At 53.4% G+C, this 54,197-nt stretch carries 56 protein-coding genes and 1 pseudogene; 27 read left to right on the forward strand and 30 right to left on the reverse strand.

Translation table 11 applies throughout. The annotated features are described in order from the left end of the window. Positions 1–723 (reverse strand): leucine-rich repeat domain-containing protein (locus tag EI42_RS32800; protein WP_170142880.1); only part of this gene is annotated, 723 nt, incomplete at its 3' end. 515 nt (positions 724–1,238) lie between these two features. Between EI42_RS32800 and EI42_RS24245 the strand changes: the two genes are divergently transcribed. Continuing rightward, positions 1,239–1,829, forward strand: coding sequence for a PadR family transcriptional regulator (locus EI42_RS24245; RefSeq protein WP_111325230.1), 591 nt, complete (start codon positions 1,239–1,241; stop codon positions 1,827–1,829). A 102-nt stretch (positions 1,830–1,931) separates the two neighbouring features. Here EI42_RS24245 and EI42_RS24250 read toward each other — a convergent pair whose 3' ends face one another. The 3 genes from EI42_RS24250 to EI42_RS24260 all read right to left on the reverse strand — a co-directional run bounded on the left by EI42_RS24250 (position 1,932) and on the right by EI42_RS24260 (position 4,239). Further along, entirely contained in the window at positions 1,932–2,147 is a 216-nt protein-coding gene (locus EI42_RS24250; protein ID WP_111325231.1) for a hypothetical protein, read from the reverse strand. A 165-nt stretch (positions 2,148–2,312) separates the two neighbouring features. Next, positions 2,313–3,446 (reverse strand): AAA family ATPase, encoded by a 1,134-nt coding sequence (locus tag EI42_RS24255; RefSeq protein WP_111325232.1) that lies wholly within the window; start codon positions 3,444–3,446, stop codon positions 2,313–2,315. Next, entirely contained in the window at positions 3,439–4,239 is an 801-nt protein-coding gene (locus EI42_RS24260) for an RNA ligase family protein (RefSeq protein WP_111325233.1), read from the reverse strand. The genes EI42_RS24255 and EI42_RS24260 overlap by 8 nt, the downstream gene beginning before the upstream one ends. A 483-nt stretch (positions 4,240–4,722) precedes the next feature. Between EI42_RS24260 and EI42_RS24265 the strand changes: the two genes are divergently transcribed. The 6 genes from EI42_RS24265 to EI42_RS24295 all read left to right on the forward strand — a co-directional run bounded on the left by EI42_RS24265 (position 4,723) and on the right by EI42_RS24295 (position 10,654). After that, entirely contained in the window at positions 4,723–6,681 is a 1,959-nt protein-coding gene (locus EI42_RS24265) for a phage major capsid protein (protein ID WP_111325234.1), read from the forward strand. A 61-nt stretch (positions 6,682–6,742) separates the two neighbouring features. Beyond that, positions 6,743–7,036 carry a hypothetical protein gene (locus EI42_RS24270; protein WP_111325235.1) on the forward strand — a complete coding sequence of 98 codons (294 nt, stop codon included), beginning with the start codon at positions 6,743–6,745 and terminating at the stop codon, positions 7,034–7,036. A 4-nt stretch (positions 7,037–7,040) separates the two neighbouring features. After that, a complete protein-coding gene (locus tag EI42_RS24275) occupies positions 7,041–7,640 on the forward strand; it encodes a hypothetical protein (RefSeq protein WP_111325236.1) in 600 nt (199 codons plus the stop codon). A gap of 12 nt (positions 7,641–7,652) precedes the next feature. After that, positions 7,653–7,916 carry a hypothetical protein gene (locus tag EI42_RS24280; protein WP_111325237.1) on the forward strand — a complete coding sequence of 88 codons (264 nt, stop codon included), beginning with the start codon at positions 7,653–7,655 and terminating at the stop codon, positions 7,914–7,916. 307 nt (positions 7,917–8,223) lie between these two features. Further along, positions 8,224–8,628 (forward strand): hypothetical protein, encoded by a 405-nt coding sequence (locus EI42_RS24290; RefSeq protein WP_111325239.1) that lies wholly within the window; start codon positions 8,224–8,226, stop codon positions 8,626–8,628. Further along, on the forward strand, positions 8,612–10,654 hold the full coding sequence (locus tag EI42_RS24295) for a hypothetical protein (protein WP_111325240.1): 2,043 nt from the start codon (positions 8,612–8,614) through the stop codon (positions 10,652–10,654). The genes EI42_RS24290 and EI42_RS24295 overlap by 17 nt, the downstream gene beginning before the upstream one ends. Positions 10,655–10,752: 98 nt before the next feature. Here EI42_RS24295 and EI42_RS24300 read toward each other — a convergent pair whose 3' ends face one another. The 3 genes from EI42_RS24300 to EI42_RS24305 all read right to left on the reverse strand — a co-directional run bounded on the left by EI42_RS24300 (position 10,753) and on the right by EI42_RS24305 (position 11,603). Then, complete coding sequence (locus EI42_RS24300; protein WP_111325241.1) at positions 10,753–11,133, reverse strand: hypothetical protein; 381 nt, start codon at positions 11,131–11,133, stop codon at positions 10,753–10,755. Further along, on the reverse strand, positions 11,114–11,251 hold the full coding sequence (locus EI42_RS33465; protein ID WP_211326331.1) for a hypothetical protein: 138 nt from the start codon (positions 11,249–11,251) through the stop codon (positions 11,114–11,116). The genes EI42_RS24300 and EI42_RS33465 overlap by 20 nt, the downstream gene beginning before the upstream one ends. A 133-nt stretch (positions 11,252–11,384) precedes the next feature. Further along, a complete protein-coding gene (locus EI42_RS24305; protein WP_111325242.1) occupies positions 11,385–11,603 on the reverse strand; it encodes a hypothetical protein in 219 nt (72 codons plus the stop codon). A gap of 376 nt (positions 11,604–11,979) precedes the next feature. Here EI42_RS24305 and EI42_RS24310 point away from each other — a divergent pair, with 376 nt between their 5' ends. The 5 genes from EI42_RS24310 to EI42_RS24330 all read left to right on the forward strand — a co-directional run bounded on the left by EI42_RS24310 (position 11,980) and on the right by EI42_RS24330 (position 16,037). Continuing rightward, a complete protein-coding gene (locus EI42_RS24310) occupies positions 11,980–12,489 on the forward strand; it encodes a PH domain-containing protein (protein WP_111325243.1) in 510 nt (169 codons plus the stop codon). A 184-nt stretch (positions 12,490–12,673) separates the two neighbouring features. Then, the gene (locus tag EI42_RS24315; protein ID WP_111325244.1) at positions 12,674–13,834 is read left to right on the forward strand and encodes a VanZ family protein; all 1,161 of its coding nucleotides are present in this window, start codon (positions 12,674–12,676) and stop codon (positions 13,832–13,834) included. Between the two features lie 209 nt (positions 13,835–14,043). Beyond that, positions 14,044–14,445, forward strand: coding sequence for a hypothetical protein (locus EI42_RS24320; protein ID WP_111325245.1), 402 nt, complete (start codon positions 14,044–14,046; stop codon positions 14,443–14,445). A gap of 215 nt (positions 14,446–14,660) precedes the next feature. Beyond that, positions 14,661–15,434 carry a class I SAM-dependent methyltransferase gene (locus EI42_RS24325; RefSeq protein ID WP_111325246.1) on the forward strand — a complete coding sequence of 258 codons (774 nt, stop codon included), beginning with the start codon at positions 14,661–14,663 and terminating at the stop codon, positions 15,432–15,434. Between the two features lie 135 nt (positions 15,435–15,569). Further along, positions 15,570–16,037 carry a hypothetical protein gene (locus EI42_RS24330; RefSeq protein ID WP_111325247.1) on the forward strand — a complete coding sequence of 156 codons (468 nt, stop codon included), beginning with the start codon at positions 15,570–15,572 and terminating at the stop codon, positions 16,035–16,037. A 79-nt stretch (positions 16,038–16,116) separates the two neighbouring features. Here EI42_RS24330 and EI42_RS34985 read toward each other — a convergent pair. The 3 genes and pseudogenes from EI42_RS34985 to EI42_RS32070 all read right to left on the reverse strand — a co-directional run bounded on the left by EI42_RS34985 (position 16,117) and on the right by EI42_RS32070 (position 19,959). Further along, positions 16,117–18,338: pseudogene (locus EI42_RS34985) on the reverse strand (glycoside hydrolase family 3 C-terminal domain-containing protein). Between the two features lie 23 nt (positions 18,339–18,361). Then, on the reverse strand, positions 18,362–19,000 hold the full coding sequence (locus tag EI42_RS24340) for a TetR/AcrR family transcriptional regulator (protein WP_211326332.1): 639 nt from the start codon (positions 18,998–19,000) through the stop codon (positions 18,362–18,364). A 698-nt stretch (positions 19,001–19,698) separates the two neighbouring features. Continuing rightward, the gene (locus tag EI42_RS32070) at positions 19,699–19,959 is read right to left on the reverse strand and encodes a hypothetical protein (protein WP_211326333.1); all 261 of its coding nucleotides are present in this window, start codon (positions 19,957–19,959) and stop codon (positions 19,699–19,701) included. A gap of 1,747 nt (positions 19,960–21,706) precedes the next feature. Between EI42_RS32070 and EI42_RS24345 the strand changes: the two genes are divergently transcribed. The 3 genes from EI42_RS24345 to EI42_RS24355 all read left to right on the forward strand — a co-directional run bounded on the left by EI42_RS24345 (position 21,707) and on the right by EI42_RS24355 (position 25,858). After that, the gene (locus EI42_RS24345) at positions 21,707–24,427 is read left to right on the forward strand and encodes a hypothetical protein (RefSeq protein WP_111325249.1); all 2,721 of its coding nucleotides are present in this window, start codon (positions 21,707–21,709) and stop codon (positions 24,425–24,427) included. A gap of 90 nt (positions 24,428–24,517) precedes the next feature. Continuing rightward, positions 24,518–25,132: a hypothetical protein gene (locus tag EI42_RS24350; protein WP_111325250.1), complete on the forward strand. Its 615-nt coding sequence runs from the start codon at positions 24,518–24,520 to the stop codon at positions 25,130–25,132. A 96-nt stretch (positions 25,133–25,228) separates the two neighbouring features. Then, entirely contained in the window at positions 25,229–25,858 is a 630-nt protein-coding gene (locus tag EI42_RS24355) for a P-loop nucleotide/nucleoside kinase family protein (protein ID WP_170142881.1), read from the forward strand. Positions 25,859–25,925: 67 nt separating this feature from the next. Here the strand turns inward: EI42_RS24355 and EI42_RS24360 are convergent, their stop codons facing one another. The 4 genes from EI42_RS24360 to EI42_RS24375 all read right to left on the reverse strand — a co-directional run bounded on the left by EI42_RS24360 (position 25,926) and on the right by EI42_RS24375 (position 28,799). Further along, positions 25,926–26,549 carry a superoxide dismutase gene (locus EI42_RS24360; protein WP_111325252.1) on the reverse strand — a complete coding sequence of 208 codons (624 nt, stop codon included), beginning with the start codon at positions 26,547–26,549 and terminating at the stop codon, positions 25,926–25,928. A gap of 141 nt (positions 26,550–26,690) precedes the next feature. Continuing rightward, the gene (locus tag EI42_RS24365) at positions 26,691–27,443 is read right to left on the reverse strand and encodes a siderophore-interacting protein (RefSeq protein WP_111325253.1); all 753 of its coding nucleotides are present in this window, start codon (positions 27,441–27,443) and stop codon (positions 26,691–26,693) included. 450 nt (positions 27,444–27,893) lie between these two features. Beyond that, on the reverse strand, positions 27,894–28,229 hold the full coding sequence (locus tag EI42_RS24370; RefSeq protein ID WP_137686405.1) for a DMT family transporter: 336 nt from the start codon (positions 28,227–28,229) through the stop codon (positions 27,894–27,896). An 18-nt stretch (positions 28,230–28,247) separates the two neighbouring features. Next, positions 28,248–28,799, reverse strand: coding sequence for a TetR/AcrR family transcriptional regulator (locus EI42_RS24375; RefSeq protein ID WP_111325254.1), 552 nt, complete (start codon positions 28,797–28,799; stop codon positions 28,248–28,250). A 557-nt stretch (positions 28,800–29,356) separates the two neighbouring features. On the opposite strand from EI42_RS24375, the gene EI42_RS24380 reads away from it, so the two are divergent. Beyond that, entirely contained in the window at positions 29,357–29,584 is a 228-nt protein-coding gene (locus EI42_RS24380; RefSeq protein WP_111325255.1) for a hypothetical protein, read from the forward strand. A 290-nt stretch (positions 29,585–29,874) separates the two neighbouring features. On the opposite strand, the gene EI42_RS24385 is transcribed toward EI42_RS24380, so the two are convergent. The 4 genes from EI42_RS24385 to EI42_RS24400 form a co-directional block, all read right to left on the reverse strand. Next, the gene (locus EI42_RS24385) at positions 29,875–30,669 is read right to left on the reverse strand and encodes an SDR family oxidoreductase (RefSeq protein ID WP_111325256.1); all 795 of its coding nucleotides are present in this window, start codon (positions 30,667–30,669) and stop codon (positions 29,875–29,877) included. 19 nt (positions 30,670–30,688) lie between these two features. Continuing rightward, positions 30,689–31,618, reverse strand: a complete 930-nt coding sequence (locus EI42_RS24390) for an LLM class F420-dependent oxidoreductase (protein WP_111325257.1) — start codon at positions 31,616–31,618, stop codon at positions 30,689–30,691. A 150-nt stretch (positions 31,619–31,768) separates the two neighbouring features. Then, positions 31,769–32,203: a hypothetical protein gene (locus EI42_RS24395; RefSeq protein WP_111325258.1), complete on the reverse strand. Its 435-nt coding sequence runs from the start codon at positions 32,201–32,203 to the stop codon at positions 31,769–31,771. A 106-nt stretch (positions 32,204–32,309) separates the two neighbouring features. Beyond that, positions 32,310–32,831, reverse strand: a complete 522-nt coding sequence (locus tag EI42_RS24400; RefSeq protein ID WP_170142882.1) for a ClbS/DfsB family four-helix bundle protein — start codon at positions 32,829–32,831, stop codon at positions 32,310–32,312. A gap of 419 nt (positions 32,832–33,250) precedes the next feature. Between EI42_RS24400 and EI42_RS24405 the strand changes: the two genes are divergently transcribed. Then, positions 33,251–34,087 carry a manganese catalase gene (locus EI42_RS24405; protein ID WP_111325260.1) on the forward strand — a complete coding sequence of 279 codons (837 nt, stop codon included), beginning with the start codon at positions 33,251–33,253 and terminating at the stop codon, positions 34,085–34,087. Between the two features lie 70 nt (positions 34,088–34,157). On the opposite strand, the gene EI42_RS24410 is transcribed toward EI42_RS24405, so the two are convergent. After that, entirely contained in the window at positions 34,158–35,849 is a 1,692-nt protein-coding gene (locus EI42_RS24410; RefSeq protein ID WP_211326334.1) for a phage antirepressor N-terminal domain-containing protein, read from the reverse strand. Positions 35,850–36,099: 250 nt separating this feature from the next. Here EI42_RS24410 and EI42_RS24415 point away from each other — a divergent pair, with 250 nt between their 5' ends. Both EI42_RS24415 and EI42_RS24420 read left to right on the forward strand, forming a co-directional pair. Beyond that, entirely contained in the window at positions 36,100–36,516 is a 417-nt protein-coding gene (locus EI42_RS24415; RefSeq protein WP_111325262.1) for a PPOX class F420-dependent oxidoreductase, read from the forward strand. 176 nt (positions 36,517–36,692) lie between these two features. Continuing rightward, a complete protein-coding gene (locus EI42_RS24420; RefSeq protein ID WP_111325263.1) occupies positions 36,693–37,802 on the forward strand; it encodes a cytochrome P450 in 1,110 nt (369 codons plus the stop codon). On the opposite strand, the gene EI42_RS24425 is transcribed toward EI42_RS24420, so the two are convergent. Together EI42_RS24425 and EI42_RS24430 are read right to left on the reverse strand one after the other, a co-directional pair. Further along, positions 37,765–37,953 carry a hypothetical protein gene (locus EI42_RS24425; protein ID WP_111325264.1) on the reverse strand — a complete coding sequence of 63 codons (189 nt, stop codon included), beginning with the start codon at positions 37,951–37,953 and terminating at the stop codon, positions 37,765–37,767. The genes EI42_RS24420 and EI42_RS24425 overlap by 38 nt on opposite strands. Before the next feature lie 107 nt (positions 37,954–38,060). Beyond that, entirely contained in the window at positions 38,061–39,032 is a 972-nt protein-coding gene (locus EI42_RS24430; protein WP_137686403.1) for a hypothetical protein, read from the reverse strand. A gap of 258 nt (positions 39,033–39,290) precedes the next feature. On the opposite strand from EI42_RS24430, the gene EI42_RS24435 reads away from it, so the two are divergent. Further along, a complete protein-coding gene (locus EI42_RS24435) occupies positions 39,291–39,806 on the forward strand; it encodes an AAA family ATPase (RefSeq protein WP_111325266.1) in 516 nt (171 codons plus the stop codon). Between the two features lie 68 nt (positions 39,807–39,874). Here EI42_RS24435 and EI42_RS24440 read toward each other — a convergent pair whose 3' ends face one another. Next, entirely contained in the window at positions 39,875–41,137 is a 1,263-nt protein-coding gene (locus EI42_RS24440; protein ID WP_246046539.1) for a C39 family peptidase, read from the reverse strand. A gap of 543 nt (positions 41,138–41,680) precedes the next feature. On the opposite strand from EI42_RS24440, the gene EI42_RS32805 reads away from it, so the two are divergent. The 4 genes from EI42_RS32805 (at position 41,681) to EI42_RS24455 (ending at position 44,154) form a co-directional block, all read left to right on the forward strand. Then, entirely contained in the window at positions 41,681–41,824 is a 144-nt protein-coding gene (locus tag EI42_RS32805) for a hypothetical protein (protein ID WP_170142884.1), read from the forward strand. Next, positions 41,803–42,528, forward strand: coding sequence for a hypothetical protein (locus tag EI42_RS33470; RefSeq protein WP_174843967.1), 726 nt, complete (start codon positions 41,803–41,805; stop codon positions 42,526–42,528). Before EI42_RS32805 ends, EI42_RS33470 begins: the two co-directional genes overlap by 22 nt. A 146-nt stretch (positions 42,529–42,674) precedes the next feature. Continuing rightward, a complete protein-coding gene (locus tag EI42_RS24450; RefSeq protein WP_137686402.1) occupies positions 42,675–43,361 on the forward strand; it encodes a hypothetical protein in 687 nt (228 codons plus the stop codon). A gap of 253 nt (positions 43,362–43,614) precedes the next feature. Then, a complete protein-coding gene (locus EI42_RS24455) occupies positions 43,615–44,154 on the forward strand; it encodes a hypothetical protein (protein WP_211326335.1) in 540 nt (179 codons plus the stop codon). Between the two features lie 89 nt (positions 44,155–44,243). Here EI42_RS24455 and EI42_RS24460 read toward each other — a convergent pair whose 3' ends face one another. Beyond that, positions 44,244–44,702, reverse strand: coding sequence for a DoxX family protein (locus EI42_RS24460; RefSeq protein ID WP_111325270.1), 459 nt, complete (start codon positions 44,700–44,702; stop codon positions 44,244–44,246). Between the two features lie 120 nt (positions 44,703–44,822). Between EI42_RS24460 and EI42_RS32075 the strand changes: the two genes are divergently transcribed. Further along, a complete protein-coding gene (locus EI42_RS32075; protein ID WP_137686401.1) occupies positions 44,823–45,053 on the forward strand; it encodes a hypothetical protein in 231 nt (76 codons plus the stop codon). Here EI42_RS32075 and EI42_RS24465 read toward each other — a convergent pair. The 3 genes from EI42_RS24465 to EI42_RS24475 all read right to left on the reverse strand — a co-directional run bounded on the left by EI42_RS24465 (position 45,028) and on the right by EI42_RS24475 (position 47,163). After that, positions 45,028–45,486: an Rrf2 family transcriptional regulator gene (locus EI42_RS24465; protein ID WP_111325271.1), complete on the reverse strand. Its 459-nt coding sequence runs from the start codon at positions 45,484–45,486 to the stop codon at positions 45,028–45,030. The genes EI42_RS32075 and EI42_RS24465 overlap by 26 nt on opposite strands. A 230-nt stretch (positions 45,487–45,716) precedes the next feature. Next, positions 45,717–46,523, reverse strand: coding sequence for a glutamate racemase (gene murI / locus EI42_RS24470; RefSeq protein WP_111325272.1), 807 nt, complete (start codon positions 46,521–46,523; stop codon positions 45,717–45,719). Positions 46,524–46,551: 28 nt separating this feature from the next. Then, positions 46,552–47,163: a TetR/AcrR family transcriptional regulator gene (locus EI42_RS24475; protein WP_170142885.1), complete on the reverse strand. Its 612-nt coding sequence runs from the start codon at positions 47,161–47,163 to the stop codon at positions 46,552–46,554. 152 nt (positions 47,164–47,315) lie between these two features. Here EI42_RS24475 and EI42_RS24480 point away from each other — a divergent pair, with 152 nt between their 5' ends. Further along, entirely contained in the window at positions 47,316–48,539 is a 1,224-nt protein-coding gene (locus EI42_RS24480) for a cytochrome P450 family protein (protein ID WP_111325274.1), read from the forward strand. A 232-nt stretch (positions 48,540–48,771) separates the two neighbouring features. Continuing rightward, a complete protein-coding gene (locus EI42_RS24485) occupies positions 48,772–49,437 on the forward strand; it encodes an HAD family hydrolase (RefSeq protein ID WP_111325275.1) in 666 nt (221 codons plus the stop codon). A gap of 48 nt (positions 49,438–49,485) precedes the next feature. On the opposite strand, the gene EI42_RS24490 is transcribed toward EI42_RS24485, so the two are convergent. From EI42_RS24490 to EI42_RS24505, 4 genes are all read right to left on the reverse strand, one after another. Further along, entirely contained in the window at positions 49,486–50,265 is a 780-nt protein-coding gene (locus EI42_RS24490; protein ID WP_211326336.1) for a DUF1838 family protein, read from the reverse strand. Positions 50,266–50,340: 75 nt separating this feature from the next. Further along, positions 50,341–51,633, reverse strand: coding sequence for an MFS transporter (locus EI42_RS24495; protein WP_111325276.1), 1,293 nt, complete (start codon positions 51,631–51,633; stop codon positions 50,341–50,343). Between the two features lie 194 nt (positions 51,634–51,827). Then, positions 51,828–52,901, reverse strand: coding sequence for a methyl-accepting chemotaxis protein (locus EI42_RS24500; RefSeq protein WP_111325277.1), 1,074 nt, complete (start codon positions 52,899–52,901; stop codon positions 51,828–51,830). Positions 52,902–53,203: 302 nt separating this feature from the next. Further along, positions 53,204–53,779: a group-specific protein gene (locus EI42_RS24505; RefSeq protein WP_111325278.1), complete on the reverse strand. Its 576-nt coding sequence runs from the start codon at positions 53,777–53,779 to the stop codon at positions 53,204–53,206. Positions 53,780–54,197: the final 418 nt, after the last annotated feature.

Raw genomic sequence — 54,197 nt, forward strand, 5'->3', positions numbered from 1 at the left:
CCCTATCTCTGCCGGCACCTCCCTTAGCTGGTTCATTGCGAGATCCAGCACCTCTAACTGCTGCAACTTCCCTATCTCCGCTGGCAATTCTTTCAGTCGATTCGCAGATAGATCAAGTTCTGTTAAGTGCATTTTCCCAATTTCTGGAGGAAACTCCGTCAACTGATTATCAGATAAACATAATATCCGAAGACTTCTCAAGTTCCAAATAACAACAGGTAAATTTGTAAGCATATTCTTACTATCCTGATATAGCTTCTCTTCCTGCGGGAAAAACACCCTGTCAACGATGAAAACATCATCATTTTCCACTGCTAAGCTTTTGTTATTGCCTAAATTCAGCGCTCGTAGCTCCTCCAGCTCAAGAGTAATTTTTGGGAACTCAGTCAACTGATTATTACCAATAGAAAGCGCGGTTAGTTGCTGGAGATAGCGGAGCTCATCAGGAAGAGTGATTAAGAGATTATAATCCAGAATAAGGGATTCTAGAGCAGTCAGATGAGCAATCTCAGGAGGAAGTGAGGATATTTCATTGAAACTTACGTCAAGCACCCGCAGGTGTGTCAGCTCACAGAGCGAGGCGGGAAGCGTGGTCATCCCGGAACCAGAAAAGCACAATTCGGTCAGGTGGCCGTCTTCGTCGAACTTGGTGTCACACTGCTCAGGCAGGTATTCTTGCACGAGGCGCTCGACAATTTGCCGGTCGGTCAATGGGGTCGTCACAGCTAGCACATCCTCCACAAAAAGAGCGTAGAACAATATTTTCAGATGAGGCTATTATACACGCTCCTTCATCTCTTTACAAGTGGCATTACTTTTTTCCCCTTCAACTTTCACAGCGTCTTCTTCCTACGGCAATCGCTCTTTGCACCGGTAATGAGTATATCCATTCAGTACCACCAGCACAGTCTACGCTTCTGAAGCCCATATCTTCCGATTTTTCAGGGATCTGCTATAGAAGAAAAGAAGAGCTTGAGCGGAATCACATGGGAGCATTCATATGAGGCGAGGAGGTAAAGGCGCTTCGAAAGAGGTTGCGTTACTATAGAAGAATAGTTCCGCTGTCAGAATCATGCCATCGACTGAGCGTTTTCCGCTTCCTTGCTCCGTTGTTACACAATTTCAAGAACTTCTGTCGGAACTTTCGGCTATTTCTTCACTTCTTGCTTGACACCCCCCATTTTCACCGCTATACTACCGGCAGCCCGGAATTCAACCATAAATATAGACATCAGGATATGGAATTGATTACACGATTGCTTATTCTTGGATTACTCATGCAAAAGCCGCTGTCCGGATATGCGATCCAGATATATTTGCAGCGAGGGCAAACCGACCTGTGGGCCGGCATCCAGTCCGGTTCGGTGTATCATGCCTTGAAGAAGCTGACCAGGGAAGGGCTGATTGTCATACAGGCAACCGAGCAGACCGGCAATCGCACAAAGGTGATTTACGCGATCACCAACGAGGGGAAAAAGGTGTATCGCCAGCTCCTGCGCGAGAGCCTGGGCACGCCGTTCTTGCACTTTCCGACAGGAATTTATGCCGCGCTCAGCTTTCTGGACGACCTGCCAAGAGAAGAAGTCATACTGGCAATCGATCGACAAATAGAGCTTCTTGAACAGGCACTCACCCGCTGGAACGCGTGTGAAAAAGAGAACGAAGCCACTCTTCTGCGCTCTCTGGAACGGGTTCCGACCTACATTCATTTGCTCTTTGCGAACGCCCGTCAGCATATCGAGACCGACCTTCACAGCCTTCGCACCCTGCGCGAGCTTTTGCCAACCATCGAGCCGGTGCCGCTTCTCCCAGAAGATGAGGCATTTTAAGCGCTCGCACACTATTTTTCTCTTTCGTCCCTTCCTTTTTCTACTCAAAAATAGGGGTGCACCCTTGCAGGAGACTCACAGCCACCTGCCACGTCTCCCCGACTAGAGCCGATTCATCGGGGAGTCATATAGCGAGTTGGCAAGCAGCGTGAAGATGGTTTCCTCTTCTTGCATCAGCTCGTCGAGGCTGCGAGTCTTCTGCTTATCAATTGGCTCTAATTGTGGCTTGAAGAACTGCTGGATCTGCTGCTCGATTGTCTCCCGTGCAGGAAGAAGGGTCGCCATTTTGTTGGTGATCTGTGTTGCAAGTGTCATCATTTTTCAGTATCTCCTTTGTTGTTTTCTCTTGTTGGTAAGGAGTATACCGGGGATTTGTCGCAGGCATATCGCTGATTTGTCACAAATCTGTCGCGTTTGGGGGAGAGCATGGAAGCGACGAGAAGGGGAACGGATCCGCCCTCTCGCCTGCTGTATTTCTGCAATTCAGCTCGTCACCCACTCGACATGGTGCGCCTCAATCGGGTCTGGAACCTCTAGCTTGCTCAATAGCTTGAAGATGACCGACTCCGGCACGCCAGCCTGTCGCTCTCGATTGCGCTGAAGCAGCTTCTCAAGCGGCGTCTCAATATAGATAAGCCGCACACGCGCCCCATATGCGACAAACAGATCAATCAACTGAGCGCGAAGCATCCGGGTGACATTGGTCGCGTTCCAGACGAATGAGCGCTGTTCCCGCAGCAGCTCCCGGGCACGCTCCTTTGCTTGCTGCACCACGCGCCCCTGATCGTCCTCCGGAGAGACATGCAGCTCCTGACGCAGCGCATCAAGCGAGATGACAGGCCAATCCTGGTAGTGCTGCTGAAGGTAGGTGTCCTTCCCGGCACCAGGCAAACCAGCAAGCATCACTACCTCGCAGGTCGTCGCGTCGTAGGCGTCATAGGCCGGGTCGCGGCGCTCGCTATGAAAGTACTCGAAGCGGCTGAAGTCTGATGAGAAGCGGTACGGAGCCTCATAGCAACCAAGCTCAGAACAGAACTCACGAAACAGTGCCACGCGGTCCAGCAGTTCAGCCTGATCGTCACAAATGCGTCCGCGCACGTCTGCCTCGGCCAGCAAAGCCAGATGATCCAAACGCACACACTGACTCGCCGCCAGCAGCTCCTTCTCCTCGCGATCGAAAAAGTGCAGCGGCAGGCCATGATAGCGAACCAGGCGAACAATATACTCGCGCATGGTGAGGGGTAAGCATTCATCCAGGCCATCACCGCTCATCAGCAGCCGCCGCGCCAGGAGCCCCCCGCGACGTGCATGCCCCTTTGACGTGATGCGCCCGTTAGCTTCGATTTTCGTGCAAAGCGGCTTCGCGATATCGTGCAACAATGCGGCAGTCAGCAGGACGCCTCGTTCAGCTTCGGTACAGTGAAGCAGCTCAACAAGCTGCATCATCGCCTCAAAAACCATCCTGGTATGAATCAACACATCGCCCTCGGCATGAAAGCGAGCATCCTGAGGCACATCGTGCAGTGTCTGAAGCCAGGCGAAGCGGCTTCGTACGCCATCCCAACCGGTCAGCGGATAGCCGGGAAAGCTCCCGGTGAATAGCAAGCGATCATCCATTGTCATCACCTCCAAACAGCGATACATCCGCCCGCAGTTGGTTCGGCAGAATAGGCCGCTCCATCCAGTGACTACCCGAACTCAACAAAGATTGCAGAAAACCCGCCCGAACGTACTTGTAGCGCTCCTTCACAACCCCTTCCTCCTCCACCTTGATGTACAACCCCTCCATCAGGCCGCTGGTATCGGTTTCCTCCAGGACGCGCTCAAATTCCAAACCGCGCGATATACACAATTCCTGCAAGCGCCCAAGTGCACCAGCACCGATAAAGTGTGAGGGGCCGATCAGCGCAGGAAGCGGAGGCAGCTCCTCATAGATTCCTTCCGTCAGCACCTTGACCGAGACGATAAAAGGAAGCGAACGAAGCAGCTTCCGGCGCTGCTCCGTACTGAGAAAGACGGAGCGCGCGGTATCGTATATATCAAATTCCAGGAAGTAGTGAGGCAACTCAGTATAGAAAACGGTATGTTTCGCATACAGCCATTCTCCAAAAAGAATGTAGCGATCTTCAAGTACCTCATATAATTCCTGCATATACCGATACGACCATTGCTTGAAGAGATGAAACTGTCGCTCGCGAGGCCCACCCGTCAGAAAATGCCCACGACTTTGCAGGAATAGTTGACCATTCTCATCAAAGCGAAGCGCACAGTTTGCACCATCCATCTTTTCTTCAATCACAAGATAGCGTCCTTCCAGCTCACGCAGCGGAATCACATACATATCTTCATCGCCGCGCTGCACCCCCGAACCAACAAGATGAGGAGTTCGCGGATACTTAAAAAGGTCCATAACAGTTCCTTTCGTCTGACTACATCTGGCATCATCAACGAGGAAGCAGCATGGAAATCCATGGGAAAGGGCATGAGGAGCTGAATGAGGAAGAAATGAGCGCCTCAGAGGAAGTCATATTGCAGCTTCAGAACATTCGAGACACGCCATCGTACCGCTGAGGATTATGCATTTCCTCAACGGACAAGCCCTTCACAGGATGTTCCATGCCAGAGAGTGAAGGCATGGTTTCATGAGGTGTCTGTTAGTTCGTCTGCTCCATGTGCGCTCTACTCCGACGTTTTCGCGTCTTTTGTCAAGCATACCATAACATCGATCCAAAGACAAGCCTGATCCCATCCATACATTTTGACATGCAATGGTATAATATACACAGTACAACATTCTTTTCCTCTTTTGGGTGCCAGACAAGTAGATGGGGTCGCGGCGGTCAGGCTGCTTGCTTGCAGAAGCCTGTCGCGCCTCAGGAGGAAGGTTGGGAGGATGAAGGAGCACCACACGGAGCCGCATGACGGCCATTCCCACGCTCACATCATCATCGAGGATGCGCGCATTCTCGAACAGCGGCAGACCAGCCCGGGTCATGCCGTGCGAGTCACCGTCATCCAGGGCGGCATCTCGAAAAACGGCTATGCCTATGATGAAGCCGCGCTTCGTCGCATCATGGAGCTTCTAGAGGGCGCTCACGCCTATGCTGATCATGCCGGACCGGAAGCAAGCGGACGGAGCGTGCGCGACGTTGTCGGCTTCTATCACGATGTGCAGTTTGTACCCGGCAATCCGGCCCGGGTTGATGCAACACTGCACATCCTTGAAGCTGCCGACTGGCTCTGGACGCTGATTCGTGAGGCATGTGAACTCGGTCGCCCTGATCTCATCGGGCTCTCGGTCGATCTCTATGGTCACTGGCAGCATGATGATGATCTACAGGCGAAAAAGGTAACGGAGGTTCTTGCGCTCAACTCCTGTGACGTGGTCACTCGGCCGAGCGCAGGCGGAACGTTCCGACACATCATTTCGGACGACAGTATGTATCGACAGCAGGAGGAATGGGGAAATTCTATGGAACAGCAACCAATCGAAGAGCAGCGCCGTCAGCTTGAGGCGGCCCTTCAGGACGTCCAGCAGCAGCGTTGTGAGCTCGCACTTGAGCGCACGCTTCAGGAAAGCATCCTGCCCGCTGCGCTCAAGACACAGCTTCGCAGCCGCTTCTCAGGCCGCATCTTTGAACAGAGCGAGCTCGAACAAGAGGTCAGCAATGCGCTGCACCTGATGGCCGAACTCTCGCGTGACGGGCTGGTTCGTGGGAATGGCATCGAGAAAGCCGTGATCTCCGATGTGATCAGCGAGGCCGAGAAGGTACAGGCCGCCTTTGATCGCCTCTTTGATCTCGACATCGACACCGCACGCCTGGGCAACATCCGGCCCTTTGCCGGCATTCGCGAAGCCTATGCACGCGTCACCGGTGATAGCTCCGTCGCAAGTGGGCTCAGCAGCGCCTCAACGCTTGGTATGATTCGCGTCTCAGAGTCCGCTCCACTTGCTCGCCTGACTGAGGCGGATACCACCACCGCCAGCTTCGCCTATCTGCTTGGTTCATCGATGAATAAACGCCTGCTCAAGGACTATCAGGCCTGGCCCGCCGACTGGATGCAATTCGTTTCTATCGTGCCTATCAAGGATTTCAAGCAGCAAAGCCGCGTCCGCATGGGCCACTTCAATAGCCTGCCGATCGTGCCCGAGAATACGGCCTATAGCGCCGTCTCCCTCAGCGACAGCGCCGCCGTCTACGTGCCGCAGAAGCGCGGGAATCTGGTCTCGATCAGCCGCGAGACGATCCTGAACGACGATCTCCAGGCACTGCGCCAGATCCCCGCCAGGTTGGCAACCGCTGCCGCTTATACGCTTGCTGAATTTGTCTATAGCTTCCTCAGCAGCAACCCGACGATCTACGATGGAAGCCCGCTCTTCAATACCGGGAATCCGCATCACAACGCCAGCGACAAAGCATTGAGCGCAGAGGCGTTACAAAGTGGCGTTTCGGCCATGCGTGTGCAGACCAACACCGCTGGCAAGCGCATCGGCCTGCGTCCACGGTTCCTTGTTGTCCCGCCCGAACTGGAATGGCAGGCGATGATCCTGACACGCTCCGCCCAGTTGCCAGGCTCCGCCAACAACGATGTCAACCCGATGCAGGGCTACGTCACACCAATCATCAGCGCCCAGTTGAGCAATCCGGCACAATGGTTCCTCGTGGCAGATCCTCGCATGATTGATACGATTGAAATCGGCTTCATCGGCGGGCAGGTCAACCCGGCACTTTTCATTCAGGATCAGCCTACAAGCGGCCTGAACTTCACCCAGGACATGCTCACCTACAAGATTCGCCACGAGTATGGCGGCGCCGTCGTTGATTACCGTGGCCTCTATCGAGGCGCATAACAGGCGATTTCGTGCCTGCTCTCACCAACAGGGCAGGCACTCAGAAAGGAGATGAGAACACATGCTCAATCTGGCTGAACTCCTGTGGGGACGCTTCAATAGCGGCACGAGCGTACAGCCCGGCACCTACCTGACGCTGCGCACGCTCGCCTATGTGCAACTCACAGAAGCAAGCTCACTGCCAGCAGGTGGCACCTGGCACCGCATCTCAAGCGATACGACGCTGACTGCCGCTGACCTTGCGACAACGGTGAATAGTGTCCTGCATACGGCCTATACCGCGGCAAGCTTCCATGCCTATAATGCCGCCTCCGATGCTGTCCCGGAGCCAGGCCAGCAGGCCAACGACGCGTAAACCTATGGCTCAGATCATCAAGCGCGGCCTGCTTCTCGGCTTCAATGCAAGCAGCTATACGGCTATGGTCAGCATGCTGGATGGGAATGTCATTCGTGATATTCCCGTCGCCACCCACATGGACCCCTCATCGCTGCTCAGTGGCGCGGCCTGTGCCGTCCTCTTCTTCGATGAGAACAACCATACAGACGCGGTCGTGCTGGCTGTCTATCCACAAGGGAACTATGGCGTGCCGACACCGCTTCCCGGGCGCGTGACCATGCTCATTCCGCCCTACAGGCCGTATAATGGCACAACCTTTGAGGCCAACACCACGACGGTCGCTACCTTTACCGGCGGCTCAACAGGCATCCCGGTCGGCGTGCGGGCCATTCTTTGCTCACTACAATCCGCTCCGACCTCGGGCGCAGGCTACGTCGTGCTTAAACCAACCAACCTGACGCCAGACATCGGCATGGGGATTCAAACCTCGCAAGGCAGCGTCGCAGGCGTCTACGAAAAGGTCTTCGGCATCCTGCCGATGGCTCCTGATGGCAAGGTCAATGTACGCACCATTAACGCGAAATGTGCCGTTGTGCTCGAAATCACTGGCTATATACTCTAGAAAGGGGCTGATATGGAGATAGAACCGCTTCAGCAGCCGTCTCGCCTCGAGATCTGGGTCACGCGCCTCGAACAGACCGCGCTCCTGCTCCTGAGCTCGCTCGATCTTGAGGAGATGAGCACAAAAGAGCGCTTTGCAGCCGCTCTCAAGTGCATCGCGCTCCTGACACGCCTGCTACAGCGACTTGAGCGCACTGAGATGGATGCATCATTGCAGCGTGCAATGCGAGATTTACAGGTAAAACTGCGCACGGCAGGTCCTGTGACCTTGCCATAACACGCTCTGAGTCTGCTTTTATGACAGTTTGATGAAAAACATGGCATACTCAATGACAAACTTTTCATAGAAGCAGGCTCATCTTGAAACACAATGAAACAGAAAAACATACAGAGAAGCAGCAATCTGAACAGACGCTTCTTCCGGTCGCTCAGAAACAGCCCATCAACGAGCAGAAAGATGAAGAAACAGACATGTCACGATTCATACAGATAGATATAATAATCCCGGGTAAAGGGACAGAGCCAGGCAGGACAGGCTACCGCGCTCCGCGCATAGCAATTTTTGGACAGAAGGCAGGGACTCAATGACGAAGCATACACAACACACGCACATCGGCGTGGCCATCGCAAATACCGAACTGCGCCGGGCCATTATTCGCGCTCTGAAGGACGAAGGGGAAAAGGAGGTACACGAAATTACGCTGCTTTTGCTCGCGCAGGCCGAACATCCCGCCGTTCGCTGCCTGATCGCACAGCTTGACTTCCGTCAGAACCCGAGGGGGCTTGCTTGTATTCTGCGAGATCGCGGGATCGAGCCCATTTTTCTGACACCCTCTCTCGATCAGTACAAGCAGTGTCAGGAAAGTGGTATCGAGGCGCTTTCTATGCCTTTTCATCTCGTTGAATTGTTCGACGCCATCAGGCACACGCGCGCACGCCTGACACAACCAATCTTAACAAGGACGGTGATGCATGCGCGATCTCAGTGAGACCCTACAGGCCGCTATCCGCAGCACGCACCGCGTTCCCGCCCTCGCGCTCACCGTCGAGGATCGTGTGCAGCATTTCCCGTTGCTTCACGCCCTCGACAACACGGATGACGTGGTGCAAGATGCCTGCATCGCTGCCGACAAGAGCATCATTCGCGTTTGGGTCGATAACCCGCCCTCTGGCTCCATTCGCTGCACCTATCGCTACCAGCGCATCACCGATCCCACGCAGCTCAGCCAGTGGCAAAGCTCAACCATCTTCGGCAGCGGCACCGATCTCGATCGCGAGGGCGCATGTGCCGTCTCGCTCAATCCCGGCAACATCTTGCGTGCCTTCGGCTTCCGCACGCTCACGAACAATACATCTCAGTTGCTCGTCTGGACCTCAACGAACAACGGCCAGACCTGGAGCACCAGCCCCACCGTGATCGCCACCTTTAGCCCGAGCGCGAACATCAAGGGCATCTCCAGCGCGGGCAACAATGACGTCTTCTTCCTGCTTGAGACGACCGCCGGCATTGTGGTTGCCTTCTGCCTCTGGAATGGCTCCGCGTGGAGCGCGCCACAGCAGTGGAGCAACGTGCCTGCCCTCGCAACCTTCGCCAATGGCAGCGGGCTGGCCGTCGCCTGGCTTGGCGATCGCTACCATCTGGTGATCAGCACCAAAGTCAGCTTGCTCAACTACTCCTACTGGCCCGGCTCAGGACAGTGGTTCATTCACACCGAGATCCTCGATTCCAGCTATACCGGCACCATTCATCTCTTTCCGCGCATCATCTTCGATCCCGGTTCACAGCGCTACTTACTCGCACATATTCAGAACGATAACGGCGTGCGCTCTGGTCTGGTATCACAAACGGTGCGCGTGCGCAGCGCCACCGATCCACGCTACTGGAGCAACGGGGCCTCCTTCCGTGATGGGCTCCCCGGACGCGGCGTCTCGCTCGTCTCCCGGCCCGACGACGGCGTGTACCTCATCACGGCACGGCGCGTCTACCGCTCCCCCCACTTTCGCTATGAGGATGAGAATCAGTTCGCCGTGTTAACCAATGCCCTGCTGAGCTATGAGCGCGTCGAGCAGCTCAACCAGCCCGCACGCATCGAGATCACGCTTGATAACAGCAACGGGCAATGGAATGATCTCATTGGCTCTCAGACGCGCTACCGGCCCATCAACTTCAATGCCTCGCTCTGCCTCTACGAGGGCTATCGCACCAGCTCCGGCGACGAGATCGTACGTACCGGCACCTACCGCATCACGCAGATCGCTCTTGAACGCGCGCCCAACCGCCACCTGCTCAAGCTGGTCGCTCTCGATCTCTCTCGCCAGCTCGATCACGTCAATCTCCATCAAGATACTATTCCTGGCTTCGGCGCACGCTACATTATCACGCGCATCTGCTCACGCGCTGGCATCCCCGACCCTGATATTCCGCTCTCCGGTGGCGACCTTGATTCACCCATTCTCTCGTTTCTCTTGCCCACCGGCCAGCCCATGCGCGCCGCCCTCGATGAGATCTGCATGATCTACCAGCTCAGCTACTTCCTGGATCCCGACGAGCGCCTGCACTTTCGCTTCCTGCCCGCCGATGAGGCCCCCGTCTGGTCCTTTCAGCCCGAGCTCGAAACCGTCACCTTTACCAGCAACGCCGATCGCGCTAACCACGTGATCGTCTCAGGACGCGCCGCCTTCAGCAGCTCAGCTACCGTCAACGGCGAAGCCTACGACGAAGCCAACGTGCATCACACCGGCATCGAGCGCCTCGCCTATCGCGCCGATCCCAAGATCAACGGCTCGGACCGCTGCACTGCCGCTGCCCTTTCCCTGCTCAATGAGCAACGCACACTCGCGATGCAGCGCGTCCTCACCGTCCCCTATCACCCCGGACTCGAACCCGGCGACGTCATCAGCGTGAGCGACCCACGCAGCGCCTCCACTGGCAACGTGCGTATCGTCCGCCTCGATTCACGCTATGACCGCGCCTCCGCAACGTACGCTCATCGCCTGCACTGCTCCGGTACGTGAGGAAGGAGATCGCAATGTCATAACATTCAGCAGAAAACAAACAACTGAATACAAAGAAATATTGATACCAGCTCAATACAGACAGGAAGCCAGCTCATTCACCAACGCGTCGCACTCTCGCTTCTGTTTAAGGAGGAGATCACTTCGAGCGCATGTGTTTCCGTATCGAGCAGGGCCGGTGTCCCGGCTTCAAGGGCGCTCAATGGCTCAGGTCTGCGGAGTGTACGCGTCTTTCCAGGCATGGAGAGGCCCAGAAACATTGTTCTCCCTGCTGTCTGGCGCGGCCCGATTAGATGGTGCAGGTGCCCGGCCAGATAATAGCAGGATTGTAACCGCTCTACCAATGCGCTCACTTGAGTGGAACCCTGAGTCTGGCCGAAAAAGCCCTTGCTGATGCCATAGGGTGGTTCATGTGTGAGCAGGACGTCCAGCGAAGCAGGATCGGCGTGAAGCAGGCGCTCATAACGCACGGTTATCATGCTCGGTTCCTTGCTTCTCTGGTGCATCCGGCTGCTCAACACCTCCAAAAACCGCTAGCTTGATCCCATCGCATTCCAGCATCGCCTGGAGCATAGTGGAACAGGCCAAAGGGATCAACAGGAATCAGCTCCGTCTGGACACCACCCGAGAGCTTACGGAGCCATGCTATCTCATCACGATCGCCACGAAGAAAGATAAGTGGTAGAGATAGCCTCTGTTTTACGTCTCGAAGCCGCTGCGCTAGCTCCCGTTATGCTTTCATGACATGGAGAAAATCTAGCTCGGCGGGATCGTTGCCCGCGAATCGAAGGAATATGACAGGATAGCGGATCATGGTTTCCAGGCGTTTCACTCCAAAATCACCAGGCTGAACAATCATCCCTACTGGTAGGCGCCCCTGTAAAGCCAGGACAACAGCTAGCAGGTGATAGGCCCGGCCATGAATATCGTCGCAGAAAGCACCCTTCATAAGTTACTCCTTCTACTCTTTATTCAGTAACTTTCAGCACATTTTATCAGGATAAATGGAACAAGATCGACTGGCAAATGAGCCGATCTAAAGACATAAATTGACATATAGCAGGGATAAAATGAGCAAAAGTGTAATAAATAAGACAAAGCACACTATCAGGAGCGAAGTTAAAAATCGTAATGGCTGCACCACATCTGCACCAGAGCGACCAGCCTCATGAATCGCTTCTGTCTCCTCCTCCATCGCGCCTCTTGTGGAGAGGGAAGCAGTCTTCTACATCTTCTACATATTCCCTTCAAATAATGCAGACAAACACCTATGGTTGCGGTATAATACAGCGCAAGTAAGCGAGAAGGCACACCCGGAGGATACTATGCAAGACGAAACCGTCCTTTTTCAGAGTAAGTACAGCAAAGCTATTTTTTATCGGCCCTTGATCCTTTTTGGAATTTGTCTCATTGTTTTTCTTGTTGTTATAATTGTTCCACCCAATGCAGCATTAAGTAGCTTCTTCCTCCTCTCGTTCGTTGGCATGATATATACGCTGGTGAATTTCCTCATCCGAATATTGCGCTATATGCAAAACACGTTTGTCGTTACAGATCAGCGCGTTATCGTCACAACACGAGGGAAAGAGATGTATCTTCCTCTTAATCGCATCAAAGAGGTTGAACGGGATAGTAAGAATAAATTCCCTTTTCCGTTTCATATCCACACATTGCGTATTTATGGAGTCGGAGGGAGCAAGGCCGTATATCATGAGGTCGAAAACGACGAGGAAATGCGGCAGGTGATCGAGGGGCTTCTGAAAAAGGAACCTGAGGAAATGCGGCAGGTGATCGAGGGGCTTCTGAAAAAGGAACCTAAGGCAAACGCCGGCTAAACGCGCTTCTATGGCGCTCGCACACTCCCTTTACCAGGAGAAGGGCGATCTCTTCAATATACACAAACATCGATCTATACGGTATACTGCATCCGGGCTTGCAGCCTACCTCTTCTGGCTGCATCAACCATATAGATAGAAAAGCATTCCTGTGAAGATTGTTTGTGTATAGTAAAGGGAGTATATGTTTCGTCAATATTCACTGCCAATCATTGTTGCACTGTTACTCTTCCCGTTCCTTGCGTTTATAGTGCTGATCCCGTTTGCATTTCGTACATATAGACAATTTGGTCAGCTTCCCCGCTGGCGAACGTTCGTCTTCTATACCTTCATCTACTATAGCTTAACCATGTGCCTGTATATTATTCTCCCGCTACCACAAATTACACCAGATTTTTGTACAATCTATCAAAAATCTATGCAACTTCGGCCCTTCAACTTCATAAATGATATTGCCAGAGAGGTCCCAGCGTGGACAGCACGCAATGTCCTCACCAGCGGGGCATTTCTGCAAATCTTCTTCAATATATTGCTCTTTGTGCCATTTGGTATCTACATGCATTATTATTTCGAGCGCTCTTTTCTCTTTACGACGCTCCTCGGGTTCGGCATCTCGCTCGCCTTCGAGACCACGCAGCTCACCGGCATCTGGTACCTGTATCCCTGCCCCTATCGCCTGTTCGACGTCGATGACCTGATTGTCAACACCTTCGGCGCGATGCTCGGGTACGGCGTCGGGTACATGTTCCTCCTGTTGCCCTCGCCACGCGGAAAGAGAGCAACCAGCATGCTGCGAGTGCGGGTCTCCCGCCGCTTCCTTGCCTGGTTCTTCGACCTCTCTTTTATCTCTATTCTAAGCCTTATTGCATTCCTTGCTGTGATGATTATCTTCTACACGCTTACAGATATTCATCCCTCAGTTACTCCTTATGCACAGCTTATTCTGCAAGCTTTCACCTGGTTTTTCTCCTTCATCGACTTTTTGATCTTACCACTGCTATTACGCGGATCAACCATCGGTAAATATATTGTTGGTATCACCCTTGATGACAATCAATTCCGTAAGCCACGGTTCCATCACTTTTTTCTCTACTATGCATCGTATATGTTACCGCTTACAACGCTTGGAGTCGTTAATGAATATCTTGCTGTTTCCGGTAAGCAACACCTTTCAGATACATCAGTATTGCTACTTCACCTCGGGCTCTCTCTGCTGTACATCGCGCCGATGATCCTGCGCAAAGATATGCGACCCAGCCTGGGACATATTCTTTCACGCACACATGATGCAGTGATCGAGTCAGAGTGCTATACCGTGCCGCTGTCTTATTACCGAGAGGCGTAGTATCAGGGCGCACTCATTCTCCTTTTAGCTGAAAAGGGTCGGCATCTCTTCTGTCGGCCCTTTCCGAGTGTTTTCCCATTTCTACCGGCTCCACCTCACTCCACAAAACACCATCGATTTTTCTGCTCGTCTGGCTTCTTGCTTTTCGTTGCACCCTCGCACTATAATAAGTGCAGGACGTTCTTTCGTTTCGAGAAAGGAGGAACGCGATGAGAACGATTCAACGAATTGAAGCGGTAACTGGTCTCATTGCGGGCTTGCTCGGACTGGTGCTACTGGCTTATGTGCTTTTCGGCCCAAGCTACCAATTTTTAAGTAGTCCAGATGGAGGAAGTGGCAGGGCATCGCTCTTGCAAGCCGGCATTTCACCTCTCGCAATTGTGTCGCTCAGCCTGCTTGCTCTGGTGCTGCTCGGGATCGTGTTTGGTTCAATACAACATAGTCGGACAGCGGCTTCAGGCTGGCGCTGGCTGCTAGTCTGCTCGGTTCTGCTCCTTGTCATCCTGAACATCCTGTCACTGCCGAGTATTGGCCTGTGGCTCATCCCGGTTACACTGCTCGCGCTTCTCACGCTTGGCTTATCGCTCACGAGGGCCCAGCAGGCAGCCTGAACACGGTTTTTCGAGGGACGTTTGCGCGTCCCTCATGACCGAGGCAGGACAAAAGTCCTGCTTCAGCGCGATAATGTCTTGACGCGCTAGAGGCCCATCCTTCTCTTTCTCCGGAAAAGCTGTGCAGAAATTCGGCCCCATACGTTTAAATAAAGGTATGAAGGAACATCTCTCTTCTTCTATAACCTGAAGGAGATTCTAGAATTGGAGGAACTATGGGCCAACGCGAGACTGTAGCGGAGCACCAGCAGGTACGCGATCTCTATATAAATGGTGAATATCTGCGCAAGAATCCCGGCTGGCATACAGAGGCCGCACCCTGGAAGGCACGCGCAATTCTCCAGATGCTTCGGCGAAACCGGCTCGATGTACGCTCCGTTGGCGATATAGGCTGCGGGAGTGGCGAAATTCTGCGTCTTTTGCAGCGCTCTTTATCCCCGGAATGCACCTTTCATGGCTATGAGATCTCGCCTCAAGCATACGAGCTGGCAAAAGAACGCGAAAACGAGCGCCTTCATTTCCATCTGGCCGATTTTCGTTATGAGCAGGATGCCTCGTTCGACCTGCTCTTATTGATCGATGTCATTCAACATATTGAAGATTGCTACGGCTATCTTCGCGACATCCAGCCGCGCAGTACATATACACTCTTTCAATTCCCGATCGATATTACCGCGCAATCTGTGATCCGCAATCAGCTTATCACGTTTCATCGAAACTACGGACACATCCACTTTTTTGATAAATCGCTTGCACTCAAATTCGTGCGAGACTGCGGGTATGAGATCCTTGATGTTCGGTATACGCTTCCACCTTTAATGACACGACGTTTCCCCAGGAACCCGCTTCAGTGGCCACGTTATACCGCACAGTTTCTCTGGCGGGCGCTGCGCCGCCTCCCTGGATGGCTACTTTATCAATTCAATCCTGATCTCGCGGTCCGCCTTTTGAGCGGCTGGCGGCTGATGGTGCTCGCTCACAGGCCTTAACGCCTTCTGGGAAGAGAGCAGGCAAGATCTCTCTTCCCATCATTCCTGTTATACATCTCCCTATTTCTTACCCCCTACAATGTGCTATACTCAAGATATGATTCCTCATTTCTCTTCTACGCGAAAGGATGTAGTATGCACAAGAAGATGCTCTTTCATAGTGTTCTGCTTGGAGCGTTGTTGACTGCTTTCGCCATCTTCGGCAACCTGCCAGCCAGGAGCGCGGCCATCAATACGGTCATCCAACACGAAAACATGCCGGCTATCAAGCCGCAGCGGGACGCAGTTCCTGCCTTCACCCTTCGCCAGGTCACCGAGTACCTGAAAACGCAGCCTGAAGGACAGGATCCGCGCTACACGCTGAAGCAAGCACTCTTTGTTTCTCCCGACCGTCTGAACGCCATATTCCATAATGCCTTCTTCGACAACAATACCCGCGCCACATCAAAACTCTATTGTTACATCGAATTTCAGACAGATAAACCGATCAATGCGCTTATCTCTGTATCACCTGATGTGAAGCAGGTGCCGCAACTCACCCGCACCTTCTTTGTCTTTGATGCAGAGACCGGTAACCTGATCGCCCGAGGCGGCTTCGCCTGATCTTCCTGATATTCGATATATAGAAGAATCAGGAAGCAAAAAAGCAGGTCGGGTATTGCTACTCGACCTGTCTGCTTGATTAGCGATTTGAGAGAACCGTGTTGATCCTCTCTAGAAGCCCCTCGACGGCTTCCCGAGGCATTCCGAAACCGATCAGTTTGAAGAACGGCATTTCACCGGCGAACGGAGAGTCGAGGAAGTCCGCAAAGAAGGTACCCTTGAGCGTCTCCTTCACTACAGCCAGCGCCTCTGGATATTTCGCGATCTGCTTGATATAACTCGTGATGGTAAGCGGGCGGAAGGGTTCATGTGCGTTCATCTGAATGGTCGTGCGCAGCACAATGTCGGCGCTCGATTTCCCAATCAGCAGCTCAAATTCACCCGACTCGATCACCCATTCACGATAGGTACTGTCATAGTACGCGAAGTCACGCGGTTGTAGCGTCAGGGTGACATCTTTTGCCTCGCCCGGCTCCAGCGCTACTTTCGCAAAGGCTTTTAGCTCTTTCTCAGGACGCACAAGCCGCGACTCCACATCACGGACATATAATTGCACTATCTCTTTACCGGCAACGTTTCCGGTATTGCGTATTGTGACTGTTACTTCAACCGTGTCTTTCTCGGTTGTCTCAGTACGATTGACTCGCAGATTACTGTATTCAAATGTAGTGTAAGAAAGACCATAGCCAAAGGGGAAGAGCGGCTTCATCTTCTTGCGGTCATAGTAACGATAGCCGACGAAAAGCCCTTCGGCATAGCGCACATGGCCTTCCTCGCCCGGATAGCTCAGATAGGATGGAGTATCCTCGATCCGCTGCGGGAAGGTCTCGGTGAGCTTGCCAGACGGGTTGACCTTGCCAGTCAGCACATCAGCAACCGCGCCACTGCCTGCCCGCCAAGGCCAGCCTCAAGCACCGCTTTCACGTCAGCCAGCCACGGCATCCTGACAACCGAGCCGTTAAAGAGCACCACAACAGTGTTCGGCTGCACACGGCAGATATCAGCAATCAAGCGGTTATGAGATTCAGGAAGATCAATATGCGTGCGATCATACCCCTCAGACTCGTAGCTATCGGGCAAGCCTGCGAAAATCACAGCGACTTCGGCCTTCTGAGCCAGCTCAAGCGCCTCCTGATGCAGCTTCTCATCGCCTACCCCCTCAGCGAGATAGCCATCAGCATAGGAAAGCTCAGCCTTCCCGGCGAGCGCCTTTTGCAGCTCATCATAGGCGTTGTCAACACGCGTTGGATTCATCATTGAGCTGCCGCCGCCCTGGAAGCGCGGTTGACGGGCAAAGCGACCAATCACAGCAACCGACTGAGCAGCAAGCGGAAGGATCTTTTCCTCGTTCTTGAGCAGCACAATAGACTCTCCGGCGGCTTTCCGAGCCAGCGCATGATGAGCATCCTTATCGAAGGTGGTGCCCTCTTTGCGGTTTTCCTGTGCACGAAGAATCAGCTTTAACACGCGTTCAGCAGCCTTATCAACGGCCTTTTCTGAGAGCTCACCCTTGCGAACTTTCTCCGCGAGCGCCTGAATGTCGCGACCAACGCCCGGCGGCATTTCCAGATCAAGGCCCGCCTCAAGCGCCTTCGCCTTGTCATTCACCGCGCCCCAGTCGGACACTACGACCCCTTCAAAGCCCCATTCCTCCTTGAGGATATCGGTCAGCAGCTCCTTATGCTCGGTTGCAGCCGTGCCGTTAATGCTGTTGTAGGCCGCCATCACCGTCCAGGGCTGTGCATTCTTGACCACGCGCTCGAAGCCTGCCAGGTAGATTTCGCGCAAGGTGCGTGTATCGACATCCGCACTGATACTCATGCGCTCGAATTCCTGGTTATTGCAGGCGTAGTGCTTCAGGGATGTGCCCACGCCCTGGCTCTGGACGCCACGCACGAAGGCCGTACCCAGTTCGCCAGCCAGCACAGGATCTTCGCTGTAATACTCAAAATTACGACCACCGAGGGGTGTGCGCTTGATATTAATGCCAGGGCCAAGCACAACCTGCGTGCCAAGCGCCTGCGCCTCTTCTCCAATTGCGCGCCCGACCTCCTCAACAAGCTCTGTGTTCCAGGACGTCGAAATAGCGGAGGCTGATGGGAAATTCGTGGCCGGAATGGGGCCTTCCAGCCCGATGTCTTCGGGGTTCTCCGGCTTGCGGAGCCCGTGCGGTCCATCATTGACCGTGATCGAAGGAATATTCAGGCGCTCGATTGCGTTGAGCTGCCAGAAGTTTCGTCCGATGGTAAGAGCAAGTTTCTCTTCTAGAGTCAACTTCTGTACCAGTTCGCGTGCTTCCATAGCATACGCTCCTTCTTTTGTTATTACCTTTTCTGTACATAAGAAACAAGTAGATCGATATGCAACAAGAGCATCTCCTGTGGATCTATGCCCTGTTCCTGATGGAGGATATGACCCCGGCAGATCATGCGCTGCTGCATACTCAAAGACGTGTTTCCGATCAACGCTGCAAGGGTGTTGGCAGGAATATCTGTGCGGATCGAGCCATCCCGCTGACCCTCCACAATCAGGGACTGAAAGACCTCGCTTGACCGCAGAAAGTCGCGATAGCGCGCCTCCAGCTCGGGAGAGGGGTACGAATCACGATAGTAGTGATCGAACAGGCCGATAAACTGGATGTCTTCCGGGTGGCTACTCGCGAAGTGGCACATAGTTAAGAGCAGGTCGTGCAGCCTCTCAAGCGCGTTCTGGCCATGAAGCTGCGCCTCCTCAGCAAAGCGATACATCTCCGAGAGAATCCTGATCTGAACCTCAAAGGCAAGCTCATCAATGGAGCGATAGTACTTGTAGAGCGTCACGCGGCTCACACCTGCACGCTCGCTAATATCCTTCATGGTGACGCCTGAAAGATCTTTCTCAAGAAAGAGTCCTCTGGCTGCTTGAATTAGCTCCTCACGCCGTCCGACGCGTTGCTGCTCTAATGTTTGCTGCCACTTCTGCATACAGCTTCCATCCTCAATGCTATACATTGTGTATACACTCTTTACAGTATGTAAACCCTTAGCAGTAGTGTATGCCAGCTCAACAAGAAAAGTCAAGAGGGAAACGACACGCCTGTTTCTCTGCTTTCACGACTGCTACCAGCAAGGGCGATCCCTCATCCAGGAGAGGAAGCAAACACACCCCCCTTTATCAGGTCGGGCGCATTTTCTCGAAAGACAATATATGGCTTTATCCCGCTTGTGCGGCTGGATGAGCTCTATTCTTTGCCTGCAAATCTGATCGCCATTTTGATGCACACCTGCTGAAGGGGTCGGGTGCATTTCTCCCGAGGCAAAAACGGTCTCATTCCGCCTATAGTGCCAATTTATCCGCTTATATCAATGCGCCCGACCCTCTCTTCGGGTAAGTGCACATTCTCGGAGGTGAGTCCAAAGCGGGTCGGGTGAAATCGCATGCGAAGGGCAGCGCCCTCGATGGAACCAGCCTCGTCTTCTATACACACCCCCTTTACAGGTCGGGCGCATTTCTTCCCACCAGAAAAAAGCTGATCAAATAGCCTCTAAAGCCATAGAAGCAGGGCTTCTCTATCACCTTCCTCGCGTGCCACCAGATCGTGACATTGTGAAACGTTATGAGCAGCACGGGCAGAGGGTCGGGTGCATTTTTCCAGGCGAGAGCACACCCTTCACACGCCACCTCACGGAAATGCGCCCGACCGCACGGACTCAGCTTCTGCGGGCCGCCTGATTACAGGCATCCTTACATATGGGCGTGTATAAAACCGTTTGAGCGCTCTACAGGCTTCAGGGTCGGGTGCATTCCAGGCTTCTGCTTGCTGATTTGCTACCGAGATGCCCATCAGTTCAAGGTGCGTGTATGGGTCGGGGGATTCTCGGGGCAACAGGGCGGCCTGTAGCGCGGCCTGCGATTGGCCGGAGTCTTTTTCTAATCTCACCACGGTCAGAGGTGCGCTTGTTCTTTGCTGCACACGCCCTTCCCGGGCTTCCAATGCCAAAAGAGCCCGTTTTTTCTCGGGTTATCGCATACACGTGCCTTTCCTTTTTGCACTCCCGAGAACCAGAGAGCAGCAACAGGATATACAGGCAGTTCAAGAGGTGTTAGAGGTGTTTCTATACACACCCCTTTCTGGGAGTCGGGTGCATTTTTTCCCTTTCAAATTTGTAGCTTGGTCGGCTCTACAGGCTTCTTTGTCTCGATTCTACTTCGTTACCACCAGGTCTATCGGTCGGGTGCATTGCCCCAACACCATTCCCTTTGCAGAGGCCACAACCCCGTTCACCGGTCGGGTGCATTTTTCGTCTTATTTTCATAGCTCGTTCGGCTCCAGAGGCAACGCGATCCCGATTTACTCTTACAACCACCACAACAGGTCGGGTGCATTTTCAGCAGGGTGCGGAATAACCACTCAATGGGCCTGCCATGCGGAAAGAAGCCGCATTGTGCTCTGCATCAAGCTCTTTCTATAACGGCCAGACGTTTAAAAGGGCATACGAGCGTCCTTACATACGGGCTTCTGTAGGACCGTTTGTATGCACTATCTCTGTCACAGGTCGGGTGCATTTTTTCTTCCCTTTTTTAGTGCTTCCTCTAGCTCTACAGGCCAGCGCAGCATCTATACTTCTTATGCCCACCCCCGCGATATCGGTCGGGCGCATTGTCCCACGCTCCCCCCCTTTCTCTTGCAGAAAACCCACTCTTCCCCGGGGTCGGGCGCATTTTCTTCAGGTGGAGCGACCCACATAAGAGCACAATGGAAGCGAGGTCAGCACGTTTTGCACCCGACTCAAGCAGGGGGGATGGTACCGGGAACCCGACCCGACATGTGGCGCGATTTTCAGGCATTTCATGCAAATACACGCCCCCAACCTCACAGACGGGTTCATCGAACTCCCTGGCTGTTTGGCAAACACACGGCCCCTGGTACTATTGGGTAGTCACTCGAATTTGCACGCCCCCGACCCCCATCGTACTACGGTCGGGCGCATTTTTGAGCACGAATTGACGAAAAACTCGTCTCTTTTTCACCCGACCACCCTCCTTCAAGCAGAAAAGAAAAATGCACACCCCCCACTACGGTCGGGTGAATTTTACTACGGTCGGGTGAATTTTCCCACTACAGTCGGGTGCATTTTTACGCTCAAATGCACGACAGGGGCTTGCATTTTTAGCACTAGGCAAGCCCATTTTTCCAGAGTAAGATATTTTCAGAGAGTTGCTGAGGTGCAATGCAAAACAGGAACTCGCTTCCAGGGCGGCGGAGTACCGCAACAGCAGTACCTTGATCACAGCATCACGATCTGCTGCACTTAGTACGAGACAACAGGTTGTCTACTACCGGGCAAGTGTCAGGGAGTACGCCGCAGACACGGGTGCATTTCCTAAAAAAGGGCTATATTGCGATGCATATACATAGATACGCCTATTTAGGTATGGAACCGGCGAGTGCTCTGCTTTATAATACGTGCAAAAATTTTAGCTCGAACAGAATTTATAGAAAACAGTACTTACAACGAAAAAATAATCTATTGGCAGGTAGTTCATTTAGAAAAATACTGGGAGGTAGGTGTGAAGGTGAAGCTTCCCGACAGTTCGGGGCAAAATAACATTTTCTGTCCCGGGTGGCGATCCGCTTCATACGCACCCGCAGGGCTAGATGAACATGTGGGAAAGGATGTATAGAAACCGTGAGTTCGGAAACTACCGTCTTTAGTGTGACGTTAACCTTTTCACAAGAGCATGTCGATTTTCTCGCAAATTCCCCCTCTTGTCGCCTGATTCGGGAAGAGTGCTTTCATGGGCGTATCTCTTTTGAGGAAGCTCTTTCATATGCCCGCATGATCTATAACCGAGAGCACCATACAAGCCAGCAGAGCGAGCATACGGGGGGAGATGCGCCCGACTCCACCCATTTCATTCACATTTCGCGCAAAACGCAGGATCTCCCACCAGTGTTTCAGGGATTACAGGGCTTTAGGAGAGCCTGTAATGCGCTTCAAAAAGTCCTGCCATTGTCCCTGTGGCGCGTCTGGCTTACCTGCGTGCTGTTCAGCGGACTCGATGAGGATCCCTACCTCGGCACAGCGGCGCTCTCGGACTACACGGGGCTTTCGCAGCGCGCCATCCAGCTCTATCTTCAGGTCATGCTTCGTCTCGACCTGCTCAGTTACTATGTCGGGCCCGAGACGAAACGGGAGGGCAAGCACGTCAAGTGCGTCAATGTGCGTCACGAGAATTTCAAAAAAGCTTACGCCCTGGCCTATCAATATCTTGAGTGGACAAAAGATCCGGAATACGTGCCCCCTTCGTGGGAGTACGTCGATTATATCAAGAGACATGAGCATATTCGCTCACGCGTCGAGCGATTCGAGAATTACCGGCGTATTCTAAATGGAAAGCGCCCCGGGCGTAAACCGAAAGAGCCGCAAAATATCACAATTGTGTGCAGAAATCCCCATTGCCGCGCCTGCTACGAGAGCGAGGAAGAGGCCGCGCAATACCTGCCGCCTGACACGTTGAAAAAGCCAGCTCCCAAACCTCAAGAGGTGGACGACCTGACTATACTGGCTCGCGAGATGGAGCAGATTGATCGCGAGTTGAAAAACAAAGAGCGTGGCAAAAAGGTTGCACGGTTGCCAGAGAATGTCCGCACGGTGAAGAAGGCTTTGCTTGAGCAGAAGGATGCAGCGGAAAATCAGGAAGCAGACATTGTTTTCACCGATAGCCGCGACATTATTGCCGCAACAATGCTAAACAAGCTCCAGGAGCCACAGGAGAAAGAAGATCCCGCAATAACGCAATTCTTTTTAAATATAATTGCGCCCTATCGAAATAGTAATCAAGAGTTTAATAGTTCGACTATACATTCGAATGTAGATGTCGAGGGTGAAGATTTGCTTGAAGACAATTCGGAGGCAACCGAGCAGCCCTCTTTCCAGCAAACAAACAATCACCCGGGCGAAGTAACCCAACAAACAACGTCACCCTCTACTCCCTCTCAGCCATCGCAAACCAAGCGAGTAGTCGGGGGTAAAGCGAAACGTAACAGTAAAGCAAAGCAAAAAGGTACCGTAGACTATAAGAAATTCGGTGAGCCTGAAAGCCTGGATAAATCAGCTCTAGAAGCAGTTTACCACGCTATTCGGCACAATGCAAAGGCGCAAGCGAGCAGTGTAAAACTACCAACCGCAATTTATCGGTTCGGCGAGGACATCTCTGCCCAGTTCCGCGATACTCAGCAACGCTCGACTGTTAGCTATTTCCGCAACCTGCTCAGTGGCGTTCTGGAGTGCGCTCGCTTCCTCAAAATCGACGTCGAGACCGTGTACACGTGGTACTACGACGCCATGCAACACATCCGCGAAAAGGCGCTCCGAGCCTCGATTTATGCGCAAGCAGATGGCAAGCCGCATCGCATGCCGTGGTTCAATCGCGTCTTCGCAAATCACATCTGGCTCTCGGTCAGACGGGCTCTGAAACTGGGTCATTTACCGCCCCATGAGGATGTGGACGCCGAGCCACATAATTCCCCTATGCCCGAGCCTGTAGAGCTACATGAGCCCGTTCCTGAGGATCGTGTGGTTGAATCGACCTTTGAGGCTGTAGAGCAGCCAGACGAGGAGTTTGACGATCAAGCAAACGAGCAGCAGGGAGACATCCCAAGCAAGCAGACAGAAGAGCAGCCTGCTGAGGGAGCGAATGAGCAAGCAGAGAGTGCTGCTGACGAGCAGGCAGACGATGTTGTTGACGAGCAGCCAGAGGATGTCGTGGAAGAGTTGTCTGACGAGCAGCCAGAGGATATCGCGGACGAGCAGGCAGACAATGTTGTTGACGAGCAGCTAGAGGATGTCGCGGACGAGCAGGCAGAGGATGCTGCTGACGAGCAGCCGTTTGAGGATGAGGCGGTGCGTGAAAGTACGCTGGTGGCGCTTCGTGGCTTGCGCGACACGGATGAGTTTGTGCTGCTTAGCCCGTTCTTCGAGACGGTGAACAGCTTGCAGTACGCGTGGACCTATGCGGTTGCTTCAGGTGAGATCGACATGCTCTATGAGCAGCCCGAGGCTGAAGCAGAGGACGTAGTATCCTACTACGACGCTTCAGAGACAGCCTGCGTGGTTCCCGAGTTTCCCCGGGTGCAGCGAATCGAGCCGAAAGAGCACTTCCGTAATCCGGTGCAATTCAGCAGATATCTCGCGCAAAATGGAGCATATAGCGCGATCCCGCTGAAGGAGCCCTGTCCCGATTGTGGCTGCCCCATCGGCTATGTTGCCGAGGGCCTGCGTCCCGTCTACATCTGCGGTCGCTGCTACCCGAACGTGATGTGGACCAACCGGGCGCGTGGCGAGCTTGAAGAGTACATGGCATACCTCGTCGAGCTTGAGCTGCGGTCCGAAGATCCCTACGCATAGGTCGGTCGGTTGCATTGTTGAAAAGGCGTGAAGGTCGATGCTATACTGTGCGAAAAATGCAATACGATTGCAGGAGGTTCCAAATTGCATATGCTGAATGAACATCTCGAAAGTAGCTGTGTGCAGAAGACGTTCGATAGGGGATACGCCACTGAACTGGCTTTGTTCCTGGGTTTATCTCGCTGGAAGTTCTCGCTTGCCGCACAGTGTCAGGCGTATACGCCCTCGGCTCCCACAGCAGCAGATCAGCTTCGGAGCGAGCACGCGGAGGTCGCGATTGCGCAGTTGCTCAGGCTCATTACCCTGCATGTGGAAGCGCTTGAGTACGCCTCGCAGCCGCATCACCCCTACATCATGGAACTTGGGCGCTCGCTTGGCTTTCCGATGGTTGAGACAGTTGGCTTTACGCTTGATGCGGGTGAAGCGTCCTGGTTCCGCTTCTTTGGCGCATGGACAGGTGATCCAATTCAGCACGGTCTGCTTGTCTCGCGAATTCATGCGCTGGCGATCGAGGCGATTACCGAGCAAATCGGGCTCCATCAGCGGGAACTCGCGGCGGAGATGGCGCAACTGGCCGCCTTTTCTAGCGATTATCGGCAGGCTTTTCGGCGAAAGGAAAGCGAGCTCCGGAGGCTGAAGAAGCGCGTTCATGAGCTTGAAGCGGAACGAAAAGCCCCTTCTTCTCCCCATGCTGCTGGTTCCTGACAAGCGGCCAGGCATATGTGTTACCGGATATGAAGAACCCGTCCAAAAAGCCCAAAATTGAGCCATTTGGAAGCGGGAATGTGTAAGGGGATATCCTTGAACCAGAAAACGCCAGAAAACGCCAATTTGACGGCATCCAGCAGGGAAAAACAGGACGCGATCGCGCTGCCAGTACTCATCATTGTCGCCGGGTTACCTGCAACCGGAAAAACAACCCTGGCACGACGCCTCGCTGAGCGCTTCTCGTTGCCACTTGTCACGAAGGATGCCATCAAGGAAACGCTCTGCGACGTGCTTGAATGCGCGTCGGTTGCGCAATCATGGCGGCTCGGGCAGGCAAGCATGCTATTGCTGTATCAGTTTGCGGAAACCCTGCTCGGAAGCGGGCTGAACTGCATTGTCGAGAGCCCATTCTACCCGGCATACGCGCACCCCGACTTTCAGCGTTTACAGCAGAGAAGCCCGTATTACCCGCTGCAAATCTATTGCCATGCGGATGTAGAAGTGATGCTTGAGCGAATGAAGCAGCGTATTGCCTCTGGTGCACGACATCCGGGCCATATGGATCAGGCGCGGATGCCCACGAGCACCGCTGAATTGCCGTCGCAATGGAGAATGGAGCCGCTTGAGATCGGAGGGGAGCTTATCATGCTTGATACAACTTGCTTTGACGCCATCGCCTATGAGGAGCTCTATCAGCGGGTGAAGCGCGTGCTTGATCGGTAAAAGCGGGAGACAACACAAAAAAAGCCTCTCCCCGCACGGTCGCGGGAAGAGGAGAAATGCGGCTGGATTACCAGTTGCCGGTGCGGCCTTCTTCGTAGCGCCTGGCAACTTCGTCCCAGTTGACGACGTTCCACCAGGCATTGAGGTACTCCGGGCGGCGATTCTGGTACTTGAGGTAGTATGCGTGCTCCCACACGTCGTTACCCAGGACCGGGTAAAGGCCGTCCATCAGCGGGCTGTCCTGATTCGGGGTCGAGATGACCGAGAGTTTGCCGCTGCGGTCGAGGGCCAGCCATGCCCAACCAGAGCCGAAGCGCTTGGCACCTGCGTCGTTGAATGCCTGCTTGAACGCATCGAACGAGCCAAAGGTCTCATTGATCGCGCTGGCAAGCTCGCCGGTAGGTGCGTTGCTGCCGCCAGGCTTCATGATGTTCCAGAACATGGTGTGGTTCGCGTGGCCACCACCGTTGTTCCGCACGGCTGTGCGCACATTCTCGGGAACATCGGACAGGCGCTGAATCAGCTTCTCAACGGGCAGGGAAGCAAGCTCGGGGAGATCCTTGACGGCGGCGTTGAGGTTGGTAACGTAGGTTGCATGGTGCTTGTCATGGTGGAGCTGCATGGTCTGTGCATCGATATATGGTTCAAGAGCGTCATACGCATAAGGCAGGGGTGGTAGTTCGTAGCTCATACTTAAAAACCTCCATAGGCACGCCGTATGACGTGCGTCTCATTACAATGACATTGTGCTGTCTGGCTTAGAGTATACTCCTGCTAAGCGCGCAGTGCACCGTCCTTTCGGGCAAGTCACCCTACCAATTTGGGCTAGTGCTTATCGCTCCAGCAGCTCGCGTACCTCCGCCTTGCTCATCTTCCCTTGAATCCAGAATGGCTGGACGTGGACGTTCTCACGTGGCCACCCACGCTCATTGATCAAATAAGAACGGATCGCCAGACATTGCCCCGCTTCGCCTGCAAGGTAGGCTTTGCCCGGCTCCTCGGGGAGATCCAGCTTGCGGATCGCTTGAACCAGCGCACCCGTCTCGGAAATTGGTTCGCCGCGTCGATGGACCCAGGGAAGCGGTCTGACACCTGCCGGGGTCGGGATCTCACCTTCTGGAAAATCGGACTCTAGAGCACCGAATATACGCATTTCTGAGGGGAGAAGGCCGATCTGCGCCTGCACCGCGACCGCTCCCGTTTCTTCGGCGGCGAAAAGATAGTAAGGCGCTTCAGGGTCGATCGTGTACGTACTTTTGGGACCACGATAGGTAATCTCGTCACCAACCTGTGCGGCTTGCGCCCAGGCCACACCGGGACCATCGCCATGATGCAGCAGGATCAGCAAATCGAACTCGCCTGCTTCGGGATCGATCTGCCAGAAGGTGTAATGGCGGTGGAGCTTGTCGTGCTCGATGGGAAAGACGCCGATGTGTGAGCCGGGTTGCCAGGCCTGCTCGCGACAGTCCTCCGAGCGTATGCGAAGAAGCAACATGTTCTGTGCGATCATCTCTCGCTTGAGAATGACGCCATGACGAAAGGCCATACGGTTCGGTTGTAGTTCGGCCATATTCTGTGTCTCCATACTTCTCTGCTCTCTATTCTACTAAGAAGTTCTGTACAATGGCGCGTCAGAAGCAGCCTTCCTTTTTATTTAGGGTACCCTAATATCCGAGTTGTCAGGTAGGATATTAACATGCTCAGCGATTGCTTGTCAAGCAAAAAAAGGCGAAGTATCCAGGGGGATTTTGGCTACCTGTTATTTTTGGGAAGACATGTCAACAGGGGAGATTTTTGTCTGGTCTATTCTTTATATAGAGTACTGTGGAATGCGTGGTATTTGTTATCTTGTTTTCTGCTATCTCAGCGCGCGGCTGTGCTCCGTTGCTGAGGATAGATGAGTATCTGTCTGCTTGTCTGTGTATCCCGGCTCTGGACTGAAGCTGCCAGCGTTGGCTATCATGTGCCCGAGGTACAGGAGAGGAGGCGCACGTCTGGCTCCTTTGCCCTTCGCACGCGCCTGAGGCGGGTTGGGTCAGTGAACGTTTCCGAAGACATTGAGCACGACAACGCCCACGATAATCAACAGGACGCCGAGAACGGTTGCCCAGTTGAGCGCTTCACGGAAGAACACTATCCCGATGAGCGCAATGACCGCTGTGCCTGCTCCCGACCAGATTGCGTAGGCGATGCCAAGCGGCATATGTAGCTTGAGCGCCTGCGATAATAAATAGAATGCTGCTCCATATCCGATTACAACAATAATGCCAGGAAGCAAGCGGGTGAACCCCTCCGATGCCTTTAAAAAAGAGGTTGCAATGATTTCAGAGACAATCGCTCCTGCGAGAAAAAGAAGAGAAATCGGATTCATAGCTGTTCCTTTCATTGTTTATTGTTCCTTTGTGGTCAGCTCTTCTAAGAGAGCAAGCACGCGCTGGCGTAGCTCTCCTTCTGGCTTGCCAAGCCCGAGCAGATCAGCGAACCAGAGGCCATCAGCGGCGAGGCGCACCAATGTAGCAAGTGCAGGGTCAACGCCATCCTGTACAGCCCGTTCCTGCCAGGCTGCAAAGCGCTGCTGAAGCTCTTGCAACAGGTCAGGCTCCTTCAGCAGGCTGACCATCATTGCTGACGTCAGATCGAGTTGCTCAGGATCGGAGGCTGCCTTGACATAGGCCCGTAGCCAGCGGCCGGGTTTCTCTTTCTGCTCTTCCTGCATATACTGATGCAAAAGCCGGTCAAAATCATCGAAAGAGGACTGTTCCAGCGCCAGGAGAAGCGCCTGCTTGCTCGGAAAGTGGTAGAGCAGCCCGCCCTTGCTCAAGCCTGCCTCATGAGCGACCGCGTCGAGTGTCAGGGTGTTTGCTCCATCGCGCAACACCACACGTAGCGCCGCTTCCAGCAACGCCTGACGGGTGGCGGCAGATCCTTTTGTATCACTCATCGTCAACCTCATTGGTACAAACCGTCTGGACGGTCAGTTTTCATTGGTTTGATTGTACCGTCTGGACGGTTGGTTGTCAAGGGGTATCTTTCTTTGTCGCGATGAAGGATGCAGCCAGAAATAGAGAGATGCACAAAGGCCACAGAGATACTGTTCCTCGCTTCCACGAATACATGAGATATATTGCATATATGATGCTATTTCCCATTTCAGGCAACTCTTATTGATAATAAAGACAGAGCCGGCGATAGCCAATATGTCCTACTTTTGAGAAAGCGGTCTACAAGGCCGTCTCTTCTGTTAAGACTGCCCGGGAAGCGCGGGAAACGCCATTTGTCGTGATCGGGATCGATGTACCCCTTGCTTTTCGACTGGCTGGTCACCTATACTTGAAATACTTTTGATACTTTTGTACAGGATCCTTTGAATGTTTGTCGGTAAGCCAGCGTGAGACGCGCTATCGATGCTCTTAGCGGCTTGCTTATGAGTGCATTAGAAAAATTGAACATTTCAATGCTGTTTTTGTGGAAAGTGTGCAGAAAGGATTGCGGCATTTTATGGAAAGTGAAGTAGCGAAGCTTCTCCAGCAGATCGAACTGGAATACTGCGCGGCGCAAAATGGGTTGACCGGTATCTCCTGTGGTTCCTCGCGACATCAGTTTATCACAGCACGTATGGAGGCAATGAGCACGCTTCATTCGCGCCTTCACACGATTGTCGGTGAAAACGCGATCGCGATGATTGCGGAAACGCTCGAAAATGTGCAGAAGCAACAGAAAAAGTAATCTACCAGACCTTTGTGAGAGGATCTATGCGGCTTTACATTCTGCTTACAATTATTTGATTTTTCTATCATAGATCTCTCACAATTGGCCTGTATAGTTATAGACAAGATAAGGACACGCCCTGACTGCCTCTCTTCCGTCTGGAGCAGGAGGTGTTCTCATTGTACCCTGCCGCTGCCCGGATTGCCCGTTCCGGGCAGCTATCCCCCCTTGAATTCTCGATATGGTAAAGAGGTGGTCCCGCTCAATGGAGCCAGAGAGTGGACCACCTCTTCTCGTCGCTTGCCCGTTTAGAGCAGCGAACGCACCAGCCCACCATCAACCGGAATCGTGGTCCCCGTAATGTAGCTTGCCTGTTCCGATGCCAGAAACGCAACCAGTGAGGCCAGCTCTTCGGGCTTTCCAAGCCGCTTCATCGGGATATCCTGCGCGAGATCACGGAGCGCTTCTTCCTCGCTTGCACCCGCAGCGGTCCGCGAGAGCACGCTTGAGCCGCTCCGAATGCGGTCTGTCAGGATGCGCCCCGGACAGACGTTGTTGATGGTGATATTGTCAGGGGCGAACTCGACCGAAAGGGACTTGGTGAGGCCAATAACGCCCGGTCGAATTGCGTTGGAGAGCAGGAGTCCGTCGATTGGTTGCTTGACCGATGTACTGGTGATGTTGATAATGCGTCCTCCACCGCTGCTACGCATATGGGGGTGAACTGCTCGAATCAGCCGCACGGTGCTGAGCAAGGTGAGCTCGAACGCGGCCTGCCACTGGGCGTCATCGAAGGACTCGAAATAGCCAAAAGGCGGCCCTCCGGCATTGTTTACCAGGATGTCAAGGCGCTGAAATTGTTGTACGGCTGCTTCCACTATAGCTTGAATATCTGCGGCTTTTGTCACATCGGTTGGGAGTGCAAGTACCGGCACGTTGTAGCGCTGTTGAAGCTCGTCTGCGGCCTGCTGGAGCGTCTCTTTGTTGCGTGCGCCCATAACGATAGTGGCTCCTTCGGCTGCCAGAGCCATCGCACACGCTTTTCCTATTCCCTTGCTGGCGGCCATGACCAGCGCCACTTTTCCCGTAAGACCCAGATCCATGCTGTTTCCTTTCCAGTATTTATGCTGCAAACGCTTCGGCAAGCAAGCGAAGCGGTTCCCGCTTGGTGACACTATGTAGCGAGACAATGACTTCGTCGACGCCCGCTTGCTCAAGCTTGTTCAGGCGCTGCCGCACCGTCATCGGGCTACCAAGCAGGCCACGCACGCGCATTTCTTCAGGCGAAAACTTGCCCGGTCCGCCTGTGACGATTGCGTGTGCCTGCTCATCAGTTGCGGCGAGAACGCCATTCACAAATATTGTATGCCGAATTTCGCCAGGATCGCGCCCGTATTCCTCGCAATACTGTTCAAGTAATGAAAACTTGTGCTGTAGTTCTTCAAGCGAAAGATGCGTAAAGTTGCAAGCGTTGGCATAGCGAGCAACCAGACGCAGTGTGATCTGCTCACCTTTGCCGCCGATCAGCAGCGGGATATGGGGATGCTGCACTCTCTTTGGCTGGTTGATTGCTCCCTGAACGCGATAATAGCGGCCCTCAAAGTGGACATGCTCCTGCGTCCACAGCGCCTTGAGGATGGTGACGGCCTCACGTAGCTGGCGCAGGCGCGTCGGCGTGTCGGGAAAAGGGAAGCCATACGCGTGGCATTCCTGCTCGTGCCAGCCCGCTCCAATGCCCACTTCAAGCCGCCCGTGGCTCAGCACATCGACGGTGCTTGCCATTTTCGCCAGCAGCGCAGGATTGCGGAAACCGTTGCAGGTGACGACCTGGCCGATGCGGACGCGCCGTGTATCGCGTGCCAGTGCCGCGACGCTCATCCAGCACTCGAATAGCAGCTTGTCGGGCTGATAGATCGAGTTCATATGGTCGAAGAGCCAGACCGAGGAGAAACCAAGCGCTTCAGCTTCCTGAGCCACTCGCGTCATTGTTTCATAGGCTTCAATCGCCTCGCGGGCATGCGATTCTTGCGGCAGAAAGAGACCGACCTTCATGTGTGCGTTCCTCTCTATTTGTCTACTATACCTCCATTGCTTCTTTTGTTAGTATGTCCCGATTTGACTATTTTGTCCAGCTCAGGCGAAAATAGAAAGGAAAGCAGCCGCATGTCGCGCCGGTGCCACCGTCCCGCGATCAAAAAAACGCTACTCCTTTTTCTTCTTCTTCTTCTTTCTCTCTTTGCTGTCGGCTTTAAAGCTGCTCATGGCGATGTCGTAGACGCCGACAATCAGCCCGCCAACGCACAGCAACGTGAGAAAGGCCAGGAAGCCGCCAATCATGCTGAAGCAGAGCCAGGCAAGCGGGAGGAAGGTGAGCAACGTGACAATGGTGATGGCGGTACGTTGGGCAACGTAGCGGGGCCGCTCGGCTTCGAGGTCTCCCGTCGATTCGGGATAGATCTTGTCGCGTGCGCCCTCGTGTAGACGCACCGCAAGCCGTTGAGCAAGCGCGTCGATAAAGGCGTCGTCATAGGGGAACTCAGCTTGTTCGGGGTGTACGCGTGGTTGCTCTTCGTACATGCCTTTGTAGCCCTCGTAAGGCTCGATTGGTTGGTAGTCGCCAGACTGTTCTTGCTGCATGGTTGCCAATCCTTTCGCGGTGATCCCTCCTTTTGATGAGATACGGAGGAGTCAACGGAAATGTTGTGCACGAGGCAGACAAAAACATCTGGCGCGTTCGGTGTTGTTATTGCGTGTTTTGCCGCCAGATATAGATCAAGTCGGCGGCCCAACGATAGTGATCGCAGGTGTTTTCGCGAATATAGTCGCCAAGCGTCCAGGGAGCAGCCCAGGCGTAGCGATCCTTCGCATGAATCTCCTCCTCGCTCATGCCCGCCACAGTGCGGTAAATTTGCTCATAGGAGCGATAAAATGCGCGGAGAATGGTGGAGGTCGGTTCATCGCGATGCGCCTCAAAGAGACGCGTATTCAGGGCGTGCAGATCCTCCCAGCTCCACGAGAAGCCAGGGGCGGGTGTTGCCGGGCGAGCACCGCGCAGGCCCGCTCGATACCAGTACAGAAAGAGTTGCTCCCACCCGGTCAGATGGGCCAGCAGATCCTTGACCGACCAGATGTCGGTGACACCCGGTCGCTGCATTTCGTCTTCGGTCATGGATGCGAATGAAGCAATAAGTGCGTCGTGCTCATGCTGCATCTGGTCAAGCATGTCGGCCTTGCGCAGGCGCTCAATGGCGGGATAACCAATCATGAAACACCTTGTCCTTTCCTCAACGACACTACTGCTGCCCATTGTACAGATGTTCCAGGGGAAAGTCAAGAAGAAATGTTCTACTCAAAAAGGATACCACAATCACGACAATCTTGCGACAATATCGTGATCGTTTTGTGACAGAGATGCGCGAGGCTATTTCGTGAGAAAGCGGACAGCCTTCTATGTCCCGGTAGACACTGTTTGCTTTCTCTCTCCCCTCGCTTCTGGAGCTGCTTCATATGGCTCGCCTTGTTTCCCCTGATAGAAAGAAAAAGGATGTTACCTTTCCATTGCTGAACTCATGCTGTAGACACTTGTTACAAAATCGAGCAAAAGTCGTGCACATTCGGCTGTAAATGGAGCAGAGATACTATCTGCGTGGAGTTGATTCTAGTGAGAAGAGAAAAGGAGCCATAATGTTTTTCAGCGATCCTCATCTTGCATATCCAGTACGTGTCGAGAAGCCGAATCCCGTCTTTGCAAAAATGCTGCAACAGGCGATCGGCGGCATTGAAGGTGAAATGCGTGTCTGTTTACAGTATCTGTTCCAGGCCTGGGGTTTCCGTGGGCCCGCCAAGTATCGAGATATGATCTATAACACGGGCACCGAAGAGATCGGGCATATAGAAATGCTCGCGACCGCGGTTGCACTCAATCTGGAAGGCGCACCGACGCATATGCAGGAAGAAGCCGAGGCGGCCAGCCCTGCGGTGGCAGCGGTCCTCGGCGGCATGAATCCGCGTCATTACCTCTCGGCGGGCCTGGCAGCGACCGCGGAAGACAGTCAGGGCAATCCCTTCAATGGCTCATGGGTTGTGGCCTCGGGTAATCTCGCGGCTGATATGTATGCGAATGTGATGGCTGAAAGTACCGGGCGCTTGCTCGCCACGCGGCTCTGGGAGATGACCGATGATCCCGGTATGAAAGATATGCTTGCTTTCCTGATCGCGCGAGACACGATGCATCAGAATCAATGGCTTGCAGTTTTAGAGGAGCTAGATCAGCCGTTGCCGGTGCCAGGCGACTTCCCACAGGGGAAGGAAAAACAGGAGTTCAGTTATCAATTCTTTGTGCAATCGAAGGTCGCTCCGCCGGCAGATTCGCGCTTTGCTCAGGGAACCTCGGTTGATGGGAAGGGCCAGTTCCAGATGGTCGAGGCGAAGCCGCTCGGCGACGTGCCGCAGCTTGCACCAGCGCCGAACGAGTCGCACACGACGGTGATGATGAAGAATCCTGCCCGTATCAAAAAATAATCAAGATATATTGATGGAGAACGGCCTATCCAGTGCGGATACGCCGTTCTTCTTTTTATGGAAATGCGTTCTAGTAGCTGGTGCGGCGGCGGCGCCCCTCTGGCAGCTCGCTCTGAATCGAATCCAGATAGCGGCTGATCAGGCTGGATGGCGGTAAGATGCGCCACTCCGAGGCCAGCCAATCGCGCCCCCAGTGCGCCTTCTGCTTGTCAATCGGTGTCAGCAAGCTGACCTCTCCCACGACGCCCTGTTCGAGCAGCTTCATCAAAGCGGCCTCGACACGCGGGACAAAGCGGTTTGTCAGGTGTCGTGTGTCAATGGGTATCATGCTGGCGGTCAGCAGATCGCGCATGACCATCGGGTGGGCGTACTGACCGGTTCGGGCATGCTGGCGCCAGTGCTCGGTGAGAAACAGCGCGATTCGCAGGGCAAGTTGATCGTTTTGCGGATTGAGCTGAAAGACGCGCCGATCGATCTCGGCAAAAAAGATGTTCCCGTGCTCCTCGTAGGTGTTGATCCATGCGCCGGGAGCGATGAAGTAGCCTACGATCTCTGACTGCTCGCCTGTCTTCACTTTTTCGACCGAGGTGACGCGCAGGTAGGGCCCATTGATGCGGAAGCGCTGGGCGCGGCCTCGCACGATCACGGTGTGATGTCCGCGCAGGTAGCAATGTTCGAGCAGCTTCACGTCGAGAAATACCTGTTGCTTGTGCTTCCACTGGAAGCCGTCTGAGAAGCGTTTTTCCGAGAGGGAATAGGTGCGGCTATGCTTCTGCACACCGCGCCATTCAAGGATCTCATCGACGCGAATGGCCGCACTGCCGTCTTTGGCGAGCTGACGTTCACAGCGCCGAATGTTCCAGAGACCAAGCAGAATACGGGCGGTCAGGATGGTGCTTTCGCCCAGGGAGCGGATTCGTTCGAGGGCTTCGTTGAGCTCTAATGGGTGATCCGGGTCTCCGAAATAGACATGAAGTTTATTTGAGGCAATATAACGCATGCGCTGAAATTCAGGTTCTTCCTCCCATTCTACTTTGCGGGCCAGGGTGGCTTCACGAATGGCGCGATCCTCCTGGTAACTGGTTGTAACCAGCGATTCAGACGTTGGGATGTATGGAAGCTGCGTCATGAGCGCGCGCAACTCCTGTTGATCGGGGGTGACGGTGGGCAGCGTTGTCAGGGTGGGATCGAGGGTCATCATGGTCTCGATGCTGCTTTCGATCACCGTTTCGGTTGCGGGAAAGGGGAGCGTTCCCTGTATTGGAAGCATTGGCAGCGCGGGCGACTCGGCAGCATAGAAGAGGCGCGTAATCTCTGTAACGCCCTGGTCTCTGTATTGCTTGATTTTGGCGCGTGAGGCTTGCTTGGTGCCGCGAAGATGCAGGCCAGAAAGCCAGGCTGGTAGCTTTTCCAGCCAGAGACAGTTCAGGCGCTGTGTTCCACCACGAGTCCGCGCAGGAAGCAGGCGCAGCCCTTCTACCAAACCTGGCGTGCGCTGGATGCGCTGAAGCTGTCCACGGGCGTTAAGGGTAAGTGCAGCGCAGAGATTCGGCAGACTGATGTACAGACGATCGCTTGCAGTAAGGAGAACAAGCAAGCTATCATCCAGAAATTGAACGGTTTGTTGCGAAATGACTTCTTCATCCGGTGCGAGCGCTCCCGGCTCTTCCTGAGGGTTGTGAGGCAGGTTGTTGCCTCCCTCAGTGGCGTGATCTTCCATCAAGGCTTTACGACCTCCAATGTAGAGAGGAACTGAGTGCACATCCCCTGTTTCAACGTCTGTTCTCTTTGCATTGTGCCTGCTCCTCTCCTGTTTGTCAAGGTTCTCCCCTTTTTCTAGCATACGAGCGGTAGCCAAATGGTCCGGTTTTTCGCTACCAAAATGGGTAGAATCAGGGAGAACATCATCTTGACGCCTGAGACAAGAGCCGGTATAGTGTTAAAACATATATCTCCTTGCGCCTTCTCTACACTTTTTCTATGCGTTTGTGGTGAGGAGAGAGAAGCAACATATGGCACTTCAAGCATTTACCGCCTGGGTTGAACTAAAAAGAGAAAACTATATCTGCATGATTACCTTTCGTCGCAACGGCGAAGGCGTCCCCACACCTGTGTGCTTCGCGGAACAGGATGGCGTGCTCTATGTTGGCACCGATATTCGTGCAGGCAAGCTGGCGCGGGTTCGCGAGACGCCGCGTGTCTCTGTCGCGGCCTGTCGAGCCGACGGAAGCGTGACCGGCAATTATATTGAAGCAACCGCCCGCGTACTGGAAACGCCCGAAGAGATCTATCAGGCAGAACGGGCAATCACTCTGAAATATCGCTTTAAGCGCATCTTGCTCTATCGCTTGCTGAAAGGGCGACGCTTCTGGCTCCAACAGCCGCCTGAGAAGCGAGCTTATATCGCCATCGAGCCATTGAGCTATTGATACGCATAGGGGCATCCGGTACGATACAAATAGGAGATTGAATTGAGCTCTCACGCCGCTTCAGAAGATGGTTGAAGCGGTGAAAGGAGGCTGTTTGCTCTCTCCTTTTTTCTGCTTGCCTGTCGATATTGGATTCTAGAATATCGGATCGGAGGAAGCTTGCCGGAGGATACAAGATGAATGTCGACTTCTCTGAGGCAATAACAGCATATCCTGTGCAGTGGTATCAAAAAATGCAACAGGAACACCCCGTTTTCTACGATATGGAGCGGAAAATGTGGCATATTTTTCGCTATAAGGACATCTACGAAGCGCTTTCTACTCCTGATACCTTTGCCTCCCGAATCGAGGGAAAAGAGAGCCAGACCGAGCTCTCGCGACGCTCCTATTTTCGCACGCTGCTGTCGCGGGTCTTCAGCCCCGATCTGGTGATGCTTGGCGAGAAACGGCTTGTCGAGCATGCGCATAGCCTGCTTGATCGGGTGCAGGCGCGTGGGCAGATGGACTTCGTCGCTGATTTTGCTTCCCCCTTCGCTTTTCGCGTTTTAGCTGAAATACTTGGTATCCCCTTTGAAGATGAGGAAAGCCTGCGCTATTGGTCTTATTTCTTTGTGCTCGATGAGCATGAAGAGGAGCGTCAGAAGTGTATGCAACAGATGGACGCTTATTTTTCCCGCCTGGTCCAGGTCTGCCGCCGTAGCACGAGCGATGGGCTGATCTGTGCGCTTGCTGAGGCTGTCGTTGATGGCCAGCGGCTTGCTATGGGAGAGCTTGTCGCCTTCTGTGAGCTGCTCTTTGCGGGAAGCCTTGAGCCATTGGCGCACCTGATCGGAAGTACGCTCCTTTGTCTGAGCGAGCAACCAGAGGCGTACAGCGCGGTCCAGGCTGATACAGCGCTTCTGCCCCGGGCGTTAGAAGAGGTGTTACGCTATCGTTCCCCGGTGAAGTGTGTGACGCGCAGAGTGCTTCAGAAGACGCAATTGGATGGGTATGCGCTGGCCGAGGGAGACATTGTAAACCTCTGGTTGGGTGCCGCAAATGTTGATCCCGCTGCTTTCCCCCACGCTCACCGCTTCGACATCTACCGCGCTTCAAACCCTCATCTTTCTTTCGGGCATGGAATGCATTACTGTCTTGGGAAACCGCTTGTGCTGATCGGGGTCGCGACGGCATGGAAGGTCGTCCTGCAACGCCTGCCCGGGCTCCATATCGAACCTGAAGCCCGATTGCAGGCCGTTCCAAGCAGCTTTATTCTGGGCGTTCAGCATCTGCCGGTGCGCTGGTGAGCGATTGGAGCCGTGCCACTTCAACCTTGCTTCGTTCGCGTTCGAGCAGAAAGCGCCCGATGGCGATTGCCCAGGCAACTGCGCTGACACAACAGCTCAGGGGAATGAGGAATGCAAGCAACTTGCCGACTGTGATACGTGATGATGACATACTTCTTTTTGATCCTTCCTGCTGTAAGATTGGCAAAACAATTGAGAGGGTTCTTCTCATTTCTGCCCTCTCAATCGTGCAACAAAATGTGTCAGATTGGCAAGCACCTACCGGTTCAGCTTATGTAGCAGGTTCCAGAACTCATCATCTGGCTGCACTTCGCTTCCCGGGCCGGGTAAGACCTGCTGACAGTGCTCCCCTTCATAGATTTCCACGCTCAGCAGTGGTAAGCCCCATTGCGTGAAGTGGAGGGATGTCGTGGTCAGCTTCTTCTGGCGTTTCTCCTCCTCGGTCGAGCAGCTAGCAGCTTTTTGGGGGAGCCTGGTTATTTTTGTGTAGAGCTGCTGCATAATCGGTGCATCCTCGCTTTGCGTATCGATAAACGAGCGCATTGAGATCTCTGGGCCGCTCACGGTGACGGTCAGGGCGTCGGGACGTCCCGGGGCATAGTGAGCGCTTTTACTGATGTCCTGCACCTGTTGCATGAAGGCGTCATTTACATAATAGGAGCCGCCGCGTGCCTGCTCGTTCCCTTCCAGGCGGGCGTATTGCTTGTCGATGGTGCCGGAAAGCGTGCCATGTGCTGTAAAAAACGTGATCTGGTAGGCTGATTGCTTCTCTGGCTGATGGGGATCGCCTTCAGGTACGGGTGGTAGCTTGATGAGCGCGTCATAGAGCGCCTGCGCCTGTTGTGCCGAGTCGATCAGCGCCGTCTGGCCGTTGTGCAGGAGGGCGAGCTTCTGTACAGTGGCCGGTGGAGCCGCCTCACGCAGCACCTGATCGAGCAGTTTCCAGAACTCGGGGTTCGTATCGCGCTGCTGTCTTTCGCCTTGAATTATGACGGGTCGACAGCCATAGCGTTGCGCCTCAGCCTCAATCAGCGTCTTTTCGTCTGCTTCAGTGAAGATGAGCGTGTAGCGTGGTCCCAGTTCCATTGTACAGGGGCGGTTCGGGTCGGTCACGACGGGTAATGCAGAAATAGTCGTATATAGCTTGTGTACGAGATCCTGTCGTTGCAGTGTAAGCTTTGTTGGTTGCTTGTTCGGTACCGATGCATTGATTTCGATCTGCACTTTCATCGCTTTCTCCTTTGTTGGCAGCGCCGGCGCTGCGGTTTGTCCGCACCCGGCCAGCAGAAACAGCAGGCTTGCCAAGAGCATTCTTTTCAAGAATAGTACCATAGGAAACCTCTATAGATGAATTGATGTGCGTGTATTCATAGCTATGACGTCTCAACTTGCAGTTTTGTTCCCGAGGGTGCCGATCAAGTTTCAGTGCAATGGGCATGCTGTGGGAACGCCTATGCTATACTTGAGGAAAAATGGGAGACTCATGAGATGATTATTATGATTAATGGCTCGTTCGCGGCTGGCAAGTCAACGGTTGCGAAACTGCTTGTAGAGCGGCTGCACCGAAGTATGCTGTATGATCCGGAGATGGTGGGTATCCTGCTCAGGGAAATCGTGCGCCCTTTTGAGGAATGTACTGACTTTCAAGATTTGACTCCCTGGCGACCGCTGGTTATCGAGACGGCGCGGCATCTCAAGCAGGTTTACGGGCGCACTCTAATTGTCCCTATGACGCTGTGGCATCGCCCCTATTTCGAGGAGATTCGCGACGGATTTCGTCAGCTTGATCCGCACCTGTACCATTTCTGCCTGACGGCGCATCGCGAGACGCTCTATCGGCGCCTCAGCCAGCGGGAGCATACTGAGCAGGCGCGGGGATGGATCAGCGAGCGGATCGAGCGCTGTGTACCCGCCTTCGCCTCTCCAGTATTTGCCGAACACATCCCTACAGATGAGCGAACGCCCGAAGAAATAGTTGAGATCATTCTTGCAAAGATCAATTGAGCTTCCGCTTGCTCTCCTGCTTCATGAGAAGAACCGGAGAGTGTCGTGCTTGCTCTCCGGTCGCTTCCTTACCAGTTTGTCAGACGTTTCTCGGTGGGGAGAGGGAACCCTTCAGGCGTGATGACATACACAATGCCATGTGAGTATTTCTGCCATACACGTTCAAAGGCGATCCGATTATAGATGATCCTGACTGCATCATTTGTCGGGCCTGCTGGATCATTTGTAATTACGTCTCCACTCTCGGTGAAACCACGAATCACCAGCAGATGCCCATCTGATGACTCAATCGGCGTCCCGGGAAGCTCGCCGTGCTTGTAGGCCACGCTGGCAACCAGCGGCACGCCTGCTTTGATCCACTGCTCGACCTGACTCAGCGAGTAGAGCCGTGTGACGAAGGCTCGCAGTCCATGTGCTCCGGCATACGCGGTATTGAACGGCCAGTTGCCTGTTCCATCATAGGTGAAATCGTAGCAGCCCTTCGCCGCTTCCGGGACCGACTGAACCAGTTCCGGGCGAGCGGTTTTGTCGGCCCAGTACGCCATCACCATGCTGGTTGAAGTTGGACTACACCAGACCTCGCCTCCGCCTCCGAAGCCGAGTCCTCGATATTCCGGGAGAACCTGAGAGCGCATCGGGACGTTCAGCTCTTTTCCCCAGACTGCTCGATCTGGCTCGATAGTGGGACTCTTTTCTGCATCGAACGAGGCGATAGCTGTGATTCTTCTTATAATCGGGCTGAGTGCAGGGTCAGTTGTAAAAAGGGTGACGCTGAGTTGGTATGCGCTTGCTGGTATGCTTCCAGTCAGAAACGTGTCGGTCGCAACCTTGCCGTTGCCGTCATCCTGCCCGTCGACGCTATGCCGCTTGACCGTTGAGAAATCCGCTGCCCACACCGGCAGATTGTACCAGCGTGTCCAGGAGTCCTGTTTGAGAGCGCGAATGTGGAGCTGAAGCCAGGTCCCGGGCCGAGTCTCCGCGTTCCATGAGGCGACAACGCTGGTAATCGGCTTTTGGGGCGTGATGACTGGCGAGGTCATAGTCCCGAAAAAGAAGGTGTTGCCGTTATAATAGTTCTCGTTGTTATACTTGCCTGCTTTGTATGGATCGCGTCCCTGGCACAGGCGGGCCGTTGTGTCATATTGCAGTGCGCCGCCGTCGATGTCCACCGCCGAGCAGGTCATCCCGGGCTGTGGGCAGAGGCGTGCGCTTGCCTGGGGTGAGATGTCAACCTGCACGCCATTTAGCGACCAGCCAGAAAAGTCGTCCTGCGTCCAGAACTCGTCATATTGCTCCGTTTGCACGCCTGCTGATCCCTCCGCTGTTTTCAAAGGTCTCTCCTTTACATTGCACTTTTCATCCAGCCTGCTGAAGTACCGATCGATTTTTTCGAGATGCACTTCCAGCAGATCACTTTCCGTCTGATAGTATAACATGAAATGCGATGGATCCTATGTGCATTTTTTGAGTACGATGATGCCTTGCTTCTTCAGAGCAAAAATTGCTACAATCCGGCATGATTCTGCAGCTCTGCCTGCCTTTCTGCTTGAAGAAGGCTGACAAGCCCTCGGGAACGGTTTGCCCTCCTCACAATAGGACGAGTACTCAAAGGGCGCTTGTAATGTCGTTCTTTTTATGCTATACTGATGACATAGTATAGTATGACAAGAAGGACGAGACGGGCAATGCATGCACCTGCTGCCCATCTCGTCTCCTTTTTTTGGCTCTTCGTCCATATGCGTATTTGATTTTTCCTCTGCCCCTGCGTCTTTTCCTGTAGAACACCCGATATTCCCTGCTCAAATTTTCGGGCGCTGATTCTACTACCAAAAAAGGGCTATGAGTGACGTTTACCCCGAAAAAAGAGGGAGACTATGCGGAAGAAACATCGACAGCTCTTTATCATGTTCACAGGCCTGCTGTTTGTCTGTTTGCTGCTATTGCTGACTGCCTCTCCGGCTATCGCCGCGATCGGCGTGATTGAGGCGAGGCGAAGGTGCTTGATCGGGCAAAAGTAACGGAGGCAGCGCAGCGCATCAACTATGCGGTGAATGTTCGCACAACGAACGCCTTCAATGGCACGAAGGAGCTTTTCGCTTCGCAGACGAAAGAGCAGGCGGACAGACTGCCGAGTACTATCATTATAAATATTGATACGAAAGCACGCCACCTGGCCATTTATGGGGGCTCAGAGGTCCCCCTGAAGAGCGAGCAGTATGAGGCAGCGATATCGGCCTTTCGCGACAATATTCACGGGTCAGACTATACCAGCGCGACGGTGGCGGCGCTCAACTCGCTGGCTCAGGCGTTGGAGAACGGGAAGTCATATTCTACGCCGAGTTCAAGCTACGATTCCGAAAGCAGCTACGGTAGCTATGATCCTGGATGGAGCCGGTCCGATTCTTCCGGCTGGCTTGCGAACATGCCGTTTGGCATGATTGCTTGCTGCGGGCTTTTATTCTTTTTTCTGGTGAGCTTTATCATCGGTCTCATCAGGCAGGATAAGGGCAGTTATCCTCGTAAGGTGTCCTATGGTGGCTTCTATGGCGGGAGCAGCTACAGTGGCTACGATGTTGGCGGAAGCAGCTTCGATTCATCGTCGAGTTTGAGCTACGATTCCGGAAGCAGCTACAGTAGCTACGATGTTGGTGGAAGCAGCTTCGACTCATCATCGAGTTCGAGCTACGATTCCGGAAGCAGTGGTGCAAGCGGAGACTTCTAGCTCCGCTTGATCTGTGACCCCGCTGGAAGCTAACACCCGGGCTGTTGGCCTGGAATTACTGTTTGCCTGCTTATTCGTCTTTCTTTGAAGAACCCCCTGCAAAAAATACGAAATTCTTCTATCATCAAATATTGGAGGTGGAATGTATGCAAAAGAAGAAACATCGTCAGCCCTTGCTTCTCGTTGCGGGTGCGGTTCTTGTCTGCTTGCTCTTCCTGCTGTCTGTGCGCCCGGCTTTCGCCACTTTGGGAACCTTCGAGGATGAAGCGAAGGTGCTCGACCAGACGAAGGTGCGAGATGCCGCCCACCAAATTGAGTATACAGTAAGTGTCTACACAACGAAGACCTTCGATGGCAGTAAAGCAGCTTTCGATGCGGGGACAAAGAAGAAGGCGGACCGGCTTTCAACTGGCATCGTCATAAATATTGATACGAAAGCGCGCCACCTGGCCATTTATGGGGGCTCGAAGGTTCCTCTAAAGAAGGATCAGTATGACGCAGCTATTTCAGCCTTCCGGAACAACATGCATGGATCGGACTATACCAGCGCGACGGTGGCGGCGCTCAACTCGCTGGCTCAGGCACTGAAAGGCGATACATCATTTTTCAGCCAGCTCTGGGCCTCCGTGAAGGGCCTGGCCTCCTGCCTCGGAATCGGCTTTCTGATTCTCGTCGTTGTGGTCATTAACATCATCTGGCCGTCGCGCCGCCGGAGCTGGTACGGTCATCACCACTATTCCAGCAGCAGCTACGATGTTGGCGGGAGCAGCTTCGACTCATCATCGAGTTCGAGCAGCGATTCCGGAAGCAGTGGCTCAAGCGGAGACTTCTAACCTCATTCTAGCGATGATAGGAACAGAAGATGCCCCGGAAACTCTATCATCGCTAGATCTTGCTGAAGGGGCCGAGTTTCAGTATATATCTGCTTTTACATCTATTAATTGAGGGACTCTGTATACTGAGACTGAAAAGAAAGCAAAGAGGAATAAAAGTGGGAAGAGTGAAAAGGATAGCAGGATGTATGACTTCTATCTGAATGATCTGAGATGTGGGATAGAGAAAAATGCTGGAAAACGGGATTTTCGCATGCTATTTCTCAAGTGCATCTTCCCTTTTCTGGTTGCTCTCTTGCTGGCATTTGCCCTCACGGAGCGGGTCGGGGCTGATTCCGGGGCTCCTGTTCGCTTCTGTGAGCTCTCGCTTGCGCCTGTCGAGCCGGGTCAGACCGAATCGGCCATTCAGCGTTTCTCGTGTGTGGATAGCCCGAGCGTTGCGGACGAACACCGGATCTGGCTGCTGGACCTCTATCAGCACACGCACTATGGGGGAAAGGTCTTGCATGTGACGGGGACGGTTAACGCCTGTCAGCAGCACGCGTCCTATGCCCTGTCCTCGCTGCCTGTAGAGAGCAATGGTTTTCGTTGGGATAAGACTATTTCTTCATTCAAGCTTGCCCCACAGCACGACTGTCTCTATACTGCTCTCTACGAACAGAGTCAATTGAGAGGGACCTGTTTCTACTATAAAGGGAATGTTCCTCTTGTGAGTAGTCGCTTGAATGATCGCATCGCGTCCTTGCAACTCAGCGCGGATACACCCGTTACCTGTTCTCCCGCGCCTCTCTAATCCCGGGGAGCGCCTTTCTTCTGTACCTCAAAGTCCCCTTCCCTGAGGGAGCTACAACGGGAAGGGGACTTTTTTATGTACGGTTGTGATTACTTCTTTTTGCGGAGACCGGATATCAGCGCGTCAAGGGACCAGCCACCTGCACCCATAATCATCAATGCAAGCGAGATGCCGACGGTCAACAGGAAGAACTCAATGCCTTCGCCTGCCTGCTTACCTGACCAGTTCATGAAGAAGCCGTTGTGTGCGTGTATGAAGAAGATCGCGCCGAGCTGTGCGCAGGCAATGCCAAACGCCGCGACACGCGTGAGCAGCCCCGTGAGGACACCGAGCGAGCCGAGGAACTCGCCGAGGATGACCAGAATGCCGAGAATGGCCGGGATGCCAAGCATGCCAAAGAACTGAAGCGTGCCACCGACCCCGCCTCCGCCGAACCAGCCAAGCATCTTTTGGGCTCCATGCGGGAATATGACGATTGCCAGGGCCAGGCGCAGAAGCAGCGTCGATATATTGAAGGTGGGGTTGCTATTTGTCTGGAAAATCTTCATAAGAAATGTCTCCTTATTTCTACGTATATCGATCAGCAAACATGGTCTTCTCAGTTGCTTGATCGGCCTCCAGTTTTCTTTCTTTGGGTGTTCGCTTGCTGGATTGACAAGAGCTGTTGTATGGCAAGTGACAAGAAGGAGCAGCCCCCCTATAGTTCTGCTCTGGCATGCGCACAGCCTGTTGTCGATCCATCCTGCTATAACTGGCGTCGCGCCCGTTGCGAGCCAGAGAAGGGAGGATGGCTTGCACAAACGCTCGTATCGCCCATGATGGACGGTAATTTGAAACCGCTGTGGTTACGAATAGCGATAAAAAAAGGGCGCGTTACAGCGGCTCCCCGGGCTGATTGACAAGTTCAGCCTGCTGGTGTGCCATCCGAAGGACCTGGGTAATTGTGCGTTGTGCAAGCTTTTGCTCAAATGCCTCTTCTGCTTCTCCGAAATACACCTGTAGTACTCGGGAGATGTTGCGCCCTATAGGGCATTTTGTATTTGGTTGGCTATGATGCATGGCCAGAAGGTGCCCTTCCGGTTCAATTGCATGATACACGTCCAGTAGCGTAATCGCATCAGGAGCACGCAAGAGTCGCCAGCCGCCCCCGACACCGGGGTGTGAAGCCACAAGACCGGCTTTGCTCAACCGGCCCAGAATCCGCCGAATGAACACGGGGTTGGTGTTCACGCTTCCGGCGATGTATTCGGATGTAATCGGCTCATCGCCCGTCACATCGGCGAGCAGGGTGAGCGTGTGTATGGCAACCGCGAACTGGCTGTTAACGGCCATGTCTGCCTCTTTTCTTCCGTCGAAATCTGTAACCAGTATAGTTCCGAATTGGGGAAACTGTCAAGGGGGAAGGGCTTGAGATGGCTCTTCCCTTTGTAACCATTTCTTATGAGATGAGCTTTTCACCGACAACAGGGCAGAAATGATAATCGCAATCTACCTATTTCTGATGGTGGGCTAGAAAGAAAGCCGGAATACAGAAGCATATCCCGGCTCGACTCTGGATGATTTCAGTTGTAGGGTTCGGGCAGAGGCTCAACCTGAACAGGATGCAGCCAGAGCCGTGAGACGATTTCCTGTGCCTCGATAGGGTTGCCGCTTGTCCAGAAGCGTGCTAAGCCCTCATCTGTTTGCTGGCGAAGAAGCTGACGCTCTTCCAGCACATGCCGCAGGTGACGAGCAACAGCAGCTCCTGTGTCGATAAGCTGTATATCAGGACCGAGCATTTCTGACAGGAGCGGACGCAGGTGGGGAAAGTGGGTCGAGCCAAGCACCAGCGTGTCTGCTCCTGCGGCCAGAAGAGGCGCTGTATACTCTTCAGCCAGGCGGCGCGTCTCGGGGCCGGTCAGGTCGCCTGCTTCGACGCGCTCGACTAACCCGGGAGCGGGCTGTGTGACAACAGTGATGCCGCTGCCAAAGCGCTCTAGCAGCGCGGCGAAGCGTGTGCTGGACAGCGTCCCGGAGGTTGCGAGCACGCCAACGACCCCGCTTCGTGTCGCGGCTGCTGCCGGCTTGACCGCTGGCTCCATCCCGATGATTGGCACCTGAAAGCGAGATCGTAATAGGGCTGCCGCCGCTGCTGTGGCTGTGTTACAGGCTATGACAATCGCTTTGACGTCATATTCAAGCAGAAAACGCGCGATTGCCAGCGAGCGCTGCTGCACATACTCTGGCGACTTTGGCCCATAGGGGACATGCCCGGAGTCCGCGACGAAGAGCAGGTCTTCATGCGGCAGGAATGCCCGAATTTCGCGCATAACTGAAAGGCCGCCCATTCCAGAATCAAAGAGACCGATTGCTTTTTGCTGATTTTCCATACAGAATAGAATCCCCCTTTCTCTCATTTTAAGAAGAGTGCATGGGCGCTGGTGTGTGGTGCTTGTGTTTATCCGATGCATCATGCATCATCTCTTCCATATAAAGTGCCATTTGCGTCAGTGTATAGGGGCAATCATTTTCCAGCCACCATGCAATAATAGATATCAGCGCGCCTGCATAGAATTGCGCAAAGAGTGGAAGCGGCACAGGATGTTCCCATTTCTTCGACTCTGTGTGTTTGGCTTCAATAAAATCTGCAAGATAACCACGCAGCAGCCGATGAAACTCACTTACACTATTTCCGCAGAGCATCAGGCGGTAGAACCGCTCATGTTCCAGTACATGTGTAAGAAGCAATTCATAGCGGTGAAGTGATGTTTCCTCCGGGGTTGCCTGTATTTGTTGTCTCATCTCTTGCTGAAGGACCTCATGCATACTGCGCATGCCTCGCAACAGCAGGTCATACTTATCCGTATAGTGTTTATAGAATGTGGTGCGGTGAACCATTGCGCGATCACAGATATCTTTGACGGTGATCGCATCGAACGCCTTCTCCGCCATGAGCTCAGTTAGCGCTTCCCAGAGTAATTTCTGTGTGCGTCTGACCCTCAAGTCGGGCGGTTCAGGGAACGAGTTCATAGACATCATCTCCGCTTGTGTTGATTAATCGACATTTCTGACACATCTGTTTCTTGATCTTCTCCGCATTTCGGACTATAGTAAAAGCAGCGACACTTGTAAAGATAGTATACACCTGTCGAAATTCGTTTTCAAATCAGGAAAGGAATCGTATGACACAGCAGATAAACCTGATATCCCCTGCCTTTAAGGCGAATCCATTCCCAGTTTTTGCTATGTTGCGTGCTCAGGCTCCTGTAATGGAGTATGTCTGGCCTGACGGTCAGCGGCGTTCGTGGCTGATTACCGGCTTCAAAGAGGCAGAAGCCGCACTCAAGGACCCGCGGATTGTGAAGACGGTGCGTAGTGTGTACTCTCAAGAGGAGCTGGCTGAGAAGTTTCCCTGGGTGCTGAACCAGACGGAAGAGCAATTGATGCTGAACCGGCATATGCTTAACGCTGATCCTCCCGACCACACGCGCCTGCGCACCCTGGTGAATCTCTCTTTTACCCCTCGCCTGGTTGAGCAGTGGCGTTCGCGCATCCAGGAGATCGCCGACGAGCTGCTAGACGCCGTTCAAGAGCGAGGTGAGATGGATGTAATCGATGATCTGGCTTTCCCCCTGCCGATTCGCGTTATCTCCGAAATGCTCGGTGTGCCCGATGAGGATCGCACGAAATTCCGGTATTGGTCCAATATCATCGTTGAAGCAACCGGTGATCCACAGGCGTTTGAGCGGGCTGCTGATGATATTACTGCTTTCACGCGCTATGTGCATGATCTGGTGGAAAAGAAGCGCAATGATGAATCTGATGATCTACTCAGCAAATTGATCAGAGCTGAGTCGGAGGGACAGAAGCTCTCCAAGCACGAGCTTGTAGCGATGGTGTTCCTGCTTATTGTGGCAGGACACGAGACCACGGTGAATTTGATCGGGAACGGCATCTATGCACTACTTCAGCATCCCGAACAATTAGAGCTACTGAAGCAGCATCCTGAGCATATTAAAACGGCAGTAGAGGAATTTCTGCGTTATTACAGCCCGGTAATGACGGCTACGCAGCGTTGGGCTCGTGAAGATATGGAATTTGGCGGACAGCAGATCAAGCGCGGTGACAACGTATTGATTGTGCTTGCGGCGGCAAATCATGATGAGCATGAGTTCGCGGAGCCGGACAAGCTCGATATCACCCGAAAAGAGAATCATCATCTGGCATTTGGTAAGGGAATTCACTATTGTCTGGGTGCTCCACTGGCACGCCTTGAGGCCCAGATTGCTGTGAACACGCTGCTGAAACGCATGCCGAATGTGCGTCTGGCTGTTGATCCTCAGCAGGTGCAATGGCGTCCGGGTATCTTGCTGCTTGGTTTGAGCAAGTTGCCTGTCACTTTTTAGTATCGTCACTGTCAGATAAAAGTGGGTATATTCCCAGGCTGAAATGACATCACTACGTAAAAAAGGTGAATTGTTTCCCTGAAAAGAGGAGTGGTGAGCGGGCTGCATGTCGCTGGCATGCAGCTCACTTATTTTTGGCAGAGGGAGCACGGTTTAGATATGGTATGCTATAAAACAGGAGTATTGTTATGTGTCCGCTATATCTGTATAGAAAAAGGAGTACACAATTTTTATGAATCGCTTCTCTTGTAAAGCCTTTCTTTTCGATCTGGATGGTGTGCTTGTTGACTCGAACGCAGTTGTTGAACGGGCGTGGCGGCGGTGGGCGGATCGCCATCAGATGAATGCCGAGGAGCTTTTATTGACTATTCATGGACGGCGTGCTGTCGAAACGATCCGTGATGTTGCACCTGCGCTCGATGTGGAGGCTGAGGCACAATGGCTCTTGCAGACCGAAATTGAAGATATAGAGGGATTGAAGGCGCTCGACGGTGCGGCAGATTTGCTTGCTTCCCTGCCTCCTGAACGGTGGGCAGTTGTCACATCGGGCACGCTCGCACTGGCAAAGGTCCGGTTGGAAACGTGTGGTCTGCCCTTGCCGCGAACGTTTGTCACAGCCGAGCAGGTGCGCAACGGGAAGCCCGATCCCGAGGGCTATTTGAAGGGGGCTGAGCTTCTGGGCGTTGATCCGACAGAGTGTATTGTATTTGAGGATGCTCCGGCGGGCATTGAGGCAGCTCGGAAAGCGGGTGCGCGGGTTATCGGAATCACACATACCTACCCGGCTGCGCAGCTTCAGCGGGCACATTCCTGTATCTCGACGTTGCGGGCGCTTCAGGTGCGGGATGATGGTGAGCGCTTTGAAGTACAGTGTGAAGATATCAGGCAGATTGCATAAATACAGCGAGCGAGGAGGCGGTCATGTTCTGGTTGACCGCCTGCTTTTTTACTGTTGGGCGAGGAGCTTTTTGAAGTAGGTCCATGACGTTTCGTTTGGACGGGTGAAGGTGCGCGGAGCCTCTTTATACTGTGGTTCATGCTGCTCCACATAAGCGCGCAGGTGTGATGGCAGGTCTGCATAGCCGTTCGCCAGCTTGTAGCCTCGGCACTGATAGACAAGGTTGCCCGGGCGGTCGGCCATCTCCATCCACGGGAGCCACGGACCAATGCGCGTCCATGAGAGATGGCAGGGAACCGAGGGCAAATCCTCATTTTCGAGGTCGCTTGTTTTCACGTAAAACTGGAATAATTCAGCACCCTGATAGAGATCATTCTGCGAATACTGCGGGTAATCCTTGCGCGAAAGTGGTGACGGGTACGTGAGGAAAATATCCAGATTCCAGCACTGTATATCATCGCCGACTGGCGTGACAGGAACCGTGAACGGGCCTCGCGGGCCGTTGAGCAGCATTTCCTGATTGACGGGATCATTCCAGACATGCACTACGCGCACCTCTTGCTCGGTGAATGGGTTCTGCCAGCGCTCCAGAATCTCACCGGTGCGTGGGTCTTCATAGACCGACACCTCACGTGAGAGATGCTGATAGCCGCCTTCAACCGGCACAAAACGACTGATATTGTAACCTTCAAAGCGGAACAGCGGCTTGTTTTGCACTCCCGGAATCATACCGTAAATTGAGCCGCTCCAGTAAAAGACGACATCTTCTTGCTTGAGTGAGCCGCGCAGTTTTACAAAGTGTGTGAGCATCTGTTCAGGATTATTCAAAGAATTGGACTCCTTTCATACTGCATAGAGCGGGTCGCTTGCTTCACCAGGAAAAGAGCAAGCGACCCGGGTGTGTTAGCGTACGGATTTGATTCGCCAGACCAGCACTGCGCTGAATAGTGCAAAGATCGCACCGACGACAAAGAGCGCGCTATAGCTTCTCTGCGTAAGAGCAAGCACGCCTGAACCGATCATTGGTGAGAAGATCTGCGGGAGCGCCAGGGCCAGGGCGATAATGCCGATGTCTTTACCGCGATCCTCTTTGTTCGGAAGCACCTGCGTTGCCAGGGCAGTATCAACGGCAAAGAAGGCACCATAGCCGATACCGAGCACCACGGCCCAGATTTGCACTGCGATCCAGCTTGTTGCGAAGGCCGGAATCAGGAAGGAGATCATGACCAGCAGCGCGGCGGCTGTGACAACCGGCTTGCGGCGCTGGAGCTTGTCCGAGATGATACCACCGACAAACGAGCTGAGCAGCATGGGAACCAGCAGTGTCGACTGGAACGCCAGAATCCCATCATTGACGGTTTTGCCCGGGAACAGTTTCTCATATTGCAGTACATCTTTCAAGTAATACTGTAAGAAGGTTGTGACCGCAAAGTACCCGAGGAAGAGAAGCAGGCGGGTGACAAAGGCCCAGGCAAAGTCTGGATGCTTGCGCGGTGAAACCCAGAATTTTTTCAGAAAGGCGCCCAGTTGGAAGGGAGGCACCTCATTTTTGCTGATTGGTTTCTCGCGGTATACCAGGGTAAACAGCAGGACCATCACAAGGACGATGCCCATCAAAACGTAGTACGCGCTGAGCTGGTTCTTCTTAAAAATAACAGCAACAATAATACTACCGAGTACGGCTGCCAATGGTGTCGCCAGCCCGACATAGCTGGAAAGCAGGCCGCGCTGTTTCCTGGGAATGCGGTCAGGGATAATGGCTTGCAGCAGCGTGGTGATTGAGTCAGCAAAAAACTGCACCAGGAACCAGCCGAGAGCAAGCATCCAGATAAGCTGTGAGTTCGCCATGAGGAGCAGGGACAACGCGACACAGACGGCGCTGATGAGCATCCAGAAACGGCGGCGGCCCAGGCGGGCAGTCGTTCTATCACTGATCGCGCCAATAATCGGGGCCGCGATGACCGAGGCGATACCGCCAACCGCTTCAACCCAACCAAGTGTGATCTCGGAGGTGTGGGGGTCAAGCATGCGGATTTGCAGCGGCAAAAGCATAATAACGGTCGGCAGGATCGTCAGATGTCCACTGATAGTGGAAAGAAAATAGAGGATCTGGAAGGGAAATGAGACCTTCCGCTGTTCGTCTGTTTCTTCTGGCGGCGTAGAAGAGTGTGACGTGGGTAGAACAGTTTCAGCCATAAAGGAAAAAGTCCTTTCCAGTAAAAAAGGATAAAATAAAAAATCGCGGTATCGGCTTTATAGATTTTCTCCGCTGGCTTCTCTAGATATAGCAGAAATACTGATCTGCCTGGATGCCTGCATACGGAGAGGAAAGAGCAAGCTATGTGAACCGTGATCAGGCGCTCTTTCCTCTCCACATATAGTGGCGTGTGTCAGTCACCCATTGTCGGGTTACTGCTCCTTGTTGGGCGAGAGCCAAATGCGAAGAGCAGGCGCTTCCCGAGCGGTGTCTGACATTGTGGAAGAGCGACTTGCTTTCCTCGGCGCATCGCTTCGATATAGATAGAGATCTGCTCGACCTCGTTGCGCGTCTGAGCAAGTTCTTCGCTATCGCGTGCCAGCCTCTCATAGCGGGCAAGCAGGTTGTTCAGCGAGCGGCCTATCTGCCAGATCACATCATTCGAGTGAACCGGAGCGCGTACGGCATAATTGCCCTGAGCAGCCTCTTTATGGACGTGAAGAATCTGAGCAATGCCAGCCTCAAGGCGCTCATGTTGCTCTGCCAGTTGCATCGATTGTTCGGCCATCACCTGCCTCGCTGCGATGAGCTCTTCTGCTCTATCTGCCCGCAACAGGGTTCGCTCCATTGTTGCCATACCGAGCCAGCTTACCAGTGCAACCGTGAACAACACGATTGACGGGCGTAAGATGATGATAAAGCGTCCGCTACTCTCGATTAACTGGTGCGTTTCGGGTGGGACGCTGCCGAAACAGACATGCCAGATAATAAAGACTATATCCAGTATGACGAACGGAAAGATCATCGAGCGTGGCAGAAAGAGACTTCCTATCAGGAGTGGATAGACGAAAAAGTCATAAGCGGCAAAAAGATCAGCACCGTTCCTTTTCGACATAACAAAGGTGATCACGCACATGACAACAATCATAATGCAGCTTATGAAGATCGTTCCCGCTATTTTTGTCCTGTTTGCTCGATTGAGCCAGCTTACGAGGGCAAGGATGGGCACAAACGAAAGAACCAGCGGAATGCTGGGCAGGGGGTTGCGAAACGCCAGGATCAGATCAAAGCAGAGGAAGCAGGCAATGACGAAAAGACAGTAGCCAAGAAGCTCCGATTTGCGTAGCTCTGCCCGTTTGAATGGACTTGACGTTGTCAGTTCGTCACGTGGCGGTGCCGTAAGATTCAGCCACCATCCCCAAAAGCCCTTACGTGGCTCTACTAGCGGCTGAACCCCCATCTGAAAATAGTCCGGTTTTTGATCCATACATTGTCCTCTTCAGTATCAGTGGAATCTCTATTGAAGAGCGCCTGACAAGAATGTTGCCGCTCTCCCCCGTTTTGAGCGGCAACAGATATCGCAGAACAGAAACTTCAACAGGAGTTGAACAGTGCCTCATGCACTTTTTTCGTTTTGCGATGGTGGTGTTACACAGGAATTATAAACAGATTGGGGAAAAGAAGTCAATGGAATAGGAATGGGTTACACAGGATTTTAACAAATTTTTAATATCATCTCTCGGGAAAGAGGTGAATAGCGCTTGCTTGTTTCCATATAATGAAGAGGCGCTACAGGTGATTGTGCTGCTCTATTGCTGTGGGATCGCTCCAGGAGATTACTTGAAGCCCTTGAATTGGTATCGCTCCTTTCACCAGAATATGAGGGATACCAGAAAAGAACCCTCTTTGAAGTTTTCGCTGCACTAGGAGATCATACCAATCAAGTGTTTGTTGTGGGACGGTGCTCAATTCTCTGTAGTTACTGTGATCGAGCCATTCTACCTTTTCTTCAAGAATTGTCTCCGGAGATGGGCCAATGCTATCATAGTAGATAGCTGTTGGTAGATCACGAATATATTCCAGTGGAATGCGAAGAAAGGCCTTGTCTGGAGATACAGGTATACTGCGATATTGTAGTTCATGGTAAATGTAATAGGGGTGCAATGGCAGGCAGAAAATCACATCATTCCAGAGGCAATTCAGGCGCGGTATCCGCAGTGACGGGAGTTTTTTTCGAGCAGGGGTGTCATTGTATTTCTGGATCTCGCGATCATAAAGAGCAGGGTACAGCTCTTTGAGCATATTCAGCGGATACAAAGTGTCGCCTTGCAGTGCAGGTGAACAACAATGATAGATTGCAGGCATAGGTGGTCTTCCTTTCCTTGCTTGTATTTTCGGGGGTGCAGTCGAATTATCCCTTTCAATATATGATACGCCTGGACATGAACAGCAATGGCCCTTTGACATTTCCATTGATGCCTGTTGTGCTTGCGAACATCGGCTCCTTATGATGGAAACGCCTGTAACGCGTCTTGGTCAGAATATTTTCCATCTCTTACAGGGACAAAAAATTGCATCATCCATCGCTGGCTGTCCTTCCAGGTCGCGATAATGCAGGATGCCATTTTCGCTGTGATTCTGTTCCTTGATCACAATGGTATTGTGCCTTATAGGGAACGCGCGGATGCTGATCCCTCTTCCTTCGCCTTTCCGATCGGATTCGAGATCCCGCTGCCTCTTCCTTCGCTTGCGCCAGCCCTTTCTGATCGAGTTCGAGATCCCG

The organism is Thermosporothrix hazakensis (assembly GCF_003253565.1).
GTDB lineage: Bacteria > Chloroflexota > Ktedonobacteria > Ktedonobacterales > Ktedonobacteraceae > Thermosporothrix > Thermosporothrix hazakensis.

Excerpts from the sequence above, each read along its gene's own strand:
- EI42_RS24350 (WP_111325250.1), top strand. The coding sequence starts at position 24,518 with ATGCTGAATGAACATCTCGAAAGTAGCTGTGTGCAGAAGACGTTCGAT.
- EI42_RS24280 (WP_111325237.1), top strand. The coding sequence starts at position 7,653 with ATGGAGATAGAACCGCTTCAGCAGCCGTCTCGCCTCGAGATCTGGGTC.
- EI42_RS24305 (WP_111325242.1), bottom strand. The coding sequence starts at position 11,603 with ATGAAGGGTGCTTTCTGCGACGATATTCATGGCCGGGCCTATCACCTG.
- EI42_RS24475 (WP_170142885.1), bottom strand. The coding sequence starts at position 47,163 with ATGAACTCGTTCCCTGAACCGCCCGACTTGAGGGTCAGACGCACACAG.
- EI42_RS24245 (WP_111325230.1), top strand. The coding sequence starts at position 1,239 with ATGGAATTGATTACACGATTGCTTATTCTTGGATTACTCATGCAAAAG.
- EI42_RS24320 (WP_111325245.1), top strand. The coding sequence starts at position 14,044 with ATGAGAACGATTCAACGAATTGAAGCGGTAACTGGTCTCATTGCGGGC.
- EI42_RS24455 (WP_211326335.1), top strand. The coding sequence starts at position 43,615 with ATGCTATTTCTCAAGTGCATCTTCCCTTTTCTGGTTGCTCTCTTGCTG.
- EI42_RS24300 (WP_111325241.1), bottom strand. The coding sequence starts at position 11,133 with ATGATAACCGTGCGTTATGAGCGCCTGCTTCACGCCGATCCTGCTTCG.
- EI42_RS32805 (WP_170142884.1), top strand. The coding sequence starts at position 41,681 with ATGCGGAAGAAACATCGACAGCTCTTTATCATGTTCACAGGCCTGCTG.
- EI42_RS24340 (WP_211326332.1), bottom strand. The coding sequence starts at position 19,000 with ATGCAGAAGTGGCAGCAAACATTAGAGCAGCAACGCGTCGGACGGCGT.
- EI42_RS24450 (WP_137686402.1), top strand. The coding sequence starts at position 42,675 with ATGCAAAAGAAGAAACATCGTCAGCCCTTGCTTCTCGTTGCGGGTGCG.
- EI42_RS24325 (WP_111325246.1), top strand. The coding sequence starts at position 14,661 with ATGGGCCAACGCGAGACTGTAGCGGAGCACCAGCAGGTACGCGATCTC.
- EI42_RS24500 (WP_111325277.1), bottom strand. The coding sequence starts at position 52,901 with ATGGATCAAAAACCGGACTATTTTCAGATGGGGGTTCAGCCGCTAGTA.
- EI42_RS24435 (WP_111325266.1), top strand. The coding sequence starts at position 39,291 with ATGATTATTATGATTAATGGCTCGTTCGCGGCTGGCAAGTCAACGGTT.
- EI42_RS24430 (WP_137686403.1), bottom strand. The coding sequence starts at position 39,032 with ATGAAAGTGCAGATCGAAATCAATGCATCGGTACCGAACAAGCAACCA.
- EI42_RS24290 (WP_111325239.1), top strand. The coding sequence starts at position 8,224 with ATGACGAAGCATACACAACACACGCACATCGGCGTGGCCATCGCAAAT.
- EI42_RS24295 (WP_111325240.1), top strand. The coding sequence starts at position 8,612 with ATGCGCGATCTCAGTGAGACCCTACAGGCCGCTATCCGCAGCACGCAC.
- EI42_RS24275 (WP_111325236.1), top strand. The coding sequence starts at position 7,041 with ATGGCTCAGATCATCAAGCGCGGCCTGCTTCTCGGCTTCAATGCAAGC.
- EI42_RS24265 (WP_111325234.1), top strand. The coding sequence starts at position 4,723 with ATGAAGGAGCACCACACGGAGCCGCATGACGGCCATTCCCACGCTCAC.
- EI42_RS24390 (WP_111325257.1), bottom strand. The coding sequence starts at position 31,618 with ATGAAGGTCGGTCTCTTTCTGCCGCAAGAATCGCATGCCCGCGAGGCG.
- murI (WP_111325272.1), bottom strand. The coding sequence starts at position 46,523 with ATGGAAAATCAGCAAAAAGCAATCGGTCTCTTTGATTCTGGAATGGGC.
- EI42_RS24385 (WP_111325256.1), bottom strand. The coding sequence starts at position 30,669 with ATGGATCTGGGTCTTACGGGAAAAGTGGCGCTGGTCATGGCCGCCAGC.
- EI42_RS24310 (WP_111325243.1), top strand. The coding sequence starts at position 11,980 with ATGCAAGACGAAACCGTCCTTTTTCAGAGTAAGTACAGCAAAGCTATT.
- EI42_RS24250 (WP_111325231.1), bottom strand. The coding sequence starts at position 2,147 with ATGATGACACTTGCAACACAGATCACCAACAAAATGGCGACCCTTCTT.
- EI42_RS24260 (WP_111325233.1), bottom strand. The coding sequence starts at position 4,239 with ATGGACCTTTTTAAGTATCCGCGAACTCCTCATCTTGTTGGTTCGGGG.
- EI42_RS24270 (WP_111325235.1), top strand. The coding sequence starts at position 6,743 with ATGCTCAATCTGGCTGAACTCCTGTGGGGACGCTTCAATAGCGGCACG.
- EI42_RS24400 (WP_170142882.1), bottom strand. The coding sequence starts at position 32,831 with ATGATTGGTTATCCCGCCATTGAGCGCCTGCGCAAGGCCGACATGCTT.
- EI42_RS24365 (WP_111325253.1), bottom strand. The coding sequence starts at position 27,443 with ATGGAGACACAGAATATGGCCGAACTACAACCGAACCGTATGGCCTTT.
- EI42_RS24405 (WP_111325260.1), top strand. The coding sequence starts at position 33,251 with ATGTTTTTCAGCGATCCTCATCTTGCATATCCAGTACGTGTCGAGAAG.
- EI42_RS24505 (WP_111325278.1), bottom strand. The coding sequence starts at position 53,779 with ATGCCTGCAATCTATCATTGTTGTTCACCTGCACTGCAAGGCGACACT.
- EI42_RS24460 (WP_111325270.1), bottom strand. The coding sequence starts at position 44,702 with ATGAAGATTTTCCAGACAAATAGCAACCCCACCTTCAATATATCGACG.
- EI42_RS24485 (WP_111325275.1), top strand. The coding sequence starts at position 48,772 with ATGAATCGCTTCTCTTGTAAAGCCTTTCTTTTCGATCTGGATGGTGTG.
- EI42_RS24370 (WP_137686405.1), bottom strand. The coding sequence starts at position 28,229 with ATGAATCCGATTTCTCTTCTTTTTCTCGCAGGAGCGATTGTCTCTGAA.
- EI42_RS32075 (WP_137686401.1), top strand. The coding sequence starts at position 44,823 with ATGGCAAGTGACAAGAAGGAGCAGCCCCCCTATAGTTCTGCTCTGGCA.
- EI42_RS24360 (WP_111325252.1), bottom strand. The coding sequence starts at position 26,549 with ATGAGCTACGAACTACCACCCCTGCCTTATGCGTATGACGCTCTTGAA.
- EI42_RS24465 (WP_111325271.1), bottom strand. The coding sequence starts at position 45,486 with ATGGCCGTTAACAGCCAGTTCGCGGTTGCCATACACACGCTCACCCTG.
- EI42_RS24480 (WP_111325274.1), top strand. The coding sequence starts at position 47,316 with ATGACACAGCAGATAAACCTGATATCCCCTGCCTTTAAGGCGAATCCA.
- EI42_RS24255 (WP_111325232.1), bottom strand. The coding sequence starts at position 3,446 with ATGGATGATCGCTTGCTATTCACCGGGAGCTTTCCCGGCTATCCGCTG.
- EI42_RS24420 (WP_111325263.1), top strand. The coding sequence starts at position 36,693 with ATGAATGTCGACTTCTCTGAGGCAATAACAGCATATCCTGTGCAGTGG.
- EI42_RS24395 (WP_111325258.1), bottom strand. The coding sequence starts at position 32,203 with ATGCAGCAAGAACAGTCTGGCGACTACCAACCAATCGAGCCTTACGAG.
- EI42_RS24495 (WP_111325276.1), bottom strand. The coding sequence starts at position 51,633 with ATGGCTGAAACTGTTCTACCCACGTCACACTCTTCTACGCCGCCAGAA.
- EI42_RS24415 (WP_111325262.1), top strand. The coding sequence starts at position 36,100 with ATGGCACTTCAAGCATTTACCGCCTGGGTTGAACTAAAAAGAGAAAAC.
- EI42_RS24330 (WP_111325247.1), top strand. The coding sequence starts at position 15,570 with ATGCACAAGAAGATGCTCTTTCATAGTGTTCTGCTTGGAGCGTTGTTG.
- EI42_RS24380 (WP_111325255.1), top strand. The coding sequence starts at position 29,357 with ATGGAAAGTGAAGTAGCGAAGCTTCTCCAGCAGATCGAACTGGAATAC.
- EI42_RS24375 (WP_111325254.1), bottom strand. The coding sequence starts at position 28,799 with ATGAGTGATACAAAAGGATCTGCCGCCACCCGTCAGGCGTTGCTGGAA.
- EI42_RS24425 (WP_111325264.1), bottom strand. The coding sequence starts at position 37,953 with ATGTCATCATCACGTATCACAGTCGGCAAGTTGCTTGCATTCCTCATT.
- EI42_RS24315 (WP_111325244.1), top strand. The coding sequence starts at position 12,674 with ATGTTTCGTCAATATTCACTGCCAATCATTGTTGCACTGTTACTCTTC.